Here is a 54,773-nt window from a genome sequence, read left to right as displayed (position 1 = left end):
AGGTCGATGATCCGTTCGGGCGTCAGCGGTTCGGGCATGCCGGTCACTGTCACGCGGGCGGCGGCTCGGTGCGGCGGTAGCTGTCGCGGGCCGACATGGACTCGAACCAGCGGGCCAGCGCCGGGCGGCCTTCCCGCCAGTCCTCGTGGCCGAAGCGGAAGTCCAGGTAGCCGAGCGCGACCAGCACGGCCAGCGTGCCGATGGTCGGCGTGTCGCCCAGCCCGGCGGCCTCCGCCTCCAGCACGTCGAGCGTGCGGGTGACGGCGCGGCGCTGCCGCTCCATCCAGTTCGGGGACTTCTCGCCGTCCGGGCGCTGGGCCTCCAGCCGGCGCAGGATGGCGGCGTCGCAGATGCCGTCGGCGAGCGCCTGCTGGCGCAGCGCCGCCCAGCGCGCCGGGCCGGTCGGCGGGAACAGGCGCGGGCCGTCGTGCAGCGTGTCCAGATACTCGGCGATCACCGGGCTGTCGAACAGGGTCGTGCCGTCCTCCAGCACCAGGGCCGGAACCTTGCCCAGCGGGTTGTCCGTCGGCAGGTCGGTGTCCGGCGCCCAGGCGTTCGTCGTTTGCTTCTCGATGGCCGATTCCAGCCCGCATTCGATCGCCACCATCATGACCTTGCGGACGTAGGGCGACGTCGGGCTCCAGCGCAGCTTCATCTCTTCCTTCTCCTCCCGTTCGGGTGGCGGCAGGGTAACGCGGTTGGCGCCGGCGTCGATCAGAAATTGTCCTTCCGGCGGCGGATTTCGGCAAAAACCTCCACCGGGTCGGCCCCCGCCATGCCGACCGCGGCCTGGACCTCCGGCCGGTCGGCGCGCAGGAAGGGGTTGGTGCGCTTCTCTTCCCCAATGGTCGTGGGGATGGTCGGCTCGCCGCGCTCCCGCTTGGCGGTGATCTCCGTGGCGCGGGCCTGAAGGTCCTGGTTGTCCGGCTCGATGGTGACGGCGAAGCGGGCGTTGGACAGGGTGTATTCGTGGCCGCAATAGACGGCCGTGTCGTCCGGCAGGGCGCGCAGCTTGGTCAGCGACGACCACATCTGGGCCGGCGTGCCCTCGAACAGGCGCCCGCAGCCGAGCGCGAAGAGCGTGTCGCCGCAGAAGACCGCCTTGGCCTCGGGAAACCAGAAGGCGATGTGGCCGGAGGTGTGGCCGGGCACGAAAAGCACCCGCGCCGTCTGGGATCCGAACGATATGGTCTCGCCTTCGCCCAGGCACGTCTCCATATCCGGTATGCGGGCCACGTCGGCGCGCGCACCGATCACGGTCGCGCCGGTGCGAGTCTTCAGGACATGGTTGCCGCCGACGTGATCATTGTGGTGGTGGGTGTTGAAGATGTGGGTGAGCGTCCAGCCGCGGCGGTCCAGCGCCTCGATCACCGGGTTGGCGTCGCCTGGGTCAACGACACCGACCGCACCGCTGGACGGATCGCGCAGCAGGTAGATGTAGTTGTCGGAAAAAGCGGGAACGAGGTGGATCTCCATGGCCGAACGCCTCTCCGTCTTGGAAATGTGATAATCTCGGGGGACCATGTACACCGATATCGTCGATCTCCGGGAATTCTACGAGTCCAGCCTGGGCCAGGCGGCGCGGCGGATGATCCGCCGGCGCATCCGCATGATCTGGCCGGACCTGCGCGGGCAGATCGTGCTGGGGGTCGGCTACACGACGCCCTACCTGCGCCCCTTCCGGGAAGAGGCGGAGCGCGTGATCTCCATCATGCCGGCCACCCAGGGCGTGACCTTCTGGCCGCCGGAGGGGCCGGGGCTGGTCGCGCTGGGCGACGAGGCGGACCTGCCGCTCGGCGACATGTCGGTGGACCGCGTCCTGCTCGTCCACGGGCTGGAGGGGACGGAGCAACTGCGCCCCATGATGCGGGAGATCTGGCGCGTGCTGGCCGGCGGCGGGCGCGTGCTGGCCGTGGTGCCGAACCGCCGCGGCCTGTGGGCGCGCGCCGACTGGACGCCCTTCGGCCACGGCTTCCCCTATTCCGCCTCGCAGCTGAAGCAGGTGCTGCGCGACACCATGTTCGTGCCGGAACGCACCGGCCACGCCTTGTTCATTCCGCCGCTGCGCTCCCGCTTCCTGCTGAAGACCGCGCCGGCCTGGGAAGAGGTGGGGGAGCACTGGTTCAAGGCCTTCGCCGGCGTGACGATGATCGAGGCGTCCAAGCAGATCTTTGCCGGCGTGGCGCGCAAGACGCAGCCGGCGAAACGCCGGCTGATCGTCCCGCTGCCCGGCGGCACCGCCCCGGCCCGCCGCCCGGCGGGGTCCGGCGCCTGGCGCGTGTCGGAGGACCCGCAGCGCCCGGATCCGGCCTGACCCTTGTTGTTCCAGCGCTGCGTTCCGCTACGATGCACACGACAGCGAACAGCGGGATTGAGACGACATGGCGGCGACCGTCCTGATTCTCCCCGGCCTCGGCAATTCCGGGCCGGAGCATTGGCAAAGCTGGCTTCAGGGGCGGCACCCGTCCTTCCGCCGGGTGGAGCAGGCCGACTGGGACGCGCCGGTCCTCGCCGATTGGGTGGAAACGCTGGAGCGTGCGGTCGCGGCGTCCAGCGCCCCCGTGGTGCTGATCGCGCACAGCCTCTCCTGCATCCTGGTTGCCCACTGGGCCGCGCGCGGTGCGGAGACCGGATCGGCGGACAAGATCGCCGCCGCGCTTTTGGTCGCTCCGCCGGACGTCGAGTCGCCCGCCCTGACGCCGCCGGAGGTCCACGGCTTCGGGCCGGTGCCGACCGACCCGCTGCCCTTCCGCACCGTGGTGCTCGCCAGCCGCACCGACCCCTATTGCAGCGTCGGCCGCGCCTGCGGCTTCGCCGTGGGCTGGGGCGCCGACTTCATCGAGGCCGGCGACCTGGGTCACATCAACACGGAGTCCGGCCATGGGCCGTGGCCGGACGGCGAGCGGCTGGTGCTGGACCTGCTGAAGGACATCGAACCGTAGAATCGTAGACGCGTAGGTTGGGTGGAGCGCAGCGCAACCCAACATCGTCGGCACGGCGGCGTGTGTTGGGTTGCGCTGCGCTCCACCCAACCTACGAATTACGAACTTACGGCTTGCCGCCCACGGTCTTCACGTCCGCGCTGTAGGTGAATTCCGGCGCGTTGGCGAGTTCCTTGGCGGGCAGGTTCAGCAGCGGCGGGCGGGACAGCTCGACGCCGGGGGCGGCCGGGCCGGGGACCTCCATCTGCAGCATGCTGATGGGGACGGAGACCATCTTCTTCGGCGTGCCGACGTCGTCGTCCGGGGTCAGGACGATGCGGGTGATCGCGTCGCCCGCGTCGTCGAGCGCGAAGTCCTTGATCGTGCCGGCCACCTGGCCGTCGCGGCTGCGCAGTTCCTGACCGATCAGGGCGCGGGCGTGCTCCGGGTCGATCGGGCCGGGGATGGCGGCGACGGAGGGGGAGGTCCCGGGCGTGGTGCCGGCGGCCGAGCCGGCCGGGGCCTCCATCCGCTTCATCTCGTCCGATGGGGCCGAGCCGCTGACGCCCGATTGCGAGGCGGTCGGGTCGGTCGTCGGCTTGTCGTCCGGGCGGGGGGCGGTCATCAGCGGGGACTGGGACGCGCCGGGAGCCCCCTGCTGGGCGGTCGTGCCCTCTGGGGCCGGGCTGGTGGTCTGGGCGGGCGCCGCGGTCGCCGACAAAAGGGCGGCGGCCGAAACGGCCAAAGCGGCGGCCAAAGCGGCGGCGTTGAAACGCATGGTGCAAAGCTCCCGTTGGACGGACCCTGCCCCCTAAACACCGCCGACGGGCATAGGGTTGCACCAAAGGCGGCGACTAAACCGGGATCAGGTCCGCCGCAGCAGGAAAACGCCCTGTTCGCCCAGCAGGTTGGCGAAGCCGGAATGGGCGTGGCCGGTGATGCGGCCGGCGCGGTTGACGATCAGGCAGCGTTCGATGGTCAGCCCCATCTCCTCGGTCAGGGACACCAGGTCCTTGATCGTGCAGAAATGGATGTTGGGCGTCTCCCACCACTGGTAGCCCAGCTTCTCCGTCACCGGCATGCGCCCGGTCAGCAGCAATTGCAGCCGGATGCGCCAGTAGCCGAAGTTGGGCACCGACACGATGGCGCGCCGGCCGATGCGCGTCAGGCTTTGCAGGACCGTCCGCGGTTCCCGCATGGCCTGGAGCGTCTGGCTGAGGATGACGTAGTCGAAGGCCTCGGCCGGATAGTCCTTCAGGTCCGTCTCGGCGTCGCCCTGGATCACCGACAGCCCCTGCGTCACGCAGCGGTGCACGCCGTCCATGCTGAGTTCGATGCCGCGCCCGTCCACGCCCTTGTGGCGGGCCAGATAGGCCAGCAGGGCGCCGTCGCCGCAACCGACGTCCAGCACGCGGCTGCCCGGTTCCACCATGTCGGCGATCAGCTTCAGGTCGAAGCGGATGCCGCCCACAGCGCCGTTGCCGGCACCGGCGCGAGGGGACGTTCCGCCGTCGATTCCGTCGTCCAGGGGAGGGCTCATGGGATCCGGCCTTCTCTCAGCGGGGTTGCCGGCGGGCGGTCAGGCCGCGGTGCTCCGCGCAGCCTTCCAGGAAGCCGCGGATGACCTGGTGGAATTCCGGCTCGTCCAGCAGGAAGGCGTCGTGGCCCTTGTCCGTCCGGATCTCCACGAAGCTGACGTTGGCCGCCACCGCGTTCAGCGCGTGCACGATGGCCCGCGACTCGGGCGTCGGGAACAGCCAGTCGCTGGTGAAGCTGGCCAGGCAGAAGCGCACCGGCGTGCCGCGCCCGTCCACCCGGAAGGCGTTGGACAGCGTCCCGCCGCCATAGTCCGCGGCGAGGTCGAAATAGTCCATCGCCCGCGTGATGTAGAGGTAGGAGTTGGCGTCGAACCGCTCCACGAAGGTGATGCCCTGGTGGCGCAGGTAGCTTTCCACCTGGAAATCGGCGTCGAATCCGTAGGTGACGCTCTGCCGGTTCTGCAGGTTGCGGCCGAACTTGCGGTGCAGCGCCGGCTCCGACAGGTAGGTGATGTGCGCGGCCATGCGCGCCACCGCCAGCCCGCGGTGCGGCCGCGTGTCCTCCAGCAGGTAGTTGCCGCCGCGCCAGTCCGGGTCGGCCATGATGGCCTGGCGCCCGACCTCGTGGAAGGCGATGTTCTGCGCCGAATGGCGCGCCGCCGTGGCGATGGGCACCGCCGCGAAGACCGATTCGGGGTAGGCGACCGCCCACTGCAGCACCTGCATGCCGCCCATGGAGCCGCCGATCACGCAGAACAGCTTCTCGATCCCCAGATGGTCGATAAGCAGCTTCTGCGCGCGCACCATGTCGCCGATGGTGATGACCGGGAATCCCAGGCCATAGGGCCGGCCGGTCGCCGGGTCGATCTCCTTCGGGCCGGTGGAGCCCATGCAGCCGCCGATGACGTTGGAGCAGATGACGAAGTAGCGGTCGGTGTCGACCGGCCGGCCGGGGCCGACCAGCATCTCCCACCAGCCGGGCTTGCCGGTGATCGGGTGCTGGTCCAGCACGTAATGGTCGCCGGTCAGAGCGTGGCAGACCAGGACCGCGTTGGAGCGGTCGGCGTTGAGCGTGCCGTAGGTCTGGTAGGCGACCTGGAAGGGTCCCAACTCCGCCCCGCTGTCCAGCCGCATCGGGCGGTCCACGCCGAGCGTGACGCGATATCCGGGCAGGGCGGCGGCGTCGGCTGGCAAGGCGACAGCTGGATTCGACGCGGGCATGGCGGTTCGCAAGGCCTCTGGAAAACGGGAGCGTATAGCTACGGAGCGGGGAGAGAAGGTGTCAACGTTTTCTTTGATTTTAGGGAGCGTGCGGACTACTACTATCCGGCTTTGGATTCGATGGTTTCCCGCCCCATGCCTGCGCCCAAGTCCCCGCTCGATGACCTGCGCCGCGAGATCGATCACATCGATGATGCGATCCACGACCTGCTGATGCGCCGCGCGGCGGTGGTCGAGCGAATCGGCGCCGTGAAGGCGCAGCTCGACGACCAGAATGGGGCCGTTGCGGCAGCCCCGCCGATCTTCCTGCGCCCGGCGAGGGAGGCGGTGATCCTGCGCCGCCTGATGGCGCGCCACGCCGGATCCTTCCCGGCCGCCGCGGTCGTCCGCATGTGGCGGGAGATGATCACGGCGCTGACCCGGATCCAGGGGCCCTTCGCCGTCGCCGTCTACGCGCCGGAGGAACGGCGCGGCTTCTGGGACGTGGCGCGCGACCATTTCGGCAGCTTCGTGTCCATGACCGCCGTCAACACCCCGGCCGCCGCCATCCGCGCGGTGTCGGAGGGCACGGCCACCGTCGGCGTGGTGCCCTATCCGGCGGAGGACGACGCCGACCCCTGGTGGCGCTTCCTGCTGTCGTCGGACGCGCGCACGCCGCGGGTCGTGGCGCGGCTGCCCTTCGGCGGGCGCGGCAACGCCCGCGGGGAGGACCGCGACGCGCTGGCCATCGCGCTGGTCCCGCACGAGCCGACCGGCGACGACCGCACGCTGCTGGCGATCGAGCTGGGCCACGACCTCAGCCGCGGCCGGCTGAAGGACCACCTGGAGCACAGCGGGCTGGCCCCGACCGGCTTCTGCACCTGGCACGCCAAGGACCCGTCCGGCCCGTCGCTGCATCTGGTCGAGATCGCCGATTTCGTCGATCACGCCGACCCGCGCCTGTCCGCCTTCGCCGAACGGCTGGCGGAGATCCCGGTGCGGGTCAACATCGTGGGCGGCTACGCCGTCCCGCTCCACCTCTCCCACGACGCCCGCAAGGTCTGAGACCTGACATGACCCAGCCGAACGGCCCGGTGCCCCGCCCGGGAATCCTCGATATCGCCGCTTACGTCGGCGGCGAGCACGCGGGCCACATCCGCCTCGCCTCCAACGAAGGCGCGCTCGGCCCCAGCCCGAAAGCCGTGGAGGCGTACCAGCGCGCCGCGGCGGAGCTGCACCGCTACCCCGACGGCGGCGCGTCCGCGCTGCGCAAGGCCATCGCCGGGCGCTACGGCCTGGACGCGGAGCGGATCGTCTGCGGCGCCGGCTCCGACGAGCTGATCAGCCTGCTCATCCGCGCCTACGCCGGGCCGGGGGACGAGGTGCTGTACTCGCAGCACGGCTTCCTGATGTACCCGATCGGCGCCAAGTCGGTCGGCGCCACCCCGGTGCAGGCGCCGGAGACGAACCTGACCACCGACGTGGACGCGCTGCTCGCCCACGTGACGCCGCGCACCAAGCTGGTCTTCGTCGCCAACCCGAACAACCCGACCGGCACCTACATCACCGCCGAGGAGATGGCCCGGCTGCACGCCGGCCTGCCCTCGAACGTCGTCCTGGTCATCGACGCGGCCTACGCCGAGTACATGAACCACAACGACTATTCGGCCGGCCAGGATCTGGTGGACCGCTTCCCCAACGTGGTGATGGCGCGGACCTTCTCGAAGATCTACGCGCTGGGCTCGCTGCGGCTCGGCTGGGCCTACTGCCCGGCGGGGATCGCCGACGTGCTGAACCGCGTGCGCGGCCCCTTCAACGTGTCCGCCGCCGCCCAGGCGGCCGGCGTCGCGGCGATCGGCGACACGGACTTCATCGAACGCTCCCGCGCCCACAACACCCAGTGGCGGGAGTGGTTTGCGGGCGAGGTGACGGCGCTCGGCCTGACCATCCACCCCAGCGTGACCAACTTCATCCTGGTGGACTTCGCCGGCCAGACGCCCGGCAAGGACGACGCCGAGGCGGCCCGCCAGTTCCTGAAGGGCCGCGGCATCCTGGTCCGCCAGATGCCCGCCTACGGCCTGCCCAGCTGCCTGCGCGTCAGCATCGGCACCGAAGCCGAGATGCGCGAGGTCGTGACGGCGCTGAAGGACTTTTTGGCGGCGTGATTGGTGTGGGGTGGGGGTAAGTGGTCGCACTGGGCCCCCACCCAACCCTCCCCCACTTCGCGGGGGAGGGCTTTAAGCGTCGAGCGGCGGAGTTCCCTCCCTCGCCGAAGGTGGGGGAGGGTTAGGGTGGGGGCCCAACTCCGGCACTCCCCCAATCTCACCCCACCGCCTCCTGAACCGCCCGCAGCACGCCCACGCCATCCTCGCCGCGGCGCACCTCGACCCGCCGGTCGTGGAAGGCGGTCAGGCTGGTGCGGTGGCCGATGCTGAGGACGGTGGTGCCGGGCAGCCGCTCCGCCAGCAGGGTGTAGAGCCGCGCTTCCGTCTCCGGGTCGCAGGCGGAGGTCGCCTCGTCCAGGAACAGCCAGTCGGGCTTGTGCAGCAGGGCGCGGGCGAAAGCGACGCGCTGCTGCTCGCCGCCGGACAGGCGCTGCGCCCAATGGTCGTCCTCGTCCAGCCGGTCGGCCAGCGCGGGCAGGCCGACCGCCTCCAGCGCCTCGCGCACCGCCTCGCCCGCGAAGGCGTCGGGGGCGGAAGGGTAGGTGACGGCGGCGCGCAAGGAGCCGATGGGCATGTAGGGCTTCTGCGGCAGGAACATCGCCTCGGCCCCGCTCGGCAGGCCGACGCGGCCCCGGCCGAAGGGCCAGATGCCGGCTACGGCGCGGAACAGCGTGCTCTTGCCGGAGCCCGAGGCGCCGGTGACCAGAACGCGCTCCCCCGGCTGCACCGTCAGGTCGGCGCGCAGCAGCGGCGCCGGATCCTGCGGCAGGGCAAGATCCAGATCCTCCACCCGCAGGGCGGCGTCGGGTCCGGCGGCGCGGGCGATCTGCGGCGCGGTCCGGGTGGTTTCCCGCAGCTCTTCCACCGCGCGGTGGAAGCCGATCAGGCGGCTGGTGGTGGCGTGCCAGTCGGTCAGGCTGACGTAGCCGTCGATGAACCAGGACAGCGCCTCCTGCACCTGCCCGAAGGCCTGGGAGGTCTGCATCAGCGCGCCCAGCGGCACGGCGCCGGAGAAGTAGCGCGGGGCGGCGACCAGCAGCGGGAAGATGATCGCCACCTGCCCGTAGGCGGAGGTGAACCAGACCAGCCCCTTCTGCGTGCGCATGATGGACCACCAGTTGTCCACGACGCGGGCGAAACGTTCGGTGAAACGACGCCGCTCCTGCGCCTCGCCGCCCTGGAGGGCGATGCTCTCCGCGTTCTCGCGCAGGCGGACCAGCGCGAAGCGGAAGTCAGCCTCGTAGCGCTGCTGGTCGAAGTTCAGCCGGGCCAGCGGACGGCCGATCTTGTGCGCCAGCCACGTGCCGCCGACGGCGTAGAGCAGGGCGACCCAGACCATGTAGCCGGGGATGGCGACCTCCATCCCGAACAGCGGCACGGTCAGGGAGCCGGACAGGCTCCACAGCATCGCCAGGAAGGAGATCAGCGTGACGAGGTTGGTCAGGAAGCCCAGCGTCAGGCTGAGCGTCAGCTGCACGAAGCCGCGCAGATCCTCGGCGATTCGCTGGTCGGGGTTGTCGGTGCCGTTGCCGGTGACCTGCAGCCGATAATAGGTCTGGCCGGCCATCCAGTCGCCGAGGTAGCGCTCCGTCAGCCAGCGGCGCCAGCGGATCTGCAGCATCTGGTTCAGGTACAGCCGGTACACAGCCACCGCGATGTAGGCCAGCGCCAGCCCGCCGAACAGCAGCAGCTGGTGGACGAAGGCGCCCTGGTCCTTTTCCTGGAGGGCGTTGAAGATGTCGCCGTTGACCTCGGTCAGCTGGACGGTGATGAAGACGACGCCCAGGTTCAGCGCGACGATGACCGCCAGCAGGCCGCGGGCGGCCCAGCGCTCCTCCGACGACCAGTAGGGGCGGGTCAGCGTCCAGACGTCCTTCAGGAAGCGGCTGATCACGGCGATGCGGCTGGCCATCGGGTCGGACCTCGGGCTTTATGTTACCGAGCGTGCCGAATAGCACCGAACCACATGAAACGCTTATGAAATCCCGTTCACGCGCTCTTTATGTCACCCGCGCAAAACGTCGCGGCTGGCCAGCACGGCGCCGCCGATGATCAGCGCGCAGGCCGCCCAGACGGTCCAGCCGCCGACCGCCTGCCCGAACAGGATCAGCAACAGGGTGGAGGACAGCGGCGTCGCGTAGGACAGCACGCCCAGCGCCCGGATGTCGCCGCGCTTCACCCCGTGGTCCCACACGAAGAAGGCAGCCCCCACCGGCCCGATGCCCATGGCGAGCATCGCCAGCCACTCGTTCGTTGTGGGGACGACCGTCGTCTCGAAGATCGGGTGGCAGAGGGCGGCGAGCACCGCGGTGGCAAGGCAGAAGCCGCCGACCGCCTCCGTCGGGACGTTGCCGAACCGGCGCGACAGCACCGAATAGGCCGCCCAGGTCACCGCGCAGGCCAGCGCCGACAGGTAGCCCGGAAGCGCGTCGGCCTGGATCGACAGGCCGTTGCCCGCGACGATCAGCACCGTGCCGGCCAGCCCGCACAGCGCCCCGATGATGTGCCCGCGCTTCAGCCGCTCCCCCGGCAGCAGCGCCGAGAACAGCACGATCAGCAGCGGCCACAGGTAGTTCAACAGGTTGACCTCGATCTTCGCCTGCGGCGCCAGATAGAAGGCCAGGTAATAGAAGAAGTGATAGCCGAACAGCCCCGCGACCCCCAGCGCCCAGACCGGCCAGGGCTGGCGCAGCGCGCCGACCACGTCCTTGCCGCGCGCGGCGTTCACGGCCGTGCAGATGACGAAGCTGATGCCGAAGGACAGGGCCAGCAGCTGGAACGGCGGAATCCGCTGCGACAGAGCGGTCAGCAGCGCCAGCGTGGACCACAGCAGGATCGCGGTGCCGCCGATCGCGGTGGCGCGGCGCACTTGTGGATCAACCCGGGGATCCGGCTTCGGGGTGGAGGCGAGGAGCGTTTCGGTCGACATACCCGCACCCTTAGCGCAACCACGGGGGCATGGGCAACCCCACGTCGGAACAGTGGGCTCAGAACAGCCCGTTCAGAAGCGACCCGCGCCCGCTGTAACCGCTGGTCCCGTTCAGGATGCCGAGCGCGCCCGACGAGGACGACGAGGAACTGCTTCCGGTCAGGATCGCGGCGAGGCTCTGGAGTTTGGGCGTGTCGCCAAAGGGGTTGTCGCCCTTGGCCGGCTGCTTGGCGACGGTGTCGTAGTCCTTGCTGTAGTCGCCCATGCGCAACTGGACGCCGTAATTCTTGTCGTCCTTGGCCGCCACGCCCTTGTCGCGGCTGATGCGCAGCGTGTAGTCGCCCTTGTCGAGCGTCTGCGATCCCTTTTCCAGGTTCTTGTAGGCGTCGTAGGCGGCACCGGAGTCCTTGTTGCTGTCGGCGATGACCTTGCCCTGCTTGTCCATCAGCTGGATGCGCACGTCGCTGTCGCCGACGCGGCCCAGCGCCACCTCGCCCTTCGTGGTGACGGAGAACTTGTAGAAGTCCGCCGGGTCGTTCGCCGCCAGGGAGCTGAAGACGTTCAGGCGGCTGGTGTCCTTCACCAGCGTGCCGATGTTGGTCGCGAAGGGGGCGGCGTTCAGCGACGACTTGCGGACGTTCTGCTCGTATTCCTGGACCTTGCCGCTGGGCTTGGCGTCCGTGGCGGTCTTGGCCTGGTCCTGCACGCGCTTCATGGCCGCGTCGATGGACGCCTGAAGGCTCTGCGCCATGCCGCCGATGCTGAAATCCGCCATCGTTCCTTCCTCCCACCGGCACCCGGGACGGGCGCGCGGGATGACGATGCAGGAAGCGCGCCACCGGAAATTGCGGCAGAACAAGGGGTTGGATCAGGGCAAGCTTGGGCCGGGGCGGAAAATTCTGCGCGGCGGGCGGCAGTTTCTGCCGATTGCGCTTCAAACCCCTCTCCCGCCGGAGGCGGGCGAGGGGAGTTACCCCCGCCAGGGGATGATGCCCGGGGGCAGGCGGCGGCCCAGGCGGCCGACGGCCAGCATCACCGCCACGACCACGCCGATGGTCACGGTGCTGAGCGCGGCGGCCAGCGTCGGGCTGCCGCCTTCCTCCAGCGCGTAGACCACGACGCCCAGCGTCTCCCGCCCCTGCGACCACAGCAGGATGGAGACGGTCAGCTCGTTGAAGGCGGTCAGGAAGACCAGAACGCCGCCGGCCGCCGCGGCCGGGGCGACCAGAGGCGCCACGATGGTGCGCAGCCGCCGCAGCCGGCCGGCTCCGCAGGCGCGCGCCGCCTCCTCCATCGCCGGGTCGAGCGCCACGCAGGCTGCCTGGGCCGGGCGCAGCGCCAGCGACAGGAAGCGCGCCAGATAGGCGACCAGGATGATGCCGAGCGAGCCGTAGAGGCTGATCCCCAGCAATGGCAGCGGCTTCAGGAAGACCAGGATGCAGCCGATGGCCAGCACGACGCCGGGCACCGCGTTTGGCAGCTCGACCAAGACGCCGACGGCGCGGACGAAGCGGCTGCCGGGGCCGCGCCGGTCGGCCATGGCGTGGGCGATGGGGATCGCCGCCGCCGTCAGCAGCACCGCCGTCACCCCCGACAGCAGCAGGGAGTTGGCAAAGGCGCGGCCCACCTGGTCGAGCCCCAGGACGGTCGCGTAATGGGCCAGGGTCGCCGTCTCCGCCCCCAGCGGCAGGCCGTAGACGCGCACCAGGCTGGTGGAGACCAGCGCGGCCAGCGGGGCGGCGAGCACCAGGGCCACCACGGTCCAGCACAGCAACTCCAGCGGGCGCCGGGCGCGGCCGAGCGGCAGCACCGCGGTGGGCGCCGAGCCGCCGATCACCCGCGCGTCGATCCGCGCCTGGAGCACCAGTTGTGCTGCGATGCCGACGCAGGCGATGGCGCCGATCAGCACGGCCAGCACCGCGACCTCCGGCAGGACCGACGGGCCGAAGCCGGACAGGCGGCGGTAGATCAGCGTCGGCAGCACCGGCACCCCCGCGGGGATGCCCAGCAGCGCCGGCACGCCGAAGTTGCCCAGCGCCGCCACAAAGGCCAGCGCCACCCCGGCGGCGAGGCCGGGCAGGCTGAGCGGCAGCACCACGGTGCGCAGGATGCGCCAGCGCCGCGCGCCGGAGGCCTGGGCGGCCTCCACCAGGTCGCGCGGCACCGCGCGGAAGGCGGCGCGCAAGGCTAGGAAGACCAGCGGCGCGTGCTCGATCCCCATGACCAGGATCATCCCGGCGGAGGAATAGACCGGGTTTGGCGTGCCGGGCGGCGGGGCGAGGCCCAGCGGCTTCAGCAGCGGGCTGCCGGCGCCGGTCAGGTGGATCCAGGACAGCGCCACGATCTGCGGCGGGATCATCAGCGGCAGGATCAGGCAGAAGGACAGCGCCGTCTTGCCGCGCAGGTCGGTCAGCCCGGCGAGCAGCGCGAAGGGGCCGCCGAGCAGTGCCGCGACCAGCGTCGCCCCGCCGGCGATGGCGAGGCTGTTGCCGGTGGCCCGCCACGTCATCGGCGCGTTCAGCACGCGGGTCAGCGCCTTCAGGTCGCCGGCCAGCGCCGGCCCGGCGACCTCCCAGGCCAGGCGCAGCACCGGCAGCAGGACGACCAGCCCGACCAGCGCCATCAGCAGCGGGATGCCCGGACGGGGGAACAGGCCGGCAGTCCGGGCCGGCGGACGCTCGGAAAGGGTGGTGACGGACATGCTCAGCCGCCGAACAGGTCGGCGAAGTCCTTCTTGTTGTCCTCGTCGTCCTTCAACGCCTTGGCCGGCTCATAGGGCAGGATCGTGATGCCGGCCGGGTCGGGGAAGCCCTCCGGCGGCTTCACGCCGGGCAGCGCCGGCAGGAATCCCTGCTTGGAGGCCAGCTCCTGCCCATCCTTGCTCAGCAGGAAGGACACGAACGCCTTGGCCGCCGCCGGGTTCTTCGTCGTGTTCAGGATGCCGACCGGCTCCGTCACCGCGCTGACGCCCTCCTTGGGGAAGACGAAGGCGACGGGCGCGCCCTTCAGCTGCTCGCGGATCGGCAGGTAGTCGACGATCACGCCGTACAGCTTCTCGCCGCTGGCGACCGACTTCAGGATGCCGCCGTTGCCCTTGGCCGCGGTGGCGCCGTTGGCCTGCATCTTCTCGTACCAGGCCATGCCCAGGCTGGGCTGGGCCTTCACCGCGGCCATGTGGATGGCGGCCGCACCCGAGTAGAGCGGGCTGGGCATCACGGTCGTCCCCTTGGCCTCCGGCTTCAGCAGGTCGAGCCAGGAGGCCGGCTTCAAGGGGGCGGCGGTGTTGTAGGCGATGCCGGTGGTGATCAGCTTGGTGCCGAACCAGGTGCCGTCGGGGTCGTGCGTGCCGGGGCGGTAGCCCTGGACGGGCGCGTCCGCGAAGGGCAGCAGGCGCTTTTCGGCCTTCAGCGACTCCATGGTCACGGCGTCGGCGATCAGCAGCAGGTCGGCCTGCGGGCTCCCGGCGGCGATCTCCGCCCGCAGCTTGTTCATCAGCTCGGTCGTGCCGCTGCGGATCCACTCCACCTCGACGCCGGGGTTCCTGGCCTTGAAGGCCTCCACCGTCTGCTTGGCGTCGGCCTCCAGCTGCGAGGTGTAGAGCACCAGCTTGCCCGACAGGGAGTCCGCCGCCTGGGCAGGCATCCCGAGCAGCAACGCGCCGAGCGCGGCGCCGAAGGCCGCCCCGATCGCCGAAAAGGTTGTCCTCATGTCTCTCCCGTCCCTTCCATGGTCGGCGCCGGCCGTCGTTCGCGGCCGTTCGCCTCCAGCGTTACCCGTAACTAGCGCACTGTCTACGCCAGAACCATGACAATGACGTTACGGATGTATGGGGCGGGCGGGGGATGGGGTCAGTTGGCCTTGCCGTCGGTGGTGGCGACGGTCTGCTTGCCGGTGGTCTTGAAGCCCTTCTCCAGCAGCTCGGCGACCTCGTGGTCGCGGGACTTGGCGGTCTCGCCGCCCAGGACCACGGCGATCATGCGCTGGCCGTTGCGGCTGGCGCTGCCGGCGAGGTTGAAGCCGCTGAGGTTGACGAAGCCGGTCTTGATGCCGTCGTAACCTTCCACCTTGCCGAACAGGCGGTTGTGGCCGGGCACCACCGTGCCGTTCCATTCGAACCGCTGGCGCGAGAAGTAGGCGTATTCCTGCGGCGGCAGGCTGACGACGGCGCGGGCCAGCTTGGCCATGTCGCGCGCGGTGGTCCGCTGTTCCTTATTCGGCAGGCCGGAGGCGTTGCGGAAGGTGGTGTTGGTCATGCCGATCGCGCGGGCCTTCGCCGTCATCATCTCGGCGAAGTTCGCCTCGCTGCCGCCCAGCGCCTCGCCCAGCACGACGGCGACGTCGTTGGCCGACTTCACGGTCAGCGCCAGGATGGCGTCCTCGACCCGGATGGTACCGCCGGGGACGACGCCCAGGCGCGACGGCTTCTGGTTCACCGCGTGGCGCGACACCGGCAGGTCCTGGTCGAGTCGCAGGCTGCCGCGGTCGATCGCCTCGAAGGTCAGCAGCAGGGTCATCATCTTGGTCAGCGACGCGGGGTAGGTGACGACGTCCGCGTTCTCCGCCTCGATCACGCGGCCGCTGTGCGCGTCCATCAGGATGTGGGCGTGCACCGGGCGGAAGACGCTGCCGGCGCGCGCGGCGCGGGCGACGGCGTGCTTGCGGCCGGCCCGGTGGGCCTTGGCATGGCCCTTGGGCTGCACCTTGGCGGCCTTGGCGCTGTGCGCCTTCGCCTTGGCCGTCTTCGCCGGCGCGTGCTTCGCCGTCGCGGCGACGGCATCGGCAGGGTTAAGGGTCAGGGGAGCGGCGACCGCAAGCGACAGGAGCAGCGGCAGGGCGAAACCGTACGGCGAACGCGGCATATTGGCGACCAGATCGAAAGGTGGTCGCTTCCTGTATGCCGGAAGCCGTTAACAAAAAATGTGTCGAATCTTCGGAAGGGACTGAAACGGGACGATAATGCGCAACAAATGTCCGTATGCCTTAGGGTCATGTGTCACGGGCGCAACGCTGCTGTGCACATTGTGGCACGCAAGCCTCAGTCCACGTGATGTCACTTGAGTCTCACAGCCTGCGACGTCAGATGTCGTACTCCGAAAGCGCAGGGATGCGGCGCTCCGTCCCAAGGGCGAGCCGTGGCATCGTGTCGCGTTTTCCGCAGATGTTTCGTCAGCCGCCTGTTCACCGCCGCATGGGGTGCTTTGCCAATGCTGAACCGTTTCCGCTTCGACGCTCGGCCGTCGCTGAAGGCTGGGATGGCCGTGTGCCTCCTTGCCGGACTGCTGTCGGTGCCGGGGCGTACCGCGCAGGCGGCCGCGCAGGCCGCGCCCCAATCGACAGCGGCGCGGGACGTCGTCGGGTCCTGGATCGCGCGGCTCGACCAGCGCGCGGGGGAACTGGACGCCGCCCCCCGCGTGAAGCAGACCAGGATCGGCTACGGCATGGTCCTGAAGAAGGGCGACGGCGGCATGGTGGAGGTGGTCGCACCCGGCCCGGTCCAGCCGACCGACCAGCCCGCCGATAAGCCGGCCGACCAGCCTGCGGACAAGCCGGCCGCCGTGGTTCCGGTGCCGGCTCCCGCCGCGACCCCGGCTGCCCCCGCCGTCGCGGCGGGCGATGGCGACTCCGCGTCGGCGCCAGCAACGGCGCCTTTGGAAATGCTGCCGCCGCTGCCGCCGCCGGCGCCGCTCATGCTGACGGTGCGGGCGAAGAGCGCCGACCGCGTCGGACGCCTCGCCACCCGACTGATCGAGCTGGGCTTCCTGACGCAGGAGCAGTGGACCGACAGCTTCGACGACACGCTGGAGACGGCCGTGCGCGCCTTCCAGGTGGCCGAGGGGCTGATGCCCGACGGCAAGGTCGGCGAGGCGACGCGCCAGGCGCTCGACCGCACGCCGAAGGAAGCGGCCTCGCTGATGCGCGGCGCCGCGACGTCCATGCGCGCCGTGCAGGCGTCCGTCCCCGACACCGTCCTGTTCGTCAACCTGCCGAGCCAGACCGTCACCTACATCGAGCGCGGCAAGCTCGTCTTCACCATGCGCGCGGTGGTCGGCCGGCCGTCCCGCCAGACGCCGCTGCTGCAGGACCGGGTGGTCAGCGTCACCATCAACCCGACCTGGACCGTGCCGCCGACCGTGATGGCGCAGGACAAGCTGCCGAACCTGCGCAAGAAGGGGAACCCCGGCATCAAGGACGCCATCGTCTATCTGGACGGGGTCGAGGTCGCGCCGGAAAGCATCAACTGGTGGTCGGTGTCGCCGGAGCGCATCCGCATCGTGCAGAGGCCGGGCGACGACAACGCGCTGGGCCGCTTCCGCTTCAACCTGACCAACGGCGAGAGCATCTTCCTGCACGGCACCAACGACCCGAAGCTGTTCGAGCGCGACATGCGCGCCGCCAGCTCCGGCTGCGTCCGCCTCGCCGACGCCCGCATGGTGGCGGAGCTGCTGCTGCGCGCGGCGAAGATGGACCCGGCCGCCATCGACCGCCAGATGGAGACCGGCAAGACCAAGACCGTCTCCCTGCCGACCGCGGTGCCCGTCCGCTTCGTCTACTGGACCGCCATGGTGGAGCCGGAGGGCACGGTGCGCGTGCACCCGGGCATCTACGACGACATCCCCACCGCGTCGCAGCCGTCCAACCCCCCGTCTTCGGCCCCGTCCGCGGCCCCGTCGTCGCTGCCGCCGGCCACGGCCGGCACGGCCTCGACGCCCAAGCGCCTGGAGCCGCCGAAGCCCGTCCGCCCGGTGCCCGCGGGCAACCCGCTGCCGACCCAGTCGTCCAGCGCCCGCCCGCGGACCGTGAACGCCCCGGCCAACGGCGCCACCGCCGGCCAGGCGGGCAACCCGGCGGGCAGCGGAACCGCCCGCGCGCAGGTCGTCCGCGCGTCCATGTGAGACGCGGCATCCCCGAACGGACATGAGCCGTTCGGCCGATCCGACGACCGGGCGATCCGACGCCATCTTTCCCCTATGAGCCACGACCCTCGTGGCCATGGGGGAGGTGTGCGATGCTGCGCTTCACCGGAATCCAGGTCTTCGGACCGCGCGCGGTCCTGGTCCTTGCCATCGCGTTGCTGTCGCTGACGCTGCCGGCCCAGGCCGGCGGCTGGGGCGGGCGTGGCGGGTATGGCTATGGCGGCGGCTGGGGTGGCCATGGCTGGGGAGGGCACGGCTGGGGCGGCCATGGTTGGAGAGGACACGGCTGGGGAGGCCACGGCTGGGGAGGCGGATGGCACGGCGGCACCCGCTTCGGGTTCAGCCTGTCCCTGCCGCTGACCTTCGGCTACCCGTACCCCTACCGGTACCCTTACCCCTACCGCTACGCGCCGCCGGCGGTCGTGGTGGTGCCGGCCCTGCCCCCCGCGACCGCGACATCCCCAACCTTCCTCGCGCCGGGCGGGCGCACGTGCCGAGAGTTCCAGACGCGCGGGTCCATCGACGGGCGGATCGTGCCGCTGCGCGGCACCGCCTGCCTCGACCCGGACGGGCGTTGGCGCGTGGCGCGGTGATCCGGGGTGCGCGTTGGGGAACGCGATAACGGATATCCCCAGAACCTGTGGGTAACTCTGTGGGCGAATCCGGGAGCAACGCGCCCGCGATGCGGATTCTCCGCGGAGTCTGTCGATTTGCCTAAAAATTAGGCGCGTGAAAAATGGCCTGTTTCCACGCGTTCCCGCGGTCTTTCAAGGGCTGTTCACTGCCCAAGAAACAAAAAAGCAACACTGTGAGAGTCAAGCGTGGCGTTCCGGTGCGTGTGCATAACTTGTGTCGCATCGGACCTTTGGCCGCACCCCGATGGGGTAGGGCCGCCGGCCTGGGCTGAGGCCGTCGCGACAGCAGGATAGGAAGGGTGGGGGAAGGCCCCTATCGGAAGGCGATCAGGAGGCGAGACGCGACAGCAGGTCCAGCAAGCGGTCCTGTTCGTCCGCCGACAGCCGCGCGGCGAGGTCACGCTCCGCCTTGGCGACGGCGGGGGCGGCGGCGGCCAGCACCTCCTGACCCGGCTGGACGAGGCTGACGAGGTTCCGGCGCCGGTCGTGGAGGTCGGGGCCGCGCACGACGAAGCCGCGGGAGATCAGCCGGACGACGACCCCCTGCATGGTGGCCGGGTCCATGGCGATGCTGCGGCCGAGGTCGATCTGCGACATCGGGCCGGACTGCTGAAGCGCGACCAGCGCGGCCCACTGCGGCGGTGTCAGGCCGAAGGGAGCGAGCGCTTCGCTGAGCAGGGCCGTGGCCCGCTGGTGCACCCGTCGGACGCGGCTGTGAAGCGGTTCCCGGTAAAGGGATGGTTCCTTCGGTTTGCCGTACTGATCCTCCGGCGGCGCCATATGCCGTCTTCGCCTCGCGTCAATTGCATTCGCAAAGGCTTATACCAGCGGCGTGTGTCTGCCTTGTTTCAGATCAACCGCGCTGCGTTTCAGCGGCGCAACATTGCACCGCCGCGCCCGCGGTCGCTTGTCGCAGGTTTGTCACGGCTCATTCCGCGGCCAGGCAGGAGGGACCGTCATGCTCGGCCTGCGTGTGGAAGCCGAGATCGATGAGCTGGACCATGCGCCGCTCCACCGCCACCAGATACTGGCGCGTCTCGATGCTCCGGCAGTCGCGGCTGTGCTTGCGCAAGGCGGCGATGGCCCGGATGGCCGGATCGTTGGGCGCGGGGGGCGCTGGGCTGCGTGTCGACGTCATGGCGGCTTCCGCGTGGGGCGGTCGTTCGTAGGCGTGCTATTACAATACAGACACATTACGATTTTGCGAGCGACTTTATAAAAATTCGCTGTAAGGCTGCATACCGGAGTATATGTTTCGTGTCGATTTTGTAACACGCAGAAGTTTTGGGGGCGTCGCCGGGGCGTGGAATACGTCCGAAGTGCATACGCCGTCGGGTCCATGGATCACCGCCCCCGGCCCGCCGTTCCCGGCCGGGCGGTGCGGGGCGCTTGATGGCGCGGCGGTTGATTCGGCAACGGAGTCGGTGGCGGGACCATGCGTGGAGTGACCGGTGCGATCGCGATGGTGGGCGCCCTTGGGGTTCTGGTCGCCGTGGTCAGCTACGACCCGACTCCGGTCCGGGTGATCGTCATCGCGCTCTGCTGCGCGCTGACCGGCTTCCTCCTGGGCCGGCGGCGCTGACGCCTCCGGCAACGAAAAGCCCCCGCCGCGGGGCCGGCGGGGGCTTTCGTCGGGCGGGCTTTTGCTTTCGGTTATTGCTGGGATGCGCCCGAAGTGGCCGAGCCCATGTTGGTGGGCGCCGCGCTCTGGCTGTGCTTGCGGGTCGTCTGGGCGTGGGCGGTGCGGTAGGTCTTGACCTCCGCCTGGGTCAGGGTGCCGCTGTGGTCGGCGTCGATTCGGGTGAAGGACGCATCCTTGCGCCCGGCCGCCTTCCATTCCTGCTGGTCCACCATGCCGTCGTGGTTGGTGTCCATCGCCTGGAAGCTGCCGGCCTTGGCGTGGTGCTGGCGGGTCGCGGTGCCCTGGGTGGTGGCCGTCGAACCCGTCGTCGTCTGGTCGGACACGCCCGGCCCCGACGTTACGGCGCCGGCTTGCGGGCTGGTGATGGAACCGGAGTTGGCGGCGTAGGCCATCGGGCTGACGAGCATCATCAGGGCGGCTACGGCGGTAATGCGGTTCTTCATGGTCCTGTGCTCCCTTCCGGAGTCGGTGGCGCTGCCGGGCGCGGGATCGAAGCGCCGGCGACACCGCAACCAACAGCCGGCCGGCGTATCCCCTTCCATGAAATCGCGTTCATGAGTGCGGCGCTGGACCCAGACCTTGGTTTGGGTCGCTGCCCAAATGGCGGTTTGGGGGTGGCGGAGCGTAGCGTACCGTACGATACTTGTCCCACCGGCCGCGGTGCGGCCGGGTTACGCCGGGCTGCCCGGTTCCCTGGAACCACCGTGCAGGGCGCTCCGGCGACCATGATGGACGATCGTATCGGGCGACGGACCGTACCGGAGGGGAGAAGACTCGTTTTGCTGCACGGAACACCGGCCGCCAACGCCAGCCGCGCCGTCGAAGGCAAGCGGGAGGGCATCGACGACCAGGGGGAGGCGACTCGAATCGCTTCCGGGGACGCGGACGCGCGCACGCTGCGGCGCGGCCTGCTGAACGGGACGCTCCTGGGCGTCCTGGCGCTGCTCGCCATCGTCCTGCTGAACCGCGACGACCTGTCCGGGATCGGCCGGGTGCTGACCGACCTTCCCGCCGCGCTGGCCATCTCCGCCGCCGTCCACCTGCCGCAGATCATCCTGACGGGGCTCGCCTGGCGGGTTCTGATCAACGTCGAGCCGCGCCCGTCCATCCTCGCCATGACCGCGCTGCGCTGGTACCGGGAAGCGGCGAACGCGCTTCTGCCGGCCGGGGCCTTGGTCGGGCAGGCGGCGACGGCGCGCCTTGTGGCGCGCCAGGGCGTGCCGGGCAGCGTCGCCGGGGCGACCGCGACCGTCGACCTGACGATGGAGGCGGTGTCGCAGCTGTTCGTCACGCTCGCCGGCTTCGGCCTGCTGCTGACCCGCGACGGCGGCAACGGGGAGGGCGGGCTGACCGGCTTCGCCATCACCGGACTGGGCATCGCCGCGGCCAGCGTGATCGCCATGGTCGCCTTGCAGCGCCGGCTGCCGCTGCGTCCGCTGGAGGCGCTGCTGAACCGCCTGTCGCGCCGCTGGCCGGCGCTGAAGCCGACCTGGATCGCCGATTTCCAGGAGGCGGTGCTGCGCCTGCACGAGGACAAGAAGGCGCTGGCCGCCGCCGTGCTGCTGCACAGCGCGGCCTGGATGCTGGGGGCGGTGGAGATCGCCGGGGTGCTGGCCCTGCTCGGCCACCCGGTGTCGCTGACCGACGCCCTGATCATCGAAAGCCTGGCGCAGGTCCTGCGCAACGCCGGCTTCATGCTGCCCGGCGCCATCGGCGTCCAGGAGGGTGCGGTGGTGGCGGTGTCGGCGCTGGTCGGCGTGCCGCCGGCCCCGGCGCTGACCACGGCGCTGGTCCGCCGCGCGCGGGAGGTGCTGTTCGGCCTGCCCGGGCTGGTCGCGTGGCGCCGATCGGAACGACTTTCGGCTGTGAAGGCGGCCGCGTGACCATATAAGGCTGTGAGAGCGGCCTCTTGCTTGAAGGCTTACGGCCGCGAGGGCGGCCACTTGAAGGAAAGACGCATGTCGGGAAAGGATTCGAGGCTGATGGACCTGCTGCGGCTGATCCCGCGGGGCGGCCCGGCCATCTGCAACATCTCGGTCACCAACGCCTGCAACGCGACCTGCGGATTCTGCAACTTCGCGCACGACAAGGGCTATGTGAAGCACCGCAGTTGGCTGGACGCCGACCGTTTCGCGGACGCGATGGCCCTGCTGCGCGACCGGGCGTCCGTCCGCTTCGTCACCTTCATGGGGGGCGAGCCGCTGCTTCATCCGGAGATCGGCGCCATGGCGCGGACCGCGATGGCGCACGGCATGCAGCCGACGCTGGTCACCAACGGCTGGCTGCTGCCCAAGAAGCTGGACGAGCTGGCCGAGGCCGGCTTCAAGACGCTGTTCATCTCCATCGACGCGGCCGACGCCGAGACGCACGAGAAGAACCGCGGCCTGAAGGGCGTGTGCGAGCGGATCCGGGAATCCACCGCCCGCATGGAAAAGCTGGGCATGTCCGCGGTCGCCTCCGTGACCATGAGCAAGCTGATCCCGGACTACGACGCGCTGGTCGACTTCCTGAAGGAGCTGGGCTTCAGCGGCGTCACCTTCTCCTACCCGCGCAAGGCGGAGCTGGGCTCCTCCTCGCTGGTGTGGTCGGAGGACAGCGACCTCGTCGACCTGCGCCCGACGGAACTGCTGGCCGCCTTCGACGCGGTGGACCGGCAGCGCGAGCGCTTCCCGGTGCACAACCCGCGCGCTTCCGTCGCCGACATGAAGCGCCGCCTGCGCGGCGAGAAGGAGCGCTTCGTCTGCCTGGCCGGCTACAAGTACTTCTACCTGGACTGGAACTACGACCTGTGGCGGTGCGAGGACTGGGCGGCGCCGCTCTGCTCCGTCTGGGACTTCGACGCCAGCCGCACGGTGCGCGACGGCTGCCAGGCCTGCACGACCGACTGCTACCGCGACGCCAGCGTGATGCTGCACATGGCCGTGGCGATGGGCGACGCCTTCGCGCGCCTGTCGGAAGGCAAGCTGGGTGCGGCCGCGTCGGCGCTGGTCAACGGCCGCACGGCGTCCTCCATCGGCGCGGTCATGAACCAGGGCGGCGCCCGGCTGGGCCGTCTTTCGGGGATTGGATGATGCGGACGGTTGCGAAGGCCCCCTCCCTGGCGGCCCTGGGCGGGCTGCTGGCGCTCGTGCTCGCGTCGCCCGTGCACGCCCACGCGGTGATCAAGGAATCCCGCCCGGCGGAGAACGGGACCGTCGCCGGGCCGGACGTGGACCTGTCGGTCCGCTTCAACAGCCGTGTCGACCACGCGCGCAGCAAGCTGAGCGTGTCGGCCGGGAAGAGCGAGCCGGCCGTGGTGCCCATCGCGCCGGACAGCCCGGCGGACGCGCTGACCGGCCGCGCCACCGGGCTGGCCCCCGGCGCCTACCAGCTGCATTGGCAGGTGCTGTCGGTGGACGGGCACATCACCCGCGGCGTGGTGCCCTTCAAGGTGCAGGCGCCTCAGGCAAGGGTCCAGTAAAGCCATGGAACTGCTGACCGATATCTTCGGCCTGCTTTCGGTCATGCTGCGGGCGCTGGTGCTGGTCGGCACCATGATGGCGGTGGGCGGCTGCGCCTTCCTGCTGCTGCTGGCGCAGCCGCTGCGGCCGGCGCTGGCCGGCTTTTCCGACGGGATCGAGACGCGCAGCCGGCACATCCTGCGCTGGTCCGCGCTGGGGCTGGCCCTGGTCGTCGCCGCGGACGCCGCGGTGGGGCTGGCGGTGCTGGAGGGTACGACGGAGCTGCCGCTCCGCGACCTCGTCGGTGCGGAATTCGTGGTGGCGGGTGCGGTCTCCTTCGCCGCCGCGCTGGCCCTGGCGGCGGTGGCGGGGCGGGGCGCCAACGGACTGCTCGCCCTGCTGTCGGTGCTGCTTCTGGGCGCCCTGGTGGCGACCAGCCATTCCGCCGCCCGGCCGGAAGAGCGCGGCCTTCTGCTGGCCTTCACCGCCCTGCATGTGGCGGGGGCCGCGGTGTGGATCGGCGGGCTGCCCTATCTGGTCAGCGCCCTGTCCAAGGTCGGCCTGCGTCCCGCCTGGGCGCTGATCGGCCGTCGCTATTCCATGATGGCGGTGGGATCGGTCGCGGCGCTTCTTGTGGGCGGGGTCGGGCTGGCGGTGGTCTTCGTCGGCGACCCCGGCGGCATCTGGGGCACCGCCTACGGCCTGATGCTGTCGTCCAAGGCCATGATGTTCGCCGGCCTGCTCGTCTTCGGCGCGCTGAACTTCCGCATGATCGAGCGGGCGCTGCGCGGCGGTCCCTCGTCGGCCCTGCGCATGCGCCGCTTCGCGGAGGCGGAGATCGGCATCGGATTCACCGTGCTGTTCGCCGCCGCGTCGCTGACGTCGCTGCCGCCGGCCGTGGACCTTCAGGACAACCGCGTCACCCTGCACGAGATCGCCGAGCGGTTGGAGCCGCGCTGGCCGAGCATGAACACGCCGGACCACGGCAGCCTCGCCATCCCGGCCCTGCAGGCCAAGCTCGATTCCCAGGCCAAGGCGGAGGAGGAGGCCGCCCCGCGCGCTTTCGTCCCCGGCGCCGGCGCCCCGCCGCCGCGCAACGCCGCGGACATCGCCTGGTCGGAGTACAACCACCACTGGGCCGGGCTGATCGTGCTGGCGGTCGGCTTCGCAGCACTGCTGGAAAAGACCGGCCGCGTACCCATCGCGCGGCACTGGCCGCTGCTGTTCCTGGCGCTCGCCGTCTTCCTGCTGGTGCGGTCGGACCCGGAGGGCTGGCCGCTCGGCGACATCGGCTTCTTCGAGAGCTTCCGGGACCCGGAGGTGGTCCAGCACCGGCTGCTGGTGCTTCTGGTCATCGGCTTCGCCGCCTTCGAATGGGGCGTGCGGACGGGAAAGCTGAAGACGCCCTGGACCGCGATGGTTTTCCCGCTGTTGACGGCCGTGGGGGCGGGGCTGCTGCTCACCCACTCCCACCAGCTCGCCAACATCCGGGAGGAGTTGCTGATCGAGATGACCCACACGCCGCTGGCCCTGTTCGGCGTCGCCGGCGCCTGGGCGCGCTGGCTGGAGATCCGCCTGCCGGAGGGCGAGCGGCGCCTGCCGGGCATCGTCTGGCCGGTGTGCTTCATGCTCGTCGGGCTGGTCCTGCTCGGCTACCGCGAGACGTGACCGGGCGATGATCGACCGCATCGTTGAGCGCTTGGTCGGCGCCTGCATCCGGCACGCGCTGATCGTCCTGTTCCTGGCGCTGGCGGCGGCGGGGGCGCTGGGCTGGACGGCCGCGACGCGGCTGGGCATGGACACCGACGTCGCCAAGCTGATCGCCGCCGACCTGCCCTGGCGGGAGCGGGAGCTGACCTTCGACCGGCTGTTCCCGCAGGAGGTGGACCTGCTGGCCGTCGTCGTGGACGGGCAGGCGCCGGATCTTGCCGACCACGCCGCCACCGCCATCGCGGAGCGGCTGCGCACGCGCACCGACCTGTTCAAGACGGTGCGGATGCCGGGCTCCGGCCCCTTCTTCGAGCGCAACGGCATCCTGTTCCTGCCGACCGAGGAAATCCGCGCCCTGACCGACCGGCTGATCGAGGCGCAGCCGCTGATCGGCGTGCTGGCCGCCGACCCCAGCGCGCGCGGCCTGTTCGGCGTGCTCGACCGCATGCTGGAGGGGGTGGAGCGCAAACAGGCGACCATGGCGCAGATCGCCGCGCCGCTCGACGCCGTGGGCGCGGCCGTCGGCGCGGCGTTGCAGGGCCGGACGGAGCCGGTGGCCTGGTCCACCCTGCTGACCGGCCGCGATCCCGCGCCGGAGGAACTGCGCCGCTTCGTCCTGGCCCAGCCGATCCTGGATTTCGACGAGCTGGAGGCGGCGGCCAAGCCGACCGGCTTCATCCGCGACACGGTGCGGCAACTGGGTCTGACGCCGGACCACGGCGTGCGGGTGCGCATCACCGGTTCGGTCGCGCTGAACGACGAAGAATTCGCAACGGTGTCGGAGGGGGCCGGGGAGTCGCTGGCGCTGTCCGCCGTTCTGGTGCTGGTGATCCTGTTCCTGGCGGTGCGGTCGCCCCGCCTGATCGTGCCGATCATGGTGACGCTGGTGGTCGGGCTGGTGTGCACGGCGGGCTTCGCGGCGCTGGCCGTGGGGACGCTGAACCCGATCTCCGTCGCCTTCGCCGTCATGTTCATCGGCATCGCCGTGGATTTCGGCATCCAGGTCTGCGTGCGCTACCGCGAGCAGCGTTTCAACATCAGCGAGCCCGACGCCGCCATGCGGGCCACCGGGCGGGAGGTCGGGCGGCCGCTGCTGCTCGCCGCGGCGACCACGGCGGCGGGCTTCCTGGCCTTCGTGCCGACGGCCTATGTGGGCGTGTCGCAGCTCGGCCTGATCGCCGGGGCGGGCATGGTCATCGCCGTGCTGCTGAACCTGACCCTGCTGCCGGCGCTGCTGACCCTGTTCCACCCGTCGCCGGAACGGGAGCATGTGGGCATCGCGGCGGCCCGGCCGCTCGACCGCGCGCTGCTGCGCCACCGCCGCGCGGTGCTGGCGGTGGCCGGGCTGGCGGCACTGGGGTCGGTCGCGCTGCTGACGCAGCTGCGCTTCGACTTCAACCCGCTGAACCTTCAGAACCCGCACACCGAGGCGATGTCCACGATGCGCGACCTGATGGACAGCCCGCGCACCTCGCCTTTCTCCATCGAGGTGGTGACCCCGAACGTGAAGGCCGCCGCGGAACTCGCCGACAGGCTGTCCACGCTGCCGGAGGTGGGGGAGGTCATCAGCGTCAGCGGCTTCGTGCCGGAGGACCAGCCGGCGAAGCTGGCGCTCCTGGCCGACGCCGCGCAGTTCATCGGCCCGACCCTGGCGCTCGCCGGGACGGAGCCGCCGCCGACGACGGACGACATCCGGAAGGCCGCGGCGGAGGTCGCCGCGCGGCTCGTGCGGGTGGGCGCTCCGGAAAGGGCGGAGGCGCTGCAACGGCTGGCCAAGTCCGACGACGCCACGGTGCAGCGCGCCGCGACGGCCATGACCACGGGGCTGAAGGCGCGGCTGGACGGTATCGCGGCCATCCTGGACGCCCAGCCCGTGACTCTGGACAGCCTGCCACCGGACCTCGTCCGCGACTATGTGGCGCCGGACGGGCGGGCTCGGGTGACGGTCTTCCCCAAGGGGGACAGCCACGACAACGCGACCATCGTGCGCTTCGTGGACGCCGTGCGGGCGGTGGCGCCCCAGGCGACGGGCGTGGCGGTGACCATCCAGGAATCGGGCGACACCATCAGCGCGGCCTTCCTGCGCGCCGCCGTCCTGGCCCTGGTCGCGGTGACCGTGCTGCTGGCGCTGGCGCTGCGGCGGGTGCGGGACGTGGTGCTGGTGGTGGCGCCGCTGGTGCTGGCGCTGCTGCTGACCATGGGGCTGTGCGTGCTGGTCGGACTGTCGCTGAACTACGCCAACATCATCGCGCTGCCCCTGCTGCTGGGCATCGGCGTGGCCTTCAACATCTACTTCGTCGTGAACTGGCGAGCCGGCCATGGCGAGCCGCTGGCCTCGCCCACGGCCCGCGCCGTGCTGTTCAGCGCGCTGACCACCGCGGCCGCCTTCGGCACGCTGGCGCTGTCCCACCACCCCGGCACGGCAAGCATGGGGCTTCTGCTGTGCATCGCGCTCGGCTGCACGCTGCTGACCGCGGTGTTCGTGCTGCCAGCGTTGCTGGGGCCGGTGCCGACAAAGCAGGAAGGGTGAGGGAGGTCTCCCTCGCCCCTCTGGGGAGAGGGTGGCCCGAAGGGCCGGGTGAGGGGGTTGCGCTTCTGCCGAACGTACCAGCGAAGCGGGACCCCCTCACCCTAACCCTCTCCCCGGAGGGGAGAGGGGACAAAGCCTTGCGGCGGGAGAGGGGAAAGCGCCCCGTAGGTCGTCAGGCGGATCCCCTCCCTCTCCACCATCGCCTTGATCTCCGGCGACGCCAGCGCCGCGAACTCGTCGGCGGGGCGGTAGGTGGGCATCAGGGCGGCGAGCGCGGGGGTCTGGGACGTGGCGGGGTGTGAATAGAGTTCGGTCACGCCGTCCGGCAGATCGCGCACGACCTCGCGCACCCGCTCCTCGGTCATGGCGCCGCTGTGGCGGATGCCGTGGACGCGGTCGGGGGTGGCGAGGCCGGCGCGGCGGGCCTGGCGGCGCAGCAGGCCGATCCAGGGGGAGAGCAGGGCGGGATGGCCCGGTTCATCCGGGATGCGGACGGCCTTCAGGCCGAACTCCAGCCCGATCTCCACCAGCATGCGCCCCACCGTCGGGTGCAGGTGCATGTGCTTGTGGGCGTCCACATGGTCGAGCGGCAGCCCGGTTGCCGCGAAGGCGCGGAACTGCGCGCGGATTTCCGCCGCGAGTTGCCGCCGCACCGACGGGCGGAAGAAGTAGGAGAAGCCGGCCAGCGCCTGCCGGTCGGAAAAGCGCCCGCGCGCATCGACAAGGTCCGGGATCTCCCCGGCCGGCAGCGTGGAGCCGGCATCCACCAGCGCCAGATGCAGCCCGACGCCGAGCCCCGGCATCCGTTTCGCCAGCGCCACCGCCTGGGCCGCCGCGGGGGCGGCGACCATCAGGCTGGCGGATGTGAGGATGCCGGTGCGGTGGGCCTGCTCCACCGCCTCGTTCACCGCCGGGTCGAGGCCGAAGTCGTCGGCGGTGACGATCAGTTGGCGCACGATGTCAGCCGGCGGCCTTGGCGGCCTTGCGGGCGTTGAGGAACTGGAAGAACTCCACGCCCTCGCGCAGGCGGCGCTTCATCATGTCCGGGCTGCGCACCATCTCGTTGACGATCGAGCCGATCTTGCGCGGGCGGAAGTAGAAGCGGCGGTAGAAGGTCTCCACCGAATCGAAGATCTGCGTGTGCGCCAGGTGCGGGTAGTGCAGCGGGGCGATCTGCACGCCGCGGGCGTCGATCAGCTCCGCGTGGTCGGTGTCGAGCCAGCCGTTCTCCATGGCCTGCCGGTACAGCTCCGTCCCCGGATAGGGGGCGGCCAGCGAGACCTGGATGGTGTGCGGGTTGGTCTCGATGGCGAAGCGGATGGTCTCTTCAATCGTCTCCGGCGTCTCGCCCGGCAGGCCCAGCACGAAGGTGCCGTGGATGGCGATCCCCAGCTCGTGGCAGTCCTTGGTGAAGCGCTTGGCGACCTCGATCCGCATGCCCTTCTTGATGTTGTGCAGGATCTGCTGGTTGCCCGACTCGTAGCCGACCAGCAGCAGGCGCAGGCCGTTGTCCTTCAGCACCTTCAGCGTCTCGCGCGGGACGTTCGCCTTGGCGTTGCAGGACCAGGTGACGCCCATGCGGCCCAGTTCCTTGGCGATGGCCTCGGCGCGCGGCAGGTCGTCGGTGAAGGTATCGTCGTCGAAGAAGAACTCCTTCACCTGCGGGAAGGCCTCCCGTGCGTAGGCGATCTCGCGCACCACATGCTCCACGCTGCGCGTGCGGTAGCGGTGGCCGCCCACCGTCTGCGGCCACAGGCAGAAGGTGCAGCGCGACTTGCAGCCGCGGCCGGTGTAGAGCGAGACGTAGGGGTGCTTCAGGTAGCCGATGAAATAGTCCTCGATCCGCAGGTCGCGCTTGTAGACCTCCGTCACGAAGGGCAGATCGTCCATGTTTTCCAGCATGGCCCGCTCCGGCCGGTGGACGACGACGCCCTCGGCGTTGCGGTAGCTGAGCCCGTCGATGGTCGCGAAGTCGCGGCCCTCCGCCACCTCCTTGATGGTGAAGTCGAACTCGTTGCGGGCGACGAAGTCGATCGCCGGCGCGTCGTTCAGGCTTTCCTCCGGCTGCACCGCCACCTTGGCGCCGACCAGGCCGATCTTCAGGTTCGGGTTCACCGCCTTCAGCGCCTCCGCGACCTTGACGTCGGACGCGAAGGACGGGGTGGAGGTGTGCATGACGACGAGGTCGTAGTCCTTGGCCAGCGGCAGCACCTGCTCCATCGTCAGGCCGGCCGGGGGCGCGTCGATCAGGCGGCTGCCGGGCACCAGCGCCGCCGGCTGGGCCAGCCAGGTCGGGAACCAGAAGGACCGGATTTCCCGCTTCGCCTGATATCGCGACCCGGCGCCGCCGTCGAAACCGTCGAATGAGGGGGGCTGGAGGAACAGGGTCCGCATCATGATTCTTCTCCGCAGAAATGCAGCCGCCCTTCGGAATCCACGCGGTAGCGCGCGTCGCGCCACGTCACGGTGGTCCCGCAGAAGCTGGCGAGCAGAAGGCCCGCCGACAACAGGTCCCGCGCCGCGAGCAGCCACAGCGGCGTCGCCGGCTGCTCCAGGGCGCGGTCGATGATCCGCCCCGCGGCGAACCGGACGCCGAGGGCGAGAAGGAGGGAGGCGACGCCGAGCCAGGGCAGACCGGCCGCCAGCGACACCAGAAGCGCGATGACGCTCCAGAAGACCGGGAAGGTCACGATGGACCCGGCGTGGCCCGACGGCTCGATGGCGCGCACGGTGCGCATCCAGCGAATCTCGTGCGCGATCAGGTCCTTCGCGTTGCGCTCCGTCACCGTGGTGGCGACGACGCAGGGGCTGAGCGTCAGCGGCCGGCCAAGCTCCCGCACCGCCGCGCCCAGCGCGTAGTCGTCGGCCAGATGGTCGCGGAACCGCTCCAGCCCGCCCAGTTGGTCGAGCGTCGCGCGGGACAGCGCCATGGTGGCGCCGAAGCAGCCGTCGCGCCGCCCGGTCAGGCGGCCGAGCAGCACCGAGGGCAGGAAGCCGTGGTTGATGAAGGCGACGCCCAGCCGGGCCCAGGGCCCCTCGGCGCCGCGCCCGGTGTAGAGGCAGGTCACCAAACCGGCGCCCGGCCCCTCAAGATCAGCGGCGACCGCGTCCAAATAGCCGGGCGGCACGCGGATGTCGCTGTCGGCGATGACCAGCAGGTCGTGCTTGGCGCGGGACAGCGTGTTCAGCAGGTTGCCGACCTTCAGGTTCGTGCCGTGCCGCGTGGCGTCCACCACCAGCGTCATGTCCACGCCGGGATTCTCCGCGATCAGCCGTTCGACCACGGCGATGGCCGGGTCGGCGGGGTTCTGCACGCCGAAGACGATCTGGAAGGCCGGGTATTCCTGCCGGATGAAGGAGCGCAGGTTGTCCGCCAGTTCCGCCTCCGCGCCGCAGAGCGGCTTCAGGATGGTGATCGGCGGGCGCCGGGCGGGGACCGGCATCGGCAGGGCGCGAAATCGTGAGACTGCCCAAGCGGAGACGGCCAGCGCCGCCGCTCCCACGGCCGTCACCAGCGCGAAGACGATCGCCAAAACCGTCACAATGTCCATCGCCTCGCTTCTGCCATCGGCCATAGGTGGGTGCGCGGCGTACAGACAACATCACAACGCGCCGGCGCACAATATAGCTTTGGTATCCCGTTTGCCCAATTTTCCGGTATTCCGCGTTGGGCAAGCTATTCCTTTTTGGGGGAAGGCGGGTTGCAAGGGGGCTTCTCGCCCTCGCGGGATTGCTCCATACATAGTGCCACTCGGGCGCGGCACCTGTTTTCCCAGGTCCGTCCCGTTCCCCATCCAACTCCCGGAGGCTTGCCACCGTGGCCGTCGGCAAGGTGCTTACTTCTCTCCTGGCGTCGCGGCGCTTCGCCCTGTTCGCCGCCATCCTGGCCTTTTCCGCGCTGTATCCCGGCGGGATGTCGCCGGCCCGGGCCCAGACCCCACCGGCCGGCGGGCCGGGCGCGCCGCGCGCCGTGGTGCAGGGCTTCTACGACGTGCTGATCGGCGCCATGAAGGACGGCCGCAAGCTGGGCTTCCAGGGCCGCTTCGACCGCATCCGCCCGGCCTTCGAGAAGGCATTCAACGCCCCGCTGATGACCCGCGTCGTGGTCGGGGCGACCGCCTGGTCGGCCGCGACCCCGCAGCAGCAGGACCAGGCGGTGGACGCCTTCACCCGCTACAGCGTCGCCAACTACGCCACCAACTTCAACGATTTCGGCGGCGAGAAGCTGGAGGTGCAGGGCGAGCGCGCGACCCAGGCCGGCACGGTGGTGGAGACGCAGATCGTCCCGACCGACGACAAGCCGGTGGCCATCAACTTCCTGCTGCGCCCGGTGGACGCCGGTTCGCCCGGCGCCGGCTGGAAGATCACCGACGTCTTCCTGGACCGCACGATCAGCGAGCTGGCCACCCGCCGCTCCGACTTCGCGCGGACGATCCAGGACGAGGGCGTCGCCGGCCTGACCAAGCGGCTCGACGAGAAAACGCGCGAGATCGCCGCCGCGACTAAGCAGTAAGCCCGCACGCAGGGGAGACCGACCGATGACTGTGCTGGTGACGGGCGCCACGGGGTTCGTGGGCTCCGCGGTCGCGCGCCGGCTGCTGGCGGAGGGGTTGGCCGTCCGCACGCTGGTGCGGCGCGGGACCGACCGCCGCAACCTGGAGGGGCTGGACGTCGAGGTCGTCGAGGGCGACCTGCTGGACGAGCCCTCGCTGCGCCGCGCCGTCGCGGGGTGCGAGGCGCTGTTCCACGTCGCCGCCGACTACCGCCTCTGGGTGCCGGATCCGGAGCGCATGCGGCGGATCAACGTCGACGGCACGCGGGCGTTGATGCTCGCCGCACTCGACGCCGGCGTGCCGCGCATCGTGCACACCAGCAGCGTGGCGACGCTGGGCATCGTGCCGGGCGGCGTTGCCGACGAGGAGACGCCCTCCACGCTCGACGACATGATCGGCCCCTACAAGCGCACCAAGTTCCTGGGCGAGCGGGAGGTGCACCGGCTGATCGCCGAGCGCGACCTGCCGGCGGTGATCGTCAACCCCTCCACCCCCGTGGGGCCGCGCGACATCCGCCCGACGCCGACCGGCCGCATGATCGCCGACGCCGCCGCGGGGCGCATGCCGGCCTACGTCGACACCGGCCTGAACATCGTGCATGTGGACGACGTGGCGGAGGGGCACTGGCAGGCCTTCCGCACGGGGGAGGTCGGGCAGCGCTACGTCCTCGGCGGGGAGAACCTGATGCTGCGCGACATCCTGGCGGTCATCGCGACCTTGGTCGGCCGCACGCCGCCGGTCATCCGCCTGCCGCACCGCGCGCTGATCCCGCTCGCCTACGCCATGGAGGCATTCGCCCGCGTGTCACGCGCGAACGCCGAGCCGCTGATGACGGTGGACGGCGTGCGCCTGTCGCAGAAGCGGATGTTCTTCAGCTCCGCCAAGGCGGAAGCCAAGCTCGGCTACCGCCCGCGCCCGGCGGGCGAGGCGCTGGCCGACGCGGTGGCGTGGTTCCGGGGTCGGTAACGCTTTCTCAGGCCGCGCCCGCCGTCGTGAAGGCGGCGGAGCCGGCCCCGACCTCCCGCACCAGGGCTTCGCCGATCAGCCGGTAGCCGAGCCGGGTGAACAGCCCTTCCGCATCCAGCTTCGGCGCCGTGGCCGCCACCACGCAGCCCCGCACATCGACGACCACCGTCCCGCAGCCGAGCTGGCGGGCGAGGTGGTCGATGGATTCGATCTGCGCCGCGCTGGTCGCCGCCGCGTCGAACAGGCCGATGGCGACGAAGATCGGCACGGTCAGCACGCGCACCGCGCCGTCGGCGCTGACGCGCCAGCAGTACAGGCCGCGGATGTGCCCGTCGCTCATGGCGCAGGCCATGGCGCCGCACCCGCCGTCAATATTGGATTCCAGGAAGGGGGCCACCGCGCCGCGCCACTGGTCCAGGGTCATGTCCCGGTGCAGGGCCTGCGCCACGGGCAGCGCCTGGTCCGCGTGGGACGGGGATAGCGGCGTGATGATGAAGCTCTTGGTCATGGTGGCGGTCCTGGGGGCGGCGGTCCTTCCAGCCCATCATCGCCGGGACCCGGAAGCGTCGCGTTGATTTTGGTCAGGTGCCGGACGCTTTGCCCGGGTGTTGACAGGGGAGTCCAACCCTTGCGAAAGGCCGACCATGAGCCCCTATCCGCCGCCCGGTCCGGACCCGGATGTGCCGATCCCGATGCCGCTGCCCCCGGACGCTCCGCCCGACGAGGCGCCCGGCGTCCCGCCCATGCCGGGGGAGCCCCAAGAGCCGGTATAATTCCAGCCCGTCTAACTCCGCCGGGGCTTGCGGCGGTACAGCTCCATGGCGCGTTCCAGGATGCCGGGGGCGGAGTAGTCGCCGAGGAACAGGTCGCCCAGCGCCCGGCGCATGCGGGCGCGGATGCGGTTGCGGATGGCGTTGCGCAGCGCCTCCTCCTGCATGTAGCAGCGCTGGCACAGGCTCTTGGGCCGCGCCTCCGGGTTGCCGGAGGGCTGGCGCGGGCGGACGACGACCTTCAGGTCGCGGGTCTGCGCGTATTCGACCACGTCGGGCCAGGCGGCCCGGCGCCCGCGGCCGTCGCGCCAGGTCTGGTCGGACGGGTCGTACCAGCGCCCGTCCGGCAGGCAGCGCACCACGGCGCCGCCCGGCCGGCCGCAGCAGCGGCAGCGGGTCTCTCCGGCGGCGGTGCCCCCTGCGGCGGTGCCCGATACCCCCTTGCGGTCGGCCGGATCGAGATCGGGTCTCAGAATCTTTGCGCGGAGTTGTCTGGTCATGGCTTGATGCCTGCCCCGGGCCGGAATGCCCGGCGGGGTCAGGCTCATGACACGGATGGGCCCCCGACCGCCAGTGTGATTTTGCGAAAAGCCAAAACGGTTTTAAGAAAAGCAGTAGTGAAGTGCGAGACCCGCGATGTCCCTTCCCGATGACAGCGTTCCCCATGACCCGAACCTCGTCCACGAGCTGGCCTCTGCGCACCCCGACGTGGTGACGCCGGCCGCCGTCGGCGTCGCGCGGGTGGAGCATGCGGAACGGCATGGCCTCGTCCCGCTCGGCCTGCCGCTGCCCAGGGGGAAGCGCGACCTGCTGGTGCCGGCGGAGCGGCGGGAGGCCATCCTGCTGGAGATCGAGGGACTTCTGGACCGCGCCCGGCGGCGCAACGACCTGCTCGCCCAGGGGCGCCGCGCGCTGGAGGGCTGGTCGACCAGCCTGCACCCGGCGGACGACCGCACCCGCCTGCGCGCCGTCCGCGCCGACGAGCTGCCCTGGCCCGGCTTGGCCGCCCCGGTGCGGCTCCAGGTCTCCCGCACGCTGGACGTGCTGGAACTGGCCGACCTGACCGACGAGGAGCTGACGCTGCGGCTGGAAGGCGACCCGGCCCTGTCCTCCGCGCTGGAGGAGGCGCAGTCGCGTGTGGCCGCCCGCCTGCACCGCTACGCGGCGGAGGTGGGGGAGCCGGAGGACGGCTGGACCTTCGCCAGCCTGGCCGAGCGGCTGTCGCGGGCGGCGCGCAACCGGCACGGCGTGGACGAGCTGCTCGACCGCTGGGACCGGGAGTTCGACGTCTGGCGGTGGGAGAGGGCGGAGGCGCGCGGGCGCGCCTATGTGGACCGGCATTTCGACTTCGCGCGGTTCGAGCGGCTGTTCCCCGTGGCGCGCGGGCTGGGGCGGCGGCTGGTGCTGGTGGTCGGCCCGACCAACTCCGGCAAGACGCACCACGCGATCGAGGCGCTGAAGGGGGCCTACGACGGCGTCTACCTCGCACCACTGCGCCTGCTGGCGCTGGAGGTCATGGAGCGGCTGAACGCGGAGGGCACGCCGGCCTCCCTGCTGACGGGGGAGGAGGCGATTTCCACCCCCGGCGCGCGCCATACCGCCTCGACCATCGAGGTGATGGACCCCGACCGGCCGGTGGAGGTGGCGGTGATCGACGAGATCCAGATGCTCGCCGACCCGGACCGCGGCTGGGCCTGGACCGCGGCGCTGATGGGCGCCCCGGCGGAGACCGTCTACATCCTGGGCGCGCCCGAGGCGCGGCCGCTGGTCGAGCGCGCGGCGGCACATCTGGGCGAGCGGCTGGAGGTGGTCGAGTTGGAGCGCAAGGTGCCGCTGACCATGATCGACCGCCGCCTGAACTGGGAAGAGGTGGAGCCCGGCGACGCCCTGATCGCCTTCTCCCGCCGCGAGGTGCACGCCGTGCGTGACACGCTGCGGGCCAGGGGGATGTCGGTCGCGGCGGTCTACGGCGCGCTGGCGCCGGAGGTGCGGCGGCGGGAGGCGGCGCGCTTCCTGTCCGGGGAGGCCGACGTGGTGGTGGCGACCGACGCTATCGGCATGGGGCTGAACCTGCCCTGCCGCCGCGTCCTGTTCACCGCGCTGGAGAAGTTCGACGGCAGCAGCGTCCGCCCCCTGACCGCGACCGAGGTGAAGCAGATCGCCGGCCGCGCCGGCCGCTTCGGCAAGTTCGAGTCGGGGGAATTCGGAGTCGTCGGGCGCGGCACGCCCCAGGCGCTGCGCAACCTGCTTGAGAAAGGCGACCCGCGCCTGCTGCCGACGGCGCCGCTGACCGTGCGGCCGACGCGCGGCATGCTGGCCCGTCTGGCGGACCATCTGGGGACGGAGGAAACGGTCCTGCTGGTGGACTGCTTCGCCGACGCGCGCACGGGCGGCTCGCCCTACCGGGTCGGCGACCTGTCGGGCTTGAGGCGGCTGGCGGTGCTGCTGGACGAGCGGCGGCTGCCGCTGGCGGCCAAGCTCGACCTGCTGCTCGCCCCCGCCGACCTGGACGAGGAGGCGGAGGCCCGCATCCTCGCCACCATCATCGGCGCGGTCGAGTCGGGGGAGGCCATGCCCATCGGCCGGATCGTCCCGGCGCGGCTCGACGGTCTGGACGGCGCCGCGCTGGAGGCGGCATCGCGCGCCTGCGACCTCTACTACTGGGCGGCGCGCAAGTTCCCGACCCTGTTCCCGGAGCGCGAGGCCGTGCGTGCCCGCCGGGCCGAGGTCAGCCGGCGCCTGTCCGACCTGCTCGCCACCCGCGGCGCCCGCTCCGCCGGAAATCGGCGCGAGCCGCCGCCGAAAGCCGGCTTCCGCGGCGCCCCGCGCAAGCGCTTCGGGCCGCGGCGATAGCGACGCAGCATTCATTCCCCTCTCCCAGCCCCGCTGGGAGAGGGAAGGGGCCCACGCGCCAGCGTGGGAAGGGTGAGGGCAAGGTTTCTCGGGATGACCAAGCCCTCACCCTCCCACCGCTTGCGCGGCGGGCCCCTCCCTCTCCCGCCGGGGGCAGGAGAGGGGGTGGTTGCGTTTTCCTGGCGCACGCGTCGAAGGATGATGGGGGATGTGCTGGAACCTCGGGCGTCGCCGTGTGTTGTTCAGGCATGGACATCATACGCATCATCCTGGCGCTTCTGCTGCCGCCGTTGGGCGTCTTCCTCCAGGTGGGGTTCGGCGCCCAGTTCTGGATCAACATCCTGCTGACCCTGCTCGGCTACATCCCGGGCATAATCCACGCGTTGTGGGTCATCGTGAAATACCGGGACCGGTATCCGGCCTGATCCCGAGCCCCGTTCGCGCAGATCTGCCGTGACAAAAGTGCGGCGGTGGCTGTGCGCTTTATCACAGAAATTCGCCGCGCATGAGGGTAATGTCCCGGCCGTTCAGGGACAGGAACCCAGGTCATGTTCAAGCTTCTGCTCGCCCTTCTGCCGCTCTCGGCCTCGCTGCTGATGCTCGCCACCGTTCACTGACGGTGGGGCGGCCCGTTGCGCCGCCCTTACGAATTGATCACCCGCCGCACCATTTCGTAAAGGCCGACTCGCCGCAGGCCCTCCTGCAGCGTGGAGCGGATCGGGGCGGGGATGGCCAGCAGCCGGCGGGGCTGGATGCCGGCCTTGCGGGTCTTGGCGAAGGCGGTTGCATCATCGTAGGGCACGCGGCGCACGTTCACCACCCGGTTCACCGTGTCGAAGACGATGTAGGTCGCGCGGCGCTCGGCCGTGCGCGGCTCGCCGACGGTGCCGGGATTCAGCAGGTAGACGGATCCGTCGCGCAAGCCCACCTCGTCGCCCTCGTGCGTCCACAGCTCCCCAGCCCGGTACTCATAGACGCCCAGCCGGTGCGTGTGGCCGAAGGCACAGACGCGGGCGCCGGAGGGATGCTCCAGCAGCGCCTGGGCGGACTGGCGCAGGCGGTCGTCGCTGTTCAGCCGGACCAGCTCGCAGCCCTCGTCCACATGCAGCGCGCCGTGCACCACCACCAACTGGTCCTCCACCGCGGCCTTCAGCGGCAATGCTGTGAGCCAGGCGATCTCCTCCGCCGACAGGCGCTTGCGCGTCCAGGCCACCGCCCGGATGGCGCCGACGCTGAATCCGTCGGTCGGGATCTGGCGGGTCACCGCCCGGTCGTGGTTGCCGGCGATGCACAGGGCGCCGCCCTCGCGCAGCAGGGCGATGCAGGCCGACGGGTCGGTGTTGTAGCCCACGATGTCGCCCAGGCAGACGATGCGCTCCACACCCGCCGACCCCATGTCGGCCAGCGCGGCCTGCAAGGCCTCCAGGTTGGCGTGGATGTCCGACAGGATGCCGATCCGCATCGCCCGTGCCTTTCGTCCGCTCAGGCCTTCAGGGCGTCCACGGGGCGGGTGCGCCGGATGTTGGAGGGCAGGAAGCGGTTGAACTGGTTGAACAGGAACGGCATGGGGTCGTCCAGCACCAGCGCCTTCGCCTCGCAACGCATCATCCAGGACAGCCATTCGCCCATCGGGACGCCGCTCTCGCGTGCGGCCTTCAGGTCCTTGGTCATGGAGCACCAGCAGGCGCCGACCCGCGCCTTGCCGACCGCCGGGCGGGGCAGCCCCAGCGCGTCGGCGTAGACCAGCGCCGGCAGGTTCACGCCGGCCACCGCGCCCAGATGGTGCCACAGGTTGAAGCGCGGGTTGACCTCCAGCAGATGCAGGCCGCCGTCCGGGGCGCGCTTGAAGTCGAACTTGGCGACGCCGGTCAGCCCCAGAGCCTCCACCATCTTGCGGCCGAGCGCCGCCACGTCCGGCTCGTCGGTGATGGTCAGCGCCGTGCTGTGGCCGTATTCCAGGGGGTAGGTGCGGATCTTGCGGCCGGTGAACTCCCCGGCGATGGAGCCCCGGGGGTCGACGTAGACGTGGTAGCTCTCGATCCGGGTTTCCGGGCCGGGGATCATCTCCTGCGCCAGCACGTCCAGCCCGACCGCCGCCAGCTTCGGCCACAGGGCGCGCAGCTCGTCGATGCCGTTGACCCGGAGCGCCTTGCCGAACCCCTCCGTCAGGTCCCAGATCTTGCGGCGGGTCAGCGGCTTGATGATCAGGGGAAAGCGCAGGTCCAGCGCGACGGGGGCGAGGTCGCGCGTCGGGAACAGGCGCCGGGTCGCCGGGACGGGCAGGTCCAGCCGCTCCGCGAGATCCTGGAAGCGGCCCTTGTCCACCAGATCCTCGATGAGATCCGCGTCGGCGATGGGGATGCGGAAGGCCTCCGCCAGCCGGTCGCGGTAGCGCGACACGATCAGCAGCTGGTTGTCGTCCTGGTAGAAGAGGACGGGCTTCTCCGCCTGGGCGCGGCCCCAGCGGACCATCTCCTCCACCAGCGCGTCCTGGTTCTTGGTCGCGTCCTCCCAGAGGATCACGTCCTTGGTGTAGCGGGAATGCAGGGCCGGGGTGCCCAGGTGCGTGACCACGGCGCAGCGCACGCCGGCCAGCCCCAGCGGGCGCACCATGTCCATGTCGCCCATCACGCAGGCGATGGCGGCATTCGAGAACGCGTTCTTCATCGTGACGACCTTCGCCAATGGATTGCGGCCAAATACGGGGGGACCGGATGTCGCGGCGTTGCGGAATCGGTCACCGATTCCGTCACCGATTCATGGGGGCCAGGGGGCTGCGCGGCAACCGCTTAAGCCTTTCTATCAGGCCGCACTTCGCCTGACGGAGACGGGCGTCGATCTGACGGGTTAGCCGGTCCGGGCCGAGCGCCAGCCAGTTCATCGGCTGCCCGGCGTTGGACAGCAGCGGCTTGTGCCCGGCCGGGGTCGACATGAAGTCGTAGCAGCCCTCGCCTCTCGCCAGCGTGTCCTCGACGGCGAGCACGTGGCTGACCAGGCCGGGCTTGACGCGCTTGTCGTCCTCGTAGGCGAAGCCGCCCTGGTAGTTCATCACCCGCCCGCGGTGCACGAAGTTGTAGAGGAAGCCGACCGGCTGCCCCGCGACGCTGACCCGGCACATCCGGACGGTCCCCGCCGGCACGCCGGTGGCGATCAGCCGTTCGTGGAACGGGCGGAAGGACGGGTTGGAGAAGGCGCCGGACTGGCCGCGGGCCGCCCAGCTCGACTGGTGCAGCACCTCCATGGCGCGGAAATCGGCCAGAGCCTCCTCCGCGTCGGCGGCAACGCGGTAGTCGAGCGGGCCGCGCTCCGCATAAAGCCGCAACGCGCGCCGCACCGTCGCGCGGGTGTTCTTGCCCAGCGTGGCGAGGTAGTCCCCGCCCTGACGGCGCACGAGGTCAAGGTCCACCCATTGGGTGCTGTCGGCGACCCGCACCTGGAGCGTGTGGCCCTGTCCCTGCGCCACGCGGCGCACGGCGGCCTCGGCCGCCGGCTCCAGCCCGCCCAGCACCAGCTCGTCCCAGTTGGTCAAGCGGCTGCCCAGCCAGTCGAAGCAGGCGGTCAGCACGTCGGGCGCGCAAGCCCGGTCGGCGAGGATGCCGTTGTATTCCATGAACAGGCGGTCGAAGACCCGCTCGCCGGTTTCATGCAGCAGCCAGCAGCGCGTGCGCAGCAGGCCGAAGCGCCAGAGCGTGCGCGGGCACAGCAGGGCCAGGCCGACGACGCGGCCTCGCCAAGTCGCCATCAGAAGATGAGGGCGCGCCTTGGCCGGAAGAAAGGCCAGCCAGTTGCCGATCCATGACCAGGACAGAAAGAACGACCCGTCGGCGCGTGATTCCAGGTCGGTCCACAGTTGGCGCAAATTTTCGATTTCAGAGATGGGCAAAAGGTCGATGTCGACCGCAACTCGATCGTCCTGAACACGAGTCCGCATGTCCATAGGCGCGGGCTTTCCGACGTTTGTGGGCGGAAAAGGCGGCGAAAGGCTCTTATCGGGACTGCGTTGGCACCGGGAGCAAGGAATCCTTGCATTTCATTTGTATTCGCCCTTGTTGTCCCGGCCTGTGCATTATGCACGAACCACCTTCCTTAGAACGCCATTGCGAAAGCCGGGTTGCCATGTTCCAAGGGGGGAACCCGTCGGAGTCGCCCGTGGTACCGTGCGGGGAGGAGGTGGGGTGAAGGCTATGTCCGTCTGCCCCACTGGACCGGCGACCAAGGCGAACCAACGATTCGGTGCGGGTGTTTTTACAACCCAGGGTGTTGGTGGGCGCCTTCAGGCGGCGCTTTTGGACCGGCGGGCGGCCCGCAGCACGGCCAGGGCGCCGGCCACCGGGAACACGGCCATCAGGGCGAAGGTCAGCCCGTAGCTGCCGACCGCGTTGTAGGCCGTGGCGAACAGCGCCGGGCCCACCACCACGCCCGCGAAGGTCAGCATCATGGCGCCCCCGGTCGCCGCACTCGCGGAGCCGGGCGGGGCGACGCGCGCGACCTCCGCCAGGAAGACGCCGTTCCAGCCGATGGCCCCGGCGCCGAACACCGCCAGCACCGCGACCACCGCCCAGGACGGCCAGGACGGCGCCAGCGTGGCCGTGACCAGCGCCGCCGCCATGGATAGGGCGCCGATGCCGGCCAGCACCGCGGTGCCGGAGCGCAGCCGGTCGGCCAGCAGGCCCCAGCCGATGCGCGCCGCCGCCCCCGACAACTGCATCACCGACACCGCGAGGCCGGCGGTGACGATCGGCCAGCCGAGGTCGTGCACCAGCATGTTGACGGTGAAGGCCATCAGGGACAGCTGGATGGCCGAAAAGCAGAAGCCCATCAGGGCGAAGCCGCGCAGCGCCGGCTCCCGCCAGACCAGCCGCGGGCCCTCCGTCAGCTTGCCGCGCAGGATCAGGCCGGGCTTGCGGTCGTCGTCCCACACCCGCCGGCCCGGCGCGAAGATCGCCAGCAGCACGGCGAACAGCGCGGCGACGGCCAGCGCCGCCCCGCGCCACCCCGCCCACTGGCCGATGCCCGGCAGGATCAGCCCGGCCAGCACGCCGGCCAGCGGAACGCCCGTCTGCTTCAGCGAGAAGACGAGGTTGCGCCGGGCCGGCGGCGTGAAGCGGTTCAGCAGGTGGGAGGAGGAGGGGTTGACCAGCCCATAGCCGATCCCGATCAGCACCGACGCCAGCGCCGCCACCCACAGCAGTCCGGTGGCGAGCCCCAGGCAGCCGAGCAGGCCGAGCGCCATGGCGGCGACCCCGACCGTGCCCGCCCCCCAGCGCCGCACGACGAGGCCGGCCACCGCCGACACCAGCGCGCCGGCGCCGTAGATGATGCTGATCTGGTAGCCGACCGCCTCCGCCCCCACCCCCAGCGAGCTTGCCGCCAGCGGAGCCACGGTCGCCATGGTCAGGACCGACAGGGTGGCGATCGCCTGGACGCTGGTCACCTCCGCCAGCAGCAGCGCGAAGGGCACCGGCGGCGTTTCCGGGGCGGACGGCCCAATGGCGTGGGTGCCGGCGCTGGGCGCGGTGGCGGATGCTGCCGGCGGTGCCGTCTGGTCGGTGGCCAAGGGGGTGTCCTGTCCGGTCGGGGGTGCGTCCTTTGGGCGCACACTATGCCACCACCGGCGCCACGGCCGGCACCCCCGATCCGGCAAGCCCGTCATGCGCTGGGCCCTCGTTGCGCACGGTTGTCGCGCACAGCTATTGCGATTCAGTCGCAATTTCAGTATAGCGGGTTGAGCATCGCACCGCGACACACGCCGCATGGACACGCGCCGAACAGGCGCAGGCCGAACGCGCACCAAACGGGAAACAGGAAAGGCAACCCCGCATGCACACGAAGACGCTCACGCTTTGGATGGGGATCGGCACCTTCGCGCTTCTGGGCGCCGGGGCGAACGCCGCCGAGATGCACGGGTCGATGCACGGGCACGGCCATCACGCCCCCGTCGCGGTGCAGGTCGCGCAGGCGGACCACCAGCATCCCGCCCCGGCCGGCGCCGCCGCCGAAGCGGAGCCGGAGCAGGACATCTTCACCGAATACCCCGCAGGCGAAGCCCTGGTCGGCCGCCTGCTGATGCTGAAGGGCCACCTGCTCGTCGGGCAGGAACTGTACCGCGCCGGCCGCCTGGACGACGCTGCCCCCCACTACCTGCACCCGACCGAGGAGATCTGGGGCCTGATCGAAGGCGAGATCAAGAAGCGCAAGCTTCCGAACTTCCAGGCCGACCTGAAGGCGCTGGCCGGGCTCGTGAAGGCCAAGAAGCCGGCCGCCGAGGTCTTCGCCAAGCAGGACGCCGTGCTCGCCAAGCTGGAAAAGGCCATGAAGGCCTCCGACCAGAAGGCCCCGGCCTTCGCCATGACGGTCGCCCCCGGCGTCCTGTCGCAGGCGGCCGAGGAGTACAAGGAAGCCTTCGTCGACGACAAGCTGGCCAACGCCGTGGAATACCAGGACGCGCGCGGCTTCGTCACGGCGGCGCGCGCCTACGTCTCGGCCCATGCCAAGGGGCTGGCCGCGAAGAACGGCGAGGCCTTCAAGGCCGTGACCGGGAACATGGACGAGATCGCCAAGGCCTTCCCAACCGCCGTCCCGCCGTCGCCGGCCGTGCTCGACCCCAACGCCGTCCGCGCGCTGGTGACGAAGGTGGAAGAGAAGAAGGCCGACTTCCAGTAAACGTTTCCTTGTGGAGCCTTTGAGGCTACTTCTCCCGCATTACAAAGTCGTTGCCAGGACCCTTTCCGCTCTCCATCTCCTTTCCAGCCAACGCCGGCGGACAGCCCGGCGGGGCCGGGGATGGAAGCGGAAAGGATCAGCCTGTGACGACGCACCCTGGAATGTCTCCCGACGATGCCCTCCCGTCGCGGCTCGAACGCGCCTGCGCGGAGCGGGGGCTGAAGATGACCGGCCAGCGCCGGATCATCGCGCGCGTCCTGTCGGAATCCGCCGACCATCCCGACGTGGAGGAGGTGTACCGCCGCGCCTCCGCCATCGACTCCGGCATCAGCCTCGCCACCGTCTACCGGTCCATGCGGCTGTTCGAGGAAATTGGCATCATCCAGCGCCACGATTTCGGCGACGGCCGCGCGCGCTACGAGGAGGCCCGGGGCGACCACCACCATCACCTGATCGACATCGAGTCGGGCGAGGTGGTCGAATTCCAGGACGGCGAGCTGGAGGAGGCCGTCGCGCGCATTGCCCGCGAGCTTGGATTCGATATGATTGGCCAGCGCCTGGAGATCTTCGGGCGACGGACGAAGCGCAAGGGAACGGAGCCCGCCTGATGCCGGCGGACGGACATTCATCGGATCAGCGGCAAAAGGACTTCGCCGAGCGCTTCGCCGCCTGCGAGGCGGCCGTCTGCGGCTGCCGTCCCATCGTGGAGCGCGCCTACCGCGAGCTGGTCGGCCGGGGCCGGCCGGACCGCCACGCGCTGGAAGCCGCCACCGTGGTCCTGCGCTGGCACCATCCGGAACTGGCGATGCCCGAGGCGGAGCAGATCGTCGAACGCTGGGTCGCCGGCAACATCCTGCACTGACGCCTTTCTGCGTGCTGCGGCCAAGCCGACGCCGTGCTGCGGCAACGGGCGCCCTGGCCTTCGGCGGGCGGGTTTCGTAGGCTGCCCGTAAGCTGATTGATCCAGTCCTCCTGCACGGGAGAGCGCCGATGACCACGCTCCTGCGTCCGGAAGACCTCCGCCGGATGGCGGAGGAGCAGCACCGCCAACTCCTGCTTGACGCCGAGGAACTGGAGCACAAGCACGAGGAGGAGTTGAAGCGGCAGCACGACGCCTTCCTGCACCGGCACCTGGATCCGAAGGTGGAAGACCGCTTCAACCACCAGGTCGCCGAGGCCGCCAAGCGCGGCGACCACGACATCCTGGTGCTGCGCTTTCCCAGCGATTGGTGCGAGGACGGCGGACGCGCCATCAACAACCTGTCCGACGACTGGCCGGCCAGCCTGACCGGCTTCGCCCGCGAACTCTACGATTCTTTCGACGCGCGGCTGCGCCCTCTGGGCTATCGGATCCGCGCGCAAATCCTGGACTATCCCGGCGGCATGCCCGGCGACGTGGGCATTTTCCTGGGGTGGTGACGGGGATGCCCCTTGGCCGGCCGCTGGGTCGGACGCCTGCCGGAACGCGAGGGAACGAGAACGTCACGGCGCTGGGAAGATCGGGGAACGCTGGAAGCCGCCGGCGCCTCAGGGAGTGATGCGGCTGGCGTCGGAGGCCGGAATGAGGCGCCTGCCTTCGCTGCGCTTCGGCTTGAGCCTGAGGGCCAGCTTCTCCAGCCCATGCCACGAACAAAACGCGAGGAAAGCCGTAATCACCAGCTCCAGTGCAAAGATGGACAAGAAGCCGAGCTTGTCATGCAGGAACGATTCAAGGGTCTGCTGAACCGGAAAGCTGTACAGGTAAATCCCGTACGACAGATCCCCAACTTTTTTCGGGATTTGCAGCCAGCTTTCGCTCTGCACGCAAACGGCGATGACGATGTAAGGCAGCCCGATCACGCTCCAATACTGAATCCATGGGCTGCCGTTTAGCGCAAGGCCGAAGGCACAGGCGATTGCCACGCCAGAGATGCTGAATCGGATGGCATCCCTGAACATATACAGGGAGGCGCCGGCAAAGAAATACACGCCCACGAAAAAGGCTTGTCGAAAGTCCGTGCCGGCAAACACGATCGCATCGACTTGGTGCTCACGGAAATAGTGACCGACCGCGATCAGCATGGCCCCGGTCAAAGGAAGGGTCCATTTCATCCGGACAAGCCCCACAACCCCGAACGCCAGCACGAAGACGTACATCAGGAACTCGATGGGCAGGCTCCACAGGCTGCCGTTGACCGCAACCGGGTAGGGGTTCGTGTCGAAGACGCCGGGCAGCGCGTAGCTGATCACAAGATAGGCGTTCGCGAGATACCGAAGGGTAATCGGGTGCGAGAAATAGTCGCCGGCCGGCAAGGTGGTCAGCAATGGACCAAGCGCACAGGCGCTTAGGAATACGACGGCAATCAGGGCCGGAAATATCCGCAGGCTGCGTCGCACGAGAAATCGCAGGGGATGCGGGTCGTTCATCCAGCTCTGAACAACGAGATAACCGCTCATGATGAAGAAAATATAGACCCCAAGCTCGCCCAGGAATGCGAAGCCTAGGAAACGCGGCTGACTCAAGCCATGCAGGGCAAAGGCGTGGCTGTAAACAACGAGTGTCGCCGCCAGGAGGCGCATCGCATCAAAATTGTTGTCATGAATCTTTTGGCTCATCCAAAGCTCCAGATCGACACCACGCAGCATCCCCTATGCCGGAGCACCGGCACGACGCTGTCACGATGTACATGGTGTCGTGCGCCTTGCCTAGGCGCAGGCCGTGATCAATGGACCGCTCCGGACCGCTCGCGGCAGTCGGCGATGATGTTGCCGACCGTCACGCGCTCGCGCTCGTCCATGGTCAGCTCCCAGCGGGCCTTCACGGCGATCCAGTTGGCGACGTAGGTGCAGAGGTATTCCTGGCGCGGCGGCAACCATTCCTCCGGCCCTTTGGAGCCCTTCGCCCGGTTGGCGGCGATGGACACGGTGATGAGGGTCAGCGGGTCGGTCAGGTCGTTGGCGTAGGCGGCGCGCTTCTCGCGCGGCCAGTCGTAGCCGCCGCTGCCGTAGGCCTCCTCCAGCGGCACGCGGTGGTCGATGTCGACCTGGCGGGGACTGGTGAAGGTCTCCCCCGTGTAGGGATCGTACCAGACGCCGGAGACGACCGAGCAGCCGTTGGGCGACAGTTTGGCCGGTTCCGCGGAATCGCGGATCAGCGCCTGTTCGCGCGTGTTCAGGCACTTGACGTCGGTGCCCAGCCAGTGCGGCCACTCCTCGCGGACGTAGCCGCCGCGCTTTTCCTCTTCCACGCGGATGCTGTCGAGCTGCCGAGTCACTTGGGCGTAGTCGATGGAGGCGTCCGGGGCGGGGCGCGGCGGCTGGTTGTACCTCTCCCACAGATACACGGCGGCGAGCACCAGCAGCACGGCAATCAGGCCGCCCAGCGTCAGCGGCTGCCCGCGCCGCGCTGACCGGCCTGACGGTTGGCGGCCCGGCGGTTGGCGGCGGACCGGCCCGGAATTCCACTTCGCCATTCGATCCCTCGTCGTCTGCCCAGTTGGGGGCGCGTTCCTATCAGACGGAACGGCCCGCACGGAACGCCAGACTGCGACAAAACGCTCGCCGCCCACGACTAAGGTGGTTCGGGCCGGACCTTCAACGCTTCGCCAAAGGGCGTATACTTCGCCCGTCACGTCGAGACGCGAGGGGGCTGCCCATGGAGCGCACCGCACCGACGACCGGCCATCCCACCATTCCGGACCCAGTCGTTTTGGACCGGGACGGGCTGGACGCCCTGATCGACGCGCTGCGCGGCGACGGCTACACGGTCATCGGGCCGCGGCTGCGCGACGGCGCCATCGTCCTCGACCCGGTGGAGAGCGCGGACGACCTTCCCTGGGGCTGGATCGACGAACAGGACGGCGGCCGCTACCGCCTGATGCCGGGCGACGGAAACGCCGCCTTCGCCCACACGGTCGGCCCGCAGAGCTGGAAACGGCACCTCTACCCGCCGCGCCAGACGCTGTGGACCGGCCGGCGCGACGGCCGGGGCTTCACCGTGGACACGCCGACCGACCCCGCGCCGCGCCAGGCCTTCCTCGGCGTGCGCGCCTGCGATCTGGCGGCCATGGCCGTGCAGGACCGGGTCTTCGGGGTGACTCCGCACGACGGCCGCTCCGCGGGGCAGGAGCGCTTTACCGACACCGGCTACGCCGCCCGCCGCGCCGCCGCCTTCATCGTCGCGGTGAATTGCGGGCGGGCTGGACGCACCTGCTTCTGCGACAGCGTGGGCACGGGGCCGAAGGCCGCGGGCGGCTACGACCTCGCCCTTACCGAATTGCCTGGGGCGGAATTGCCGGGCCGCGGAGCGCCCGCCTTCCTGGCGGCGGCCGGCTCGGCGGCCGGGGCGGCCCTGCTCGCCCGCCTGCCGGGGCGTCCGGCCGGCGCGGAGGACCGTGCGGCGGCCGAGGCGGCGGTCGAGGGCGCCCGCGCCCAGATGGGCCGCGCGATGGTGTCTGATGCCGGCCCGCTGCTGGCCCGCAACCTGGAACACCCGCGCTGGGCGGAGGTGGCGGCGCGCTGCCTCAACTGCGCCAACTGCACCATGGTGTGCCCGACCTGCTTCTGCACCACCGTGGAGGACAGCACCGACCTGTCCGGCGACCATGTGGAGCGCTGGCGGCGCTGGGATTCCTGCTTCACGGTGGATTTCTCCTACATCCACGGCGGTGCCATCCGGCAGAGCGGCCTGTCCCGCTACCGGCAATGGATGACGCACAAGCTGTCGAGCTGGTGGGAGCAGTTCGGGACCTCCGGCTGCACCGGCTGCGGGCGCTGCATCACCTGGTGCCCGGTCGGCATCGACATCACCGAAGAGGCGCGGGCCATAAAAGACAGCGAGGGGAGGGGCTGACCATGGTGCAGGTCGAGGGGCTGGGCCGGCTGCTGGCCGAACATCCGTTCTTCCGCGACATGCCGCCCGACGTGCGCGGGGTGGTGGTCGGCTGCTGCGCCAACGCCCACTGGCGCCCCGGCGAGTTCCTGTTCCAGGAAGGCGGCACCGCCGACCACTTCTACCTGATCCGCCAGGGCATCGTGGCGGTGGAGGTGCACGCGCCCGGCCGGCCGAGCGTGGTGGTGGAGAACATCGGGGAGGGGGAGATCCTCGGCTGGTCCTGGCTGGTCCCGCCCTACCGCTGGACCTTCGACGCGCGCGCGGCAGAGCAGGTGCGGGCCATCGCCATCGACGGCGCCTGCCTGCGCCGCAAGATCGACGAGAACCACGAGCTGGGCTTCCACCTCTACCAGCGCTTCATCCCCGTCATGGGCCGCCGCATCGCCGAGGCGCGCCTGCGCATCGTCGAGCTGACCACCGACGCCGCCGAGTGACGGAGGACTCCCATGGACTCCGCGCTCCTTTCCCCCGCAGGCGCTGCCGCCGACTTTTCAAACAAGGCCGACCCCATGGTGCCGCGCCCGTTCCGGATCGTCCGGCGCCTGCGCGAGGTGGACGGCTGCTTCACGCTGGTGCTGGAAAGCCTGGACGGGCGGCCGTACGTCTTCCGGCCCGGCCAGTTCAACATGCTGTACGTGTTCGGGGTGGGGGAGGTGGCGATCTCCGTCTCCGGCGACTGCCGCGACCCCAACCGGCTGGTCCACACGGTGCGGGAGGTCGGCACCGTGACGCGCGCCATGGCGGCGCTGCGGCCCGGCGACAGCATCGGCGTACGCGGCCCCTTCGGCCATCCCTGGCCGATCGAAGAGGCGTACGGCCATGACGTACTCTTCGTCACCGGCACCATCGGCCTCGCCCCGTTGCGCCCGCTCATCATGGAGGTGCTGAACCGGCGGGAGCACTTCGGCAAGGTGGTGCTCTGCTACGGCTCCCGCGGGACGCACGACATCCTGTACGAGAAGCAGTTGCACCAGTGGCGCGGCCGCTTCGACATGCAGGTCCACGTCACCGTCCATTCCGCCCCCTCCGGCTACCGCGGCCGGGTGGGCAGCGTGGCGAACCTGGTGAAGATCGCGCGCTTCGACCCGGAGCAGACCACCGCCTACGTCTGCCGGTCGGAGACGATGACCCGCCCCGCCGTCCAGGCGCTGTACGAGCGCGGCGTGACCGCCGACCGCATCTACGTGACGCTGGAGCGCAACATGAAGTGCGGCGTCGGCTTCTGCGGGCATTGCCAGATGGGCGGATCCTTCATGTGCAAGGACGGCCCCGTCTACCGCTACGACACCATCGAGCACGTCTTCTCCGTGCGGGAGCTGTGACATGCCCCCAAATCATATGGCCCGAAAACGTCCAAAGCTTGCGGTGTGGAAATTCTCCTCCTGCGACGGCTGCCAGCTGTCGCTGCTCGACTGCGAGGACGAGCTGCTGGCCGTCGCCGACGCGGTGGAGATCGCCTATTTCTTGGAGGCGACCCGCGTTGCGATCCAGGGCCCCTACGACGTCTCTCTGGTCGAGGGCTCCATCGGCACGCCGCATGACGCGGAGCGCATCCGCCGCATCCGCGCCCGGTCGAAGGTCCTGATCACCATCGGCGCCTGCGCCACGGCGGGCGGCATCCAGGCATTGCGGAACTTCCGCGACGTGGACGGCTTCATCCGCGCCGTCTACGCCCGCCCGGACTTCATCGACACGCTGGCGACCTCCACCGCCATCCGCGACCATGTGACCGTCGATTTCGAGCTGCACGGCTGCCCGATCAACAAGGCCCAGCTGCTGGAGGTGCTGAACGCCTTCCTGAACGGCCGCCGCCCGGTCGTGCCTCCGCACAGCCAGTGCATCGAATGCAAGCTGCACGGGACGGTGTGCGTGATGGTGGCGCGCGGCGTGCCGTGCCTCGGCCCCGTGACCCAGGCCGGCTGCGGCAACCTCTGCCCGCGGTTCGAGCGCGGCTGCTACGGCTGCTTCGGCCCGAAGGAGACGCCGAACACCGCGGCGCTCGCCAAGCAGCTGACCGCGCTGGGGTGGGGGGATGCGGAGATCGCCAACGCCTTCCGCTCCTTCAACGCGGACGCGGAGGAGTTTCGGAGGGAGGGGGATGCGCATGAGCGGACGGAGTGAGTGGTCGTCCGAGTCGTCGCGCTGGGCCCCCACCCTAACCCTCCCCCATCTTCGACGGGGGAGGGAACTCCGCCGCGCGTTCCTGAAAGCCCTCCCCCGCCGAAGGTGGGGGAGGGTTGGGTGGGGGCCCAACGCGACCACCCGCGGGAGGCCATAACCCATGGCCTACACCCCCGCCGCCACAAAAAATCAAGCCCGTGCGCTCCGCGCCGAACCGACGGACGCGGAACGCAAGCTGTGGTCGCTCCTGCGCGGCCAGCAGATTGCCGGGTTTCGCTTCCGGCGCCAGCACCCCGTGCCACCCTACATCCTCGATTTCGCCTGTCTGGAGGCCAAGGTCGCGGTCGAAGCCGACGGCGGCCAGCACAACGGCTCCGCCCATGACCATCATCGTGACCGCGAACTGGCATCACTCGGCTGGCGCATCCTGCGCTTCTGGAACACCGACATCCTCGCCAACCCCGACGGCGTCGCGGAGACGGTGTGGAACGCCCTGATGAATGAGGCCTGACCATGCAAACCCGCACCATCAAGGTCGATGCCCTGGCCCGTGTCGAGGGGGAGGGGGCGCTGTATGTTCGGGTGAAGGGCGGGGTGGTGCAGGACCTGAAGTTCCGCATCTTCGAACCGCCGCGCTTCTTCGAGGCGCTGCTGGTCGGCCGCCCCTACGGCGACGCGCCGGACATCACGTCGCGCATTTGCGGCATTTGCCCGGTCGCCTACATCGTCGGGTCCAGCCACGCCATGGAAGACGCGCTGGGCGTGGCCGTGCCGGAGCCGATCCGCGAGGCCCGCCGCCTGCTCTATTGCGGGGAGTGGATCCAGAGCCACGTCCTGCACGCTTACCTGCTGCACGCGCCGGACTTCATGGGCTTCGAGGATTCCATCCAGCTTGCCAAGGCGCATCCGGGCGTGGTGGAGCGGGCGCTCGACCTGAAGAAGACCGGCAACCGCATCCTGGAGGTGCTGGGTGGGCGCGCCGTCCATCCCGTCAACACCCGCGTTGGCGGCTTCTGGAAGGCGCCGCCGAGGGCCGAAGTGCGCGGGATGCTCGACGACCTGCGCCGGGCGCGCGACGCGGCGGTGGAGTCCGTGCGCCTGTTCGCCGGCTTCGCCTTCCCGGACTACGAGGACGACTACACCTTCGTCGCGCTGCATCACCCGGACGAATACGCCATCGACCGCGGGCGCATCGTCTCCAACCGCGGGCTGGACATTTCCATCGCCGACTTTGAAACGCACTTCGCGGAGGAGCATGTCGCCCACTCCAACGCGCTGCACGGCGTGATGGTCGGGGCGGACCGGCCCTACATGGTCGGGCCGCTGGCCCGCTATGCGCTGAACTTCGACCAGCTGTCCCCGCTCGCCAAGCAGGCGGCCGCCGAGGCCGGGCTGCCGCGGGTGGTGCGGAATCCCTTCAAGAGCCTCGTTGTCCGGGCGGTGGAGACGGTCTACGCCTGCGACGAGGCGGTGCGGCTGGCCGAGGGCTACGAGGAATTCGACCCGGCCGCCGTGCCCATCCTGCCCCGCGCCGGCCGGGGCACCGGCTGCACGGAGGCGCCGCGCGGCCTCTGTTATCACCGCTACGACCTGGACGGGGAGGGGCGCATCGCTTCGGCCAGCATCGTGCCGCCGACCTCGCAGAACCAGAAACAGATCGAGGCCGACCTGCGCGGTGTCGTCCAGGCGAACCTGGACCTGCCCGACGACCGGCTGAAGGACCGTTGCGAACAGGCCATCCGCAACTACGACCCCTGCATCTCCTGCGCGACCCACGTCGTGACGCTGACCGTGGACCGGGACTGATCCCTCACGCCCACACCGGCTCCGGCAGGCTTTCGGACAGCAGGCGGGCGACCAGGGCGGCGCCATCGCCATGCATGGCGGTGCCGACGAGTAGGGCCAGCTCCGTCTCCGGCAGCAGGGGCAGCCCGTCCGCTTCGTCCAGGAACCGCGCGCCGGGCGGCAGGGCGCTGCGCGGCAGCACGCTGACGCCCAGACCCCCGGCCACCGCCGCGCGCACGCCGGCGTGGTTGGGGCTGGAATAGGCGACGCGCCAGGGGCGGCCGGCGCGCTCCAGCTCGTGAACGGCGCGGTTGCGGTAGACGCAGCCCTGCGGGAAGACGACCAGCGGCAGCGGGTCCTCCCGATGCAGGTCGTGGTCGGCGGGGCCGATCCAGCACAGCGGTTCCCGCCACGCCGCGCGGGCACCGGGATGGCCGGGCTCCTGCTTCACCAGGGCGAGGTCGAGGTCGCCGGCCTCCACGTCGGCGCGCAGCCGCACCGACAGGTCGCAGCGCACGTCCAGCCGCAACTGCCGGTTCTGTCGCGCGAAGTCCGCCAGCAGCCGGGGCAGCCGTTCCACCGCGTAGTCCTCCGGCACGCCCAGCCGCACCACCTCCACCGCCTTGCGGCCGGACAGAACCGAATGCGCCTCGTCGTTCAGCGCCAGCAGGCGCCGCGCGTAGCCGAGCAGCCGTTCCCCGTCGTCGGTCAGCAGCACCGTCCGGCTGTTGCGGTCGAGCAGCGACAGGCCGACCTGCTCCTCCAGCCGGCGGATCTGCTGGCTGACGGTGGACTGCGTCTTGTGCACGCGCTCCCCGCCGCGGGTGAAGCCGCCCGCGTCCACCACGGAGACGAAGGTGCGCAGCAGGCCGAGATCCATGTCGCGCATGGCTCAATCATCCAAAATGTGAATGTCTTAGATCATAGCATTTAATTTCCAAATGGAAAGCCGGCGTTCCATCCTTGTCTCCACCCAAGGACCGAGGAAGGGAACGAAGGCCATGTCCGACACCGTCCTGCACGCCGATCGCCCGCTCGCCCGCCCGAAGTCCGGCGGAGCACCGCTGAGCCTCGTGGTGCCCTTCTGCCTGGCCTGGAGTTCGGCCTTCGCGGCCGGAAAGATCGGGCTGCTCGACTGCCCGCCGCTGCTTCTTCTGGCGTTGCGCTTCCTGATCGCCGGCGCGCTGCTGGTCGGGGTGGCGGCGTGGCGCGGCGATTACCGCGGGGTGACCGGGCGGAGCTTCGCGGCCCTGGCGGCGATCGGCCTGCAGAACCACGCCGTGTATCTGGGGCTCAGCTACAGCGGCATGACGCTGGTGTCGTCCGGCCTGACCGCCCTGATCGTCAGCGCCAACCCGGTCCTGACCGCAGCCCTGGCCGCGCTGGTGCTGGGGGAGGCGATGACGTGGCGCAAGGCTGTTGGGCTGGGTCTCGGCGTGCTGGGCGTGGCGCTGGTGGTGCGCGGGCGGCTCGGCACCGGCCTGGACGCGCCGGCCGGGATCGCGCTGGTGATCGGGTCGCTGGTCGCCCTGTCCGCCGGCACGCTGCTGTTCAAGAGGCTGGCGCCCAAGGCGGGCCTGCTCGCCGGGACCGGGGTGCAGGTGCTGGTCTCCGGGCTGGCGCTGCTGCCCGTGGCGCTGACGGTCGAGGACCCGGGGGCGATCCGCCTGACCGCGGGGTTGGCCGGCTCGCTGGCCTTCCAGGTGCTGGCGGTCTCCATCGGCGGTTACCTTCTGTGGTTCCGCCTGTTGCAGCGGACCAGCGCGACCGAGGCCAGCGCCTATCATTTCCTGATGCCGCCGCTCGGCATGCTGTTCGGCTGGCTGCTGCTGGGGGAGGTGGTGCAGCCCTGGGATCTGCTGGGCATCCTGCCGGTCGCGCTGGGCATCCGGCTGGTCACCCGGGGGTAGCGGCGGGCGCGGCGCTCCCCCATCAAGAGGCATACCCCTTTCGCGAGGGATCAGGTCGGGGATGGAGGTTGTTACACTTTTATGAAGGTCTGTTCCGGCGTCCGTAATATCGCCCCCGCCTGATGCAGGAGTTCCGCCATCGAACCCGTCCCGGTCTCCCCGACGCTCGTCCTGATCGACATTCTCGGTGCCGTGGCCCTGATGCTGTGGGGCCTTCGTCTGGTGCGGACGGGCGTGTTCCGCTGCGGCGGGGCGGCGCTCCGCCGCTGGGTCGCGCAGGGCACGCGCAACCGCGTCGTGGCCTTCCTGGCCGGCACCGGCGCCACCCTGGCCTTGCAGAGCAGCACGGCCACCGCGCTGATGGCGGCGGCGCTGGCCGGGCAGGGGCTGCTCGGCACGGCGATGGCGCAGGCGGTCATGCTGGGGGCGAATGTCGGGACCAGCCTCGTCACCCGCCTGCTCGCCGTCGACCTGCATTGGCTGTCGCCGTCCCTGCTGGTGCTCGGCGGCGTCCTGCACGCGCTGGGGGAGGCGCGGCGGCTGCGCCGCGACCTGGCGAGCGTGTTCCTGGGGCTGGGCCTGATGCTGCTGGCCCTGCGCCTGCTGGGCACCGCCACCATCCCGGTCGAACGGTCGGAGCTGGTGCAGGCCATGC

At 70.3% G+C, this 54,773-nt stretch carries 55 protein-coding genes (2 of these 55 running past the window's edge); 28 read left to right on the top strand and 27 right to left on the bottom strand.

Features of this window, described 5'->3' with window-relative positions; all coding sequences use genetic code 11:
* The 3 genes in view from J2851_RS07225 to gloB are tightly spaced (at most 59 nt apart) and all read right to left on the bottom strand, a layout consistent with a single transcriptional unit that may run on beyond the window.
* Positions 1–38 carry the beginning of a cupin domain-containing protein gene (locus J2851_RS07225; protein WP_209765283.1) on the bottom strand. It extends 406 nt beyond the left edge of the window, so only the first 38 of its 444 coding nucleotides appear in the window; it begins with the start codon at positions 36–38; its stop codon lies beyond the left edge, outside the window.
* 11 nt (positions 39–49) lie between these two features.
* A complete protein-coding gene (locus tag J2851_RS07220) occupies positions 50–655 on the bottom strand; it encodes a glutathione S-transferase C-terminal domain-containing protein (RefSeq protein ID WP_209765281.1) in 606 nt (201 codons plus the stop codon).
* Positions 656–714: 59 nt separating this feature from the next.
* A complete protein-coding gene (gene gloB / locus J2851_RS07215) occupies positions 715–1,476 on the bottom strand; it encodes a hydroxyacylglutathione hydrolase (protein WP_209765279.1) in 762 nt (253 codons plus the stop codon).
* Positions 1,477–1,522: 46 nt separating this feature from the next.
* Between gloB and J2851_RS07210 the strand changes: the two genes are divergently transcribed.
* Positions 1,523–2,314, top strand: coding sequence for a class I SAM-dependent methyltransferase (locus J2851_RS07210; protein ID WP_209765277.1), 792 nt, complete (start codon positions 1,523–1,525; stop codon positions 2,312–2,314).
* A gap of 67 nt (positions 2,315–2,381) precedes the next feature.
* The gene (locus J2851_RS07205; protein WP_209765275.1) at positions 2,382–2,942 is read left to right on the top strand and encodes an RBBP9/YdeN family alpha/beta hydrolase; all 561 of its coding nucleotides are present in this window, start codon (positions 2,382–2,384) and stop codon (positions 2,940–2,942) included.
* A 106-nt stretch (positions 2,943–3,048) separates the two neighbouring features.
* Here the strand turns inward: J2851_RS07205 and J2851_RS07200 are convergent, their stop codons facing one another.
* The 3 genes from J2851_RS07200 to metX all read right to left on the bottom strand — a co-directional run bounded on the left by J2851_RS07200 (position 3,049) and on the right by metX (position 5,680).
* The gene (locus J2851_RS07200) at positions 3,049–3,699 is read right to left on the bottom strand and encodes a PRC-barrel domain-containing protein (protein WP_209765273.1); all 651 of its coding nucleotides are present in this window, start codon (positions 3,697–3,699) and stop codon (positions 3,049–3,051) included.
* 87 nt (positions 3,700–3,786) lie between these two features.
* Positions 3,787–4,353 (bottom strand): methionine biosynthesis protein MetW, encoded by a 567-nt coding sequence (metW, locus tag J2851_RS07195; protein WP_246500501.1) that lies wholly within the window; start codon positions 4,351–4,353, stop codon positions 3,787–3,789.
* A gap of 124 nt (positions 4,354–4,477) precedes the next feature.
* Positions 4,478–5,680, bottom strand: coding sequence for a homoserine O-acetyltransferase MetX (gene metX, locus J2851_RS07190; protein WP_209765270.1), 1,203 nt, complete (start codon positions 5,678–5,680; stop codon positions 4,478–4,480).
* Between the two features lie 135 nt (positions 5,681–5,815).
* Between metX and J2851_RS07185 the strand changes: the two genes are divergently transcribed.
* Both J2851_RS07185 and hisC read left to right on the top strand, forming a co-directional pair.
* A complete protein-coding gene (locus tag J2851_RS07185) occupies positions 5,816–6,724 on the top strand; it encodes a chorismate mutase (protein WP_209765269.1) in 909 nt (302 codons plus the stop codon).
* An 8-nt stretch (positions 6,725–6,732) separates the two neighbouring features.
* Positions 6,733–7,824, top strand: coding sequence for a histidinol-phosphate transaminase (gene hisC, locus J2851_RS07180; protein WP_209765268.1), 1,092 nt, complete (start codon positions 6,733–6,735; stop codon positions 7,822–7,824).
* A 157-nt stretch (positions 7,825–7,981) separates the two neighbouring features.
* On the opposite strand, the gene J2851_RS07175 is transcribed toward hisC, so the two are convergent.
* The 6 genes from J2851_RS07175 to J2851_RS07150 form a co-directional block, all read right to left on the bottom strand.
* The gene (locus J2851_RS07175; RefSeq protein WP_209765267.1) at positions 7,982–9,736 is read right to left on the bottom strand and encodes an ABC transporter ATP-binding protein/permease; all 1,755 of its coding nucleotides are present in this window, start codon (positions 9,734–9,736) and stop codon (positions 7,982–7,984) included.
* 93 nt (positions 9,737–9,829) lie between these two features.
* Positions 9,830–10,753 (bottom strand): aromatic amino acid exporter YddG, encoded by a 924-nt coding sequence (gene yddG, locus J2851_RS07170; RefSeq protein WP_209765266.1) that lies wholly within the window; start codon positions 10,751–10,753, stop codon positions 9,830–9,832.
* Between the two features lie 58 nt (positions 10,754–10,811).
* Positions 10,812–11,528, bottom strand: coding sequence for a hypothetical protein (locus tag J2851_RS07165; RefSeq protein ID WP_209765265.1), 717 nt, complete (start codon positions 11,526–11,528; stop codon positions 10,812–10,814).
* 195 nt (positions 11,529–11,723) lie between these two features.
* Complete coding sequence (locus J2851_RS07160; protein ID WP_209765264.1) at positions 11,724–13,454, bottom strand: ABC transporter permease; 1,731 nt, start codon at positions 13,452–13,454, stop codon at positions 11,724–11,726.
* A 2-nt stretch (positions 13,455–13,456) separates the two neighbouring features.
* Positions 13,457–14,461 carry an ABC transporter substrate-binding protein gene (locus J2851_RS07155; RefSeq protein ID WP_209765262.1) on the bottom strand — a complete coding sequence of 335 codons (1,005 nt, stop codon included), beginning with the start codon at positions 14,459–14,461 and terminating at the stop codon, positions 13,457–13,459.
* 140 nt (positions 14,462–14,601) lie between these two features.
* Positions 14,602–15,612, bottom strand: a complete 1,011-nt coding sequence (locus J2851_RS07150) for a D-alanyl-D-alanine carboxypeptidase family protein (RefSeq protein WP_209765260.1) — start codon at positions 15,610–15,612, stop codon at positions 14,602–14,604.
* A 345-nt stretch (positions 15,613–15,957) separates the two neighbouring features.
* Here J2851_RS07150 and J2851_RS07145 point away from each other — a divergent pair, with 345 nt between their 5' ends.
* Complete coding sequence (locus J2851_RS07145; protein WP_209765257.1) at positions 15,958–17,646, top strand: L,D-transpeptidase family protein; 1,689 nt, start codon at positions 15,958–15,960, stop codon at positions 17,644–17,646.
* 113 nt (positions 17,647–17,759) lie between these two features.
* Entirely contained in the window at positions 17,760–18,260 is a 501-nt protein-coding gene (locus J2851_RS07140) for a hypothetical protein (RefSeq protein WP_209765255.1), read from the top strand.
* Positions 18,261–18,629: 369 nt separating this feature from the next.
* Here J2851_RS07140 and J2851_RS07135 read toward each other — a convergent pair whose 3' ends face one another.
* Both J2851_RS07135 and J2851_RS07130 read right to left on the bottom strand, forming a co-directional pair.
* Positions 18,630–19,082 (bottom strand): MarR family winged helix-turn-helix transcriptional regulator, encoded by a 453-nt coding sequence (locus tag J2851_RS07135; protein WP_209765254.1) that lies wholly within the window; start codon positions 19,080–19,082, stop codon positions 18,630–18,632.
* Between the two features lie 148 nt (positions 19,083–19,230).
* Complete coding sequence (locus J2851_RS07130; protein ID WP_209765253.1) at positions 19,231–19,440, bottom strand: hypothetical protein; 210 nt, start codon at positions 19,438–19,440, stop codon at positions 19,231–19,233.
* 297 nt (positions 19,441–19,737) lie between these two features.
* Between J2851_RS07130 and J2851_RS07125 the strand changes: the two genes are divergently transcribed.
* Positions 19,738–19,884 carry a hypothetical protein gene (locus J2851_RS07125; RefSeq protein ID WP_209765252.1) on the top strand — a complete coding sequence of 49 codons (147 nt, stop codon included), beginning with the start codon at positions 19,738–19,740 and terminating at the stop codon, positions 19,882–19,884.
* 71 nt (positions 19,885–19,955) lie between these two features.
* Here J2851_RS07125 and J2851_RS07120 read toward each other — a convergent pair whose 3' ends face one another.
* Complete coding sequence (locus J2851_RS07120; protein ID WP_209765251.1) at positions 19,956–20,387, bottom strand: EF-hand domain-containing protein; 432 nt, start codon at positions 20,385–20,387, stop codon at positions 19,956–19,958.
* A 336-nt stretch (positions 20,388–20,723) separates the two neighbouring features.
* On the opposite strand from J2851_RS07120, the gene J2851_RS07115 reads away from it, so the two are divergent.
* The 5 genes from J2851_RS07115 (at position 20,724) to J2851_RS07095 (ending at position 27,624) form a co-directional block, all read left to right on the top strand.
* A complete protein-coding gene (locus tag J2851_RS07115; protein WP_209765250.1) occupies positions 20,724–21,827 on the top strand; it encodes a lysylphosphatidylglycerol synthase domain-containing protein in 1,104 nt (367 codons plus the stop codon).
* Between the two features lie 75 nt (positions 21,828–21,902).
* Positions 21,903–23,015 carry a radical SAM protein gene (locus J2851_RS07110; RefSeq protein WP_209765249.1) on the top strand — a complete coding sequence of 371 codons (1,113 nt, stop codon included), beginning with the start codon at positions 21,903–21,905 and terminating at the stop codon, positions 23,013–23,015.
* Positions 23,012–23,404, top strand: coding sequence for a copper resistance CopC family protein (locus J2851_RS07105; protein ID WP_209765247.1), 393 nt, complete (start codon positions 23,012–23,014; stop codon positions 23,402–23,404). The genes J2851_RS07110 and J2851_RS07105 overlap by 4 nt, the downstream gene beginning before the upstream one ends.
* A 4-nt stretch (positions 23,405–23,408) precedes the next feature.
* Complete coding sequence (locus tag J2851_RS07100) at positions 23,409–25,052, top strand: copper resistance D family protein (protein WP_209765245.1); 1,644 nt, start codon at positions 23,409–23,411, stop codon at positions 25,050–25,052.
* A 7-nt stretch (positions 25,053–25,059) separates the two neighbouring features.
* Positions 25,060–27,624, top strand: a complete 2,565-nt coding sequence (locus J2851_RS07095) for an MMPL family transporter (protein WP_209765243.1) — start codon at positions 25,060–25,062, stop codon at positions 27,622–27,624.
* 101 nt (positions 27,625–27,725) lie between these two features.
* Here J2851_RS07095 and hpnK read toward each other — a convergent pair whose 3' ends face one another.
* Genes hpnK through hpnI form a run of 3 tightly spaced genes read right to left on the bottom strand, consistent with a single transcriptional unit; the run spans position 27,726 to position 31,175 of the window.
* Complete coding sequence (hpnK, locus tag J2851_RS07090) at positions 27,726–28,580, bottom strand: hopanoid biosynthesis-associated protein HpnK (RefSeq protein ID WP_209765241.1); 855 nt, start codon at positions 28,578–28,580, stop codon at positions 27,726–27,728.
* 4 nt (positions 28,581–28,584) lie between these two features.
* Positions 28,585–30,021, bottom strand: a complete 1,437-nt coding sequence (hpnJ, locus tag J2851_RS07085) for a hopanoid biosynthesis associated radical SAM protein HpnJ (protein WP_209765240.1) — start codon at positions 30,019–30,021, stop codon at positions 28,585–28,587.
* The gene (gene hpnI, locus J2851_RS07080; protein ID WP_209765239.1) at positions 30,018–31,175 is read right to left on the bottom strand and encodes a bacteriohopanetetrol glucosamine biosynthesis glycosyltransferase HpnI; all 1,158 of its coding nucleotides are present in this window, start codon (positions 31,173–31,175) and stop codon (positions 30,018–30,020) included. The genes hpnJ and hpnI overlap by 4 nt, the downstream gene beginning before the upstream one ends.
* A 266-nt stretch (positions 31,176–31,441) precedes the next feature.
* Here hpnI and J2851_RS07075 point away from each other — a divergent pair, with 266 nt between their 5' ends.
* Positions 31,442–32,137, top strand: a complete 696-nt coding sequence (locus tag J2851_RS07075) for an ABC transporter substrate-binding protein (protein ID WP_209765238.1) — start codon at positions 31,442–31,444, stop codon at positions 32,135–32,137.
* Between the two features lie 25 nt (positions 32,138–32,162).
* Positions 32,163–33,143: a hopanoid-associated sugar epimerase gene (gene hpnA, locus J2851_RS07070; protein ID WP_209765237.1), complete on the top strand. Its 981-nt coding sequence runs from the start codon at positions 32,163–32,165 to the stop codon at positions 33,141–33,143.
* 7 nt (positions 33,144–33,150) lie between these two features.
* On the opposite strand, the gene J2851_RS07065 is transcribed toward hpnA, so the two are convergent.
* Together J2851_RS07065 and J2851_RS35610 are read right to left on the bottom strand one after the other, a co-directional pair.
* Positions 33,151–33,651, bottom strand: a complete 501-nt coding sequence (locus tag J2851_RS07065) for a hypothetical protein (protein ID WP_209765236.1) — start codon at positions 33,649–33,651, stop codon at positions 33,151–33,153.
* 276 nt (positions 33,652–33,927) lie between these two features.
* A complete protein-coding gene (locus J2851_RS35610; RefSeq protein ID WP_246500482.1) occupies positions 33,928–34,413 on the bottom strand; it encodes a hypothetical protein in 486 nt (161 codons plus the stop codon).
* Between the two features lie 136 nt (positions 34,414–34,549).
* Between J2851_RS35610 and J2851_RS07055 the strand changes: the two genes are divergently transcribed.
* Both J2851_RS07055 and J2851_RS07050 read left to right on the top strand, forming a co-directional pair.
* Complete coding sequence (locus tag J2851_RS07055) at positions 34,550–36,766, top strand: helicase-related protein (RefSeq protein WP_209765235.1); 2,217 nt, start codon at positions 34,550–34,552, stop codon at positions 36,764–36,766.
* A 248-nt stretch (positions 36,767–37,014) separates the two neighbouring features.
* Positions 37,015–37,191 carry a YqaE/Pmp3 family membrane protein gene (locus J2851_RS07050; RefSeq protein WP_209765234.1) on the top strand — a complete coding sequence of 59 codons (177 nt, stop codon included), beginning with the start codon at positions 37,015–37,017 and terminating at the stop codon, positions 37,189–37,191.
* A 218-nt stretch (positions 37,192–37,409) separates the two neighbouring features.
* On the opposite strand, the gene J2851_RS07045 is transcribed toward J2851_RS07050, so the two are convergent.
* The 4 genes from J2851_RS07045 to J2851_RS07030 all read right to left on the bottom strand — a co-directional run bounded on the left by J2851_RS07045 (position 37,410) and on the right by J2851_RS07030 (position 42,323).
* Positions 37,410–38,228, bottom strand: coding sequence for a metallophosphoesterase family protein (locus J2851_RS07045; protein ID WP_209765233.1), 819 nt, complete (start codon positions 38,226–38,228; stop codon positions 37,410–37,412).
* A gap of 20 nt (positions 38,229–38,248) precedes the next feature.
* Complete coding sequence (locus J2851_RS07040) at positions 38,249–39,433, bottom strand: carboxylate--amine ligase (protein ID WP_209765232.1); 1,185 nt, start codon at positions 39,431–39,433, stop codon at positions 38,249–38,251.
* 82 nt (positions 39,434–39,515) lie between these two features.
* Positions 39,516–40,625: a GNAT family N-acetyltransferase gene (locus tag J2851_RS07035; RefSeq protein ID WP_246500481.1), complete on the bottom strand. Its 1,110-nt coding sequence runs from the start codon at positions 40,623–40,625 to the stop codon at positions 39,516–39,518.
* Positions 40,626–41,039: 414 nt separating this feature from the next.
* Complete coding sequence (locus tag J2851_RS07030; RefSeq protein ID WP_209765230.1) at positions 41,040–42,323, bottom strand: MFS transporter; 1,284 nt, start codon at positions 42,321–42,323, stop codon at positions 41,040–41,042.
* 263 nt (positions 42,324–42,586) lie between these two features.
* On the opposite strand from J2851_RS07030, the gene J2851_RS07025 reads away from it, so the two are divergent.
* The 4 genes from J2851_RS07025 (at position 42,587) to J2851_RS07010 (ending at position 44,848) form a co-directional block, all read left to right on the top strand.
* Positions 42,587–43,429, top strand: a complete 843-nt coding sequence (locus J2851_RS07025; protein WP_209765229.1) for a hypothetical protein — start codon at positions 42,587–42,589, stop codon at positions 43,427–43,429.
* Positions 43,430–43,590: 161 nt separating this feature from the next.
* A complete protein-coding gene (locus J2851_RS07020; protein WP_209765228.1) occupies positions 43,591–44,037 on the top strand; it encodes a Fur family transcriptional regulator in 447 nt (148 codons plus the stop codon).
* Complete coding sequence (locus tag J2851_RS07015) at positions 44,037–44,291, top strand: hypothetical protein (RefSeq protein WP_209765227.1); 255 nt, start codon at positions 44,037–44,039, stop codon at positions 44,289–44,291. Before J2851_RS07020 ends, J2851_RS07015 begins: the two co-directional genes overlap by 1 nt.
* Positions 44,292–44,419: 128 nt before the next feature.
* Complete coding sequence (locus tag J2851_RS07010) at positions 44,420–44,848, top strand: hypothetical protein (protein WP_209765226.1); 429 nt, start codon at positions 44,420–44,422, stop codon at positions 44,846–44,848.
* A gap of 108 nt (positions 44,849–44,956) precedes the next feature.
* Here the strand turns inward: J2851_RS07010 and J2851_RS07005 are convergent, their stop codons facing one another.
* Both J2851_RS07005 and J2851_RS07000 read right to left on the bottom strand, forming a co-directional pair.
* Positions 44,957–46,024: an acyltransferase family protein gene (locus tag J2851_RS07005; protein ID WP_209765225.1), complete on the bottom strand. Its 1,068-nt coding sequence runs from the start codon at positions 46,022–46,024 to the stop codon at positions 44,957–44,959.
* Positions 46,025–46,131: 107 nt separating this feature from the next.
* Complete coding sequence (locus J2851_RS07000) at positions 46,132–46,881, bottom strand: HNH endonuclease family protein (protein WP_209765224.1); 750 nt, start codon at positions 46,879–46,881, stop codon at positions 46,132–46,134.
* A gap of 182 nt (positions 46,882–47,063) precedes the next feature.
* Here J2851_RS07000 and J2851_RS06995 point away from each other — a divergent pair, with 182 nt between their 5' ends.
* The 6 genes from J2851_RS06995 (at position 47,064) to J2851_RS06970 (ending at position 52,229) form a co-directional block, all read left to right on the top strand.
* Positions 47,064–48,260 carry a 4Fe-4S dicluster domain-containing protein gene (locus J2851_RS06995; RefSeq protein WP_209765223.1) on the top strand — a complete coding sequence of 399 codons (1,197 nt, stop codon included), beginning with the start codon at positions 47,064–47,066 and terminating at the stop codon, positions 48,258–48,260.
* A gap of 2 nt (positions 48,261–48,262) precedes the next feature.
* Entirely contained in the window at positions 48,263–48,736 is a 474-nt protein-coding gene (locus J2851_RS06990) for a cyclic nucleotide-binding domain-containing protein (protein WP_209765222.1), read from the top strand.
* Positions 48,737–48,748: 12 nt separating this feature from the next.
* The gene (locus J2851_RS06985; RefSeq protein ID WP_209765221.1) at positions 48,749–49,624 is read left to right on the top strand and encodes an FAD/NAD(P)-binding protein; all 876 of its coding nucleotides are present in this window, start codon (positions 48,749–48,751) and stop codon (positions 49,622–49,624) included.
* 1 nt (position 49,625) lies between these two features.
* Positions 49,626–50,423 (top strand): NADH-quinone oxidoreductase subunit B family protein, encoded by a 798-nt coding sequence (locus tag J2851_RS06980; protein WP_246500480.1) that lies wholly within the window; start codon positions 49,626–49,628, stop codon positions 50,421–50,423.
* A 160-nt stretch (positions 50,424–50,583) separates the two neighbouring features.
* Positions 50,584–50,934 carry an endonuclease domain-containing protein gene (locus tag J2851_RS06975; protein WP_209765220.1) on the top strand — a complete coding sequence of 117 codons (351 nt, stop codon included), beginning with the start codon at positions 50,584–50,586 and terminating at the stop codon, positions 50,932–50,934.
* 2 nt (positions 50,935–50,936) lie between these two features.
* Complete coding sequence (locus J2851_RS06970) at positions 50,937–52,229, top strand: Ni/Fe hydrogenase subunit alpha (RefSeq protein WP_209765217.1); 1,293 nt, start codon at positions 50,937–50,939, stop codon at positions 52,227–52,229.
* Positions 52,230–52,233: 4 nt separating this feature from the next.
* Here J2851_RS06970 and J2851_RS06965 read toward each other — a convergent pair whose 3' ends face one another.
* On the bottom strand, positions 52,234–53,097 hold the full coding sequence (locus J2851_RS06965) for a LysR substrate-binding domain-containing protein (protein ID WP_209765215.1): 864 nt from the start codon (positions 53,095–53,097) through the stop codon (positions 52,234–52,236).
* Between the two features lie 112 nt (positions 53,098–53,209).
* On the opposite strand from J2851_RS06965, the gene J2851_RS06960 reads away from it, so the two are divergent.
* Together J2851_RS06960 and J2851_RS06955 are read left to right on the top strand one after the other, a co-directional pair.
* Positions 53,210–54,118: a DMT family transporter gene (locus J2851_RS06960; RefSeq protein ID WP_209765214.1), complete on the top strand. Its 909-nt coding sequence runs from the start codon at positions 53,210–53,212 to the stop codon at positions 54,116–54,118.
* A 201-nt stretch (positions 54,119–54,319) separates the two neighbouring features.
* On the top strand, positions 54,320–54,773 hold the start of the coding sequence (locus J2851_RS06955; protein ID WP_209765212.1) for a Na/Pi cotransporter family protein. The gene runs 1,175 nt beyond the window's last position; the window shows 454 of its 1,629 coding nt (coding positions 1–454); the start codon lies at positions 54,320–54,322; the stop codon falls past the right edge of the window.

The sequence above is a fragment of the Azospirillum rugosum genome (genome assembly GCF_017876155.1).
In the GTDB taxonomy this organism is placed as follows: Bacteria; Pseudomonadota; Alphaproteobacteria; order Azospirillales; family Azospirillaceae; genus Azospirillum; species Azospirillum rugosum.
Note: the sequence above shows the minus strand (reverse complement) of the source record. Positions and strands in the feature narration are given on the sequence as shown.

Excerpts from the sequence above, each read along its gene's own strand:
- J2851_RS07220 (WP_209765281.1), bottom strand. The coding sequence starts at position 655 with ATGAAGCTGCGCTGGAGCCCGACGTCGCCCTACGTCCGCAAGGTCATG.
- gloB (WP_209765279.1), bottom strand. The coding sequence starts at position 1,476 with ATGGAGATCCACCTCGTTCCCGCTTTTTCCGACAACTACATCTACCTG.
- J2851_RS07210 (WP_209765277.1), top strand. The coding sequence starts at position 1,523 with ATGTACACCGATATCGTCGATCTCCGGGAATTCTACGAGTCCAGCCTG.
- J2851_RS07205 (WP_209765275.1), top strand. The coding sequence starts at position 2,382 with ATGGCGGCGACCGTCCTGATTCTCCCCGGCCTCGGCAATTCCGGGCCG.
- J2851_RS07200 (WP_209765273.1), bottom strand. The coding sequence starts at position 3,699 with ATGCGTTTCAACGCCGCCGCTTTGGCCGCCGCTTTGGCCGTTTCGGCC.
- metW (WP_246500501.1), bottom strand. The coding sequence starts at position 4,353 with ATGGTGGAACCGGGCAGCCGCGTGCTGGACGTCGGTTGCGGCGACGGC.
- metX (WP_209765270.1), bottom strand. The coding sequence starts at position 5,680 with ATGCCCGCGTCGAATCCAGCTGTCGCCTTGCCAGCCGACGCCGCCGCC.
- J2851_RS07185 (WP_209765269.1), top strand. The coding sequence starts at position 5,816 with ATGCCTGCGCCCAAGTCCCCGCTCGATGACCTGCGCCGCGAGATCGAT.
- hisC (WP_209765268.1), top strand. The coding sequence starts at position 6,733 with ATGACCCAGCCGAACGGCCCGGTGCCCCGCCCGGGAATCCTCGATATC.
- J2851_RS07175 (WP_209765267.1), bottom strand. The coding sequence starts at position 9,736 with ATGGCCAGCCGCATCGCCGTGATCAGCCGCTTCCTGAAGGACGTCTGG.
- yddG (WP_209765266.1), bottom strand. The coding sequence starts at position 10,753 with ATGTCGACCGAAACGCTCCTCGCCTCCACCCCGAAGCCGGATCCCCGG.
- J2851_RS07165 (WP_209765265.1), bottom strand. The coding sequence starts at position 11,528 with ATGGCGGATTTCAGCATCGGCGGCATGGCGCAGAGCCTTCAGGCGTCC.
- J2851_RS07160 (WP_209765264.1), bottom strand. The coding sequence starts at position 13,454 with ATGTCCGTCACCACCCTTTCCGAGCGTCCGCCGGCCCGGACTGCCGGC.
- J2851_RS07155 (WP_209765262.1), bottom strand. The coding sequence starts at position 14,461 with ATGAGGACAACCTTTTCGGCGATCGGGGCGGCCTTCGGCGCCGCGCTC.
- J2851_RS07150 (WP_209765260.1), bottom strand. The coding sequence starts at position 15,612 with ATGCCGCGTTCGCCGTACGGTTTCGCCCTGCCGCTGCTCCTGTCGCTT.
- J2851_RS07145 (WP_209765257.1), top strand. The coding sequence starts at position 15,958 with ATGCTGAACCGTTTCCGCTTCGACGCTCGGCCGTCGCTGAAGGCTGGG.
- J2851_RS07140 (WP_209765255.1), top strand. The coding sequence starts at position 17,760 with ATGCTGCGCTTCACCGGAATCCAGGTCTTCGGACCGCGCGCGGTCCTG.
- J2851_RS07135 (WP_209765254.1), bottom strand. The coding sequence starts at position 19,082 with ATGGCGCCGCCGGAGGATCAGTACGGCAAACCGAAGGAACCATCCCTT.
- J2851_RS07130 (WP_209765253.1), bottom strand. The coding sequence starts at position 19,440 with ATGACGTCGACACGCAGCCCAGCGCCCCCCGCGCCCAACGATCCGGCC.
- J2851_RS07125 (WP_209765252.1), top strand. The coding sequence starts at position 19,738 with ATGCGTGGAGTGACCGGTGCGATCGCGATGGTGGGCGCCCTTGGGGTT.
- J2851_RS07120 (WP_209765251.1), bottom strand. The coding sequence starts at position 20,387 with ATGAAGAACCGCATTACCGCCGTAGCCGCCCTGATGATGCTCGTCAGC.
- J2851_RS07110 (WP_209765249.1), top strand. The coding sequence starts at position 21,903 with ATGTCGGGAAAGGATTCGAGGCTGATGGACCTGCTGCGGCTGATCCCG.
- J2851_RS07105 (WP_209765247.1), top strand. The coding sequence starts at position 23,012 with ATGATGCGGACGGTTGCGAAGGCCCCCTCCCTGGCGGCCCTGGGCGGG.
- J2851_RS07100 (WP_209765245.1), top strand. The coding sequence starts at position 23,409 with ATGGAACTGCTGACCGATATCTTCGGCCTGCTTTCGGTCATGCTGCGG.
- J2851_RS07095 (WP_209765243.1), top strand. The coding sequence starts at position 25,060 with ATGATCGACCGCATCGTTGAGCGCTTGGTCGGCGCCTGCATCCGGCAC.
- hpnJ (WP_209765240.1), bottom strand. The coding sequence starts at position 30,021 with ATGATGCGGACCCTGTTCCTCCAGCCCCCCTCATTCGACGGTTTCGAC.
- hpnI (WP_209765239.1), bottom strand. The coding sequence starts at position 31,175 with ATGGACATTGTGACGGTTTTGGCGATCGTCTTCGCGCTGGTGACGGCC.
- hpnA (WP_209765237.1), top strand. The coding sequence starts at position 32,163 with ATGACTGTGCTGGTGACGGGCGCCACGGGGTTCGTGGGCTCCGCGGTC.
- J2851_RS07065 (WP_209765236.1), bottom strand. The coding sequence starts at position 33,651 with ATGACCAAGAGCTTCATCATCACGCCGCTATCCCCGTCCCACGCGGAC.
- J2851_RS35610 (WP_246500482.1), bottom strand. The coding sequence starts at position 34,413 with ATGACCAGACAACTCCGCGCAAAGATTCTGAGACCCGATCTCGATCCG.
- J2851_RS07055 (WP_209765235.1), top strand. The coding sequence starts at position 34,550 with ATGTCCCTTCCCGATGACAGCGTTCCCCATGACCCGAACCTCGTCCAC.
- J2851_RS07050 (WP_209765234.1), top strand. The coding sequence starts at position 37,015 with ATGGACATCATACGCATCATCCTGGCGCTTCTGCTGCCGCCGTTGGGC.
- J2851_RS07045 (WP_209765233.1), bottom strand. The coding sequence starts at position 38,228 with ATGCGGATCGGCATCCTGTCGGACATCCACGCCAACCTGGAGGCCTTG.
- J2851_RS07040 (WP_209765232.1), bottom strand. The coding sequence starts at position 39,433 with ATGAAGAACGCGTTCTCGAATGCCGCCATCGCCTGCGTGATGGGCGAC.
- J2851_RS07025 (WP_209765229.1), top strand. The coding sequence starts at position 42,587 with ATGCACACGAAGACGCTCACGCTTTGGATGGGGATCGGCACCTTCGCG.
- J2851_RS07020 (WP_209765228.1), top strand. The coding sequence starts at position 43,591 with ATGTCTCCCGACGATGCCCTCCCGTCGCGGCTCGAACGCGCCTGCGCG.
- J2851_RS07015 (WP_209765227.1), top strand. The coding sequence starts at position 44,037 with ATGCCGGCGGACGGACATTCATCGGATCAGCGGCAAAAGGACTTCGCC.
- J2851_RS07010 (WP_209765226.1), top strand. The coding sequence starts at position 44,420 with ATGACCACGCTCCTGCGTCCGGAAGACCTCCGCCGGATGGCGGAGGAG.
- J2851_RS07005 (WP_209765225.1), bottom strand. The coding sequence starts at position 46,024 with ATGAGCCAAAAGATTCATGACAACAATTTTGATGCGATGCGCCTCCTG.
- J2851_RS07000 (WP_209765224.1), bottom strand. The coding sequence starts at position 46,881 with ATGGCGAAGTGGAATTCCGGGCCGGTCCGCCGCCAACCGCCGGGCCGC.
- J2851_RS06995 (WP_209765223.1), top strand. The coding sequence starts at position 47,064 with ATGGAGCGCACCGCACCGACGACCGGCCATCCCACCATTCCGGACCCA.
- J2851_RS06990 (WP_209765222.1), top strand. The coding sequence starts at position 48,263 with ATGGTGCAGGTCGAGGGGCTGGGCCGGCTGCTGGCCGAACATCCGTTC.
- J2851_RS06985 (WP_209765221.1), top strand. The coding sequence starts at position 48,749 with ATGGACTCCGCGCTCCTTTCCCCCGCAGGCGCTGCCGCCGACTTTTCA.
- J2851_RS06980 (WP_246500480.1), top strand. The coding sequence starts at position 49,626 with ATGCCCCCAAATCATATGGCCCGAAAACGTCCAAAGCTTGCGGTGTGG.
- J2851_RS06975 (WP_209765220.1), top strand. The coding sequence starts at position 50,584 with ATGGCCTACACCCCCGCCGCCACAAAAAATCAAGCCCGTGCGCTCCGC.
- J2851_RS06970 (WP_209765217.1), top strand. The coding sequence starts at position 50,937 with ATGCAAACCCGCACCATCAAGGTCGATGCCCTGGCCCGTGTCGAGGGG.
- J2851_RS06965 (WP_209765215.1), bottom strand. The coding sequence starts at position 53,097 with ATGCGCGACATGGATCTCGGCCTGCTGCGCACCTTCGTCTCCGTGGTG.
- J2851_RS06960 (WP_209765214.1), top strand. The coding sequence starts at position 53,210 with ATGTCCGACACCGTCCTGCACGCCGATCGCCCGCTCGCCCGCCCGAAG.